This window comes from Thermodesulfovibrio yellowstonii DSM 11347 (genome assembly GCF_000020985.1).
Lineage (GTDB): Bacteria > Nitrospirota > Thermodesulfovibrionia > Thermodesulfovibrionales > Thermodesulfovibrionaceae > Thermodesulfovibrio > Thermodesulfovibrio yellowstonii.
In genome coordinates, this window is record NC_011296.1 from 863,354 (window position 1) to 915,000 (window position 51,647).

Below are 51,647 nucleotides of genomic sequence, written 5' to 3' on the forward strand. Positions count from 1 at the left end.
ACAATTAATGCAAGGTAAAGAAGAATTGCCTGAAAGAAAGTTTTTTCTGAATTCTTTAAAATTGCGATTTTTTAAAATTAATGGTAGAGGTTTTTCAATTATGTTGCCAAAATACAGATTTTTAACTCCTTCTGCTGGAATTCCCGTAAATACACAGGGAGAAACATATCCAAGGGAGTTTATAAAAATTGCTCGTTTAGGATTTTCAGAACATATTTCCCCTTTCTTAAATGGATGAGAGATATTAAAGGATATTGGTAAATTAAGTTTTTTCCCTTCATTTATAACATTGAGAGCTATATTTTTTAATTTATTGAATTCTTCTTCTGTTTTCGGGATAAGAGATTCATTTTCAATTGATTTATGCGGGATAAAGTCAAGTATGCTTATTATTACATGTTGTATTCCTATTTTACTGAAAATTTCTGGGATTTCTTTTAATTCATCCAGATTTGATTTAAGGAGCATGTATGCAATGTGAATTTTCGGATTGAAGACTCCTTTTTTTCTTTTCGCTTCATTTAATTTTTCAATTACTTTAAAAACTTTATCAATTTTTGTTCCTGCCCGTAATATATCATTTCTCTTTATTCCTGTAAGTGAAAAAGCAATTATGTCCATTTGGGTATCAATGATTTTTTCTATATGAGATTGTTCTATTAGCATCCCATTTGTGGTTGTTCCAACTTTACATCCAGATTTTTTAGCAACATCTACAAATTTAAAAAAATCTTGATTACAGAAAGGTTCACCCCATCCTTGAAGATAAATAAGTTTGACTTTTTTAAGATAGGGTATAATGGAAGAAAATTCAAAAAAGCTTAAATTTTTTCCTTTCCATGCTTTTTTATGTGTTGTATGCGGGCAGTAAAAGCAGGAGGCATTACAGAGTCCCGAGACTTCAATCTGAATCCAATCAAGATAAGGCATTAAAAATTTTTCAATAAATCCCATGTAGGTTATTATAAAGTATGGCTATGTTTTTTTCATATCTTTATGTTCATGTGCCTTTCTGTATTAGAAAGTGCAAATATTGTAGTTTCTATTCATTGCCATATAATAGGGATTTAGAGAAGCTTTATATTAAGGCAATATTAAAAGAAATAGAGATTATGAGAGAGATTCCACATCTTCTTAAAACAATATATATAGGTGGAGGCACCCCCTCTTGTTTAGATATTCACAATTTAGAAAAGCTTCTTTTAAATTTAAGAAAAAATTTTAAAACAACTCATAATGTAGAATTTTCAATTGAGATAAATCCTAAAACCGTTGATATGCAAAAGCTTGATTTAATGAGAGATTTTGGAATTAATAGATTAAGCATTGGAGTGCAGTCATTTAATGATAAAGAACTTTTATTTTTAGGAAGGATTCATAACTCAGAAGATGCGATTAATACAGTTAAACTCAGTCTAAATAAAGGATTCAAAAATATTTCAATTGATTTAATTTATGGAATTCCCTGTCAGACACTAAAAAACTGGGAGGAAACTTTGAATAAAGCAGTAAACATGGATATCAGACATATTTCGCTATATGAATTATCAATTGAACATAATACACAACTTGCAAAGGAGTTTAATTATAAAAAGTTTTCTCTTCTTTCTGAAGATGATGTAACATGCATGTATGAGTTTGCAAATGATTTTCTTAAAGATAAAGGATTCAAAAAATATGAAATATCAAATTTTGCCCAAAAAGGATTTCAATGCATTCATAACATTTCATATTGGCTAAGAAAGCCATATCTTGGTATAGGTCCTTCATCGCATTCATTTATTGATAATAAAAGATTTCACAATCCCTCAGATTTATTTTCTTATGTAGAGAATTTACTGAATGGTAATTTTGCATGGATATATGATTATTCTGTTGACAAAGTTGAAGGATTAAAAGAAAAGATTTTTCTTGGTTTGAGGATGAAAGAGGGAATTATTTTAAAAAAAACCTGCCTACTTAATTTTTTAAAAAATTTTGAAAAAGAAAAATTACTCACTCTGTCAGGTAATAAAGTTAGGCTGACTGATAAAGGGATGATTCTTTCTAACGAGATTTTTGCCCGGGTATTATTACATATTGAAAATTGTCCTGTCTGTAAACAAGAATGAGCAGATCATTATTTCCTGACTGTTGAAGAATTTCATTGAACTCTTTGTAACTATTTATAGATTTTTTATTGATTTCAATAATTATATCTTCATCTTTTAATATTCCTAAGGCTGGACTATCCTCACTGATTTTTTTAACAAATACCCCTTTTATAGATTTTTTCAGTCTCGTTTTTAAATTTTCAGGAATTTCTGTAATCTCAACGCCTTTTATAGACAATGGGGGAGATGCTTTTGTTTGTAAAAAATTTTCTGGGGGTTCTTCAAGAATTATTGAGTAGTCTTTTTTTATTCCATCCCTTATTATTTCTAAGTTTATAGTTTCTCCTGCAAATTTTGTTGAGAGAATATTTTGCAGATCTTTCAATTCTGTAATTTTGAAACTATCTGCTGCAACTATTACGTCTCCTCTTCTTAACTTAGCTTTATCTGCAGGTCCTCCTTCATATATATTTGTAATTACAACTCCTTCGGAAACAGACATTATTTTCCCAAGTTCAGCAGTAATTGTTTGTCCCTGAAGTCCCAACCACCCAGGTTTTCTTTTTATCAATTTGTTAATTTCTGAATAAAATGGTTTGATCAATAATACTTCTGAAATACTGCTACTTTCTGTGACAATTCCCAGCGGTGTTAAATCAAGAGAAAGTAGAAGCGAACCTGCAATTTGTTTACCTTGAATCTCTATTTTATTGTCTTTGAATTTTCCTTTGACTATCAGTATAGAAGGTTCTTCAAAAATTGTTAAAAGAAAAAACAGTTCATCTTTTGTTTCGGAAAGTTCAAAAACCACAGGCTTAGACTCTTTATTGAGTTTTACTACTGCAAGATTTAACTTTGAATCTATGGCAACTATTGAGATATTTGGGACTTTTTCAACAATTTTTGCTGGAAGTATGGCATAATTTTTATCTATTGCAACAGCTATTCCTTCTTGAAAGGATATTAAAGAATCTGAAAACTTTTGATAGATTGTATCAACTTTACTTTTAATTAATGTGGAAAAATTTTCTTCACAATTAGATTGATTGAATGAAAATAAAATAAACGAGATTATAAATAAAATTTTAATTATAACTTTGGAATAATTTTTATTTGTAAACATCTCTTTGTATTATCATCAATTTTAAATCTGTCGTCAAGTCTGTAACCTGCTATGCAAACAATATTTCCATTACTTTCAATTATTGGCACAGTATCTCTTTCATCTCTTGGAATTTTTTCATCAACAAAGAAATCCTGAAGCTTTTTCTTTTTACCAAAACCGAAAGGATAAAAGTAATCTCCTGATTTTCTTGCTCTTACAATCAAAGGAAATTTAATTTTATCCATATCAATGTAAATTACATTTTTACCATCGCCAAAATTTTGAAGTTCTTCCTTTTTTATTTCTTTCAGGTTTAAAACAATGGAAGATTCTTTAAGATAAATATCCTGCGGTTCTGTTATTTCATATGTGGAGAGTTTTTTGGGAGGTTCTGATGTTATTATTAAAGTTGAATATCCTTTTATAGCTCTGATGCCTTTTGGAAGATATACTCTATCACCTGTTTTACCAGTTTTTATAAGGTTTATAATGTCTTCTATATGGTCAAAAGTTAAACCCTTTAAGCCTTTAACGCTGTCAATTGCGAATCTCAAAGCTCTTCTCAAAATGACAATATTCAATACTTCCATTGGATTACAGAAAAGTTCAATTGTTTTATCAGTTTTTCTACTCATAAGTCGCATTAAAGCCTTTGTTACTGCTACATTTATATAATCATTTTCTTCTCTTATGATATCAGCAGTCTTTGAAATAATTTTTGTAGCCTTTGGAGACACAGTTTTTATAACAGGCATTAATGTTTTTCGAATTTTATTTCTTAAGTATTTCATGCTCTCGTTTGATGGATCAATGATATAAGAAATATTTTTTTCTGAGAGGAATCTTTCTATTTCTGTTCTTTCAATTTCAATAAGGGGTCTTATTATTTTTTTTCTTACAGGAGGAATTCCGCTTAATCCAGCAGGTCCAGCACCTCTAAGAAGTCTCATTATAACCGTTTCAGCTTGATCATCAGCATTATGGGCAACTGCAATTTTGTGAGCATTAATGTTAATGCTTATCTGGTCTAATGCTGCATATCTTAGAATCCTTGCTGCTTCTTGAATGCTTATTTTTTCTTTTTTTGCAAAATCTTTTACATTTATTGATTGAACATAAAAAGGGATATTAAGAGATTCGCATAATTTTTTACAAAATTCAATTTCTTTTGGAACATCATCAGGTCTTAATTCGTGGTCTATATATGCTGCTGAGATTTTTAGCTTGTATGAAGATTTAAGTATGTTTAAAATCTGAAGAAGACAGACAGAATCAGGTCCGCCTGATAAACCCACAAGAACATGGTCTCCAACTGAAAGCATGTTATATTTTTCAATTGTTTGTTTTACTTTTTTAATTATATCCATTTATTAATTTTAACAGATTTTTAATTATGTAGAAGTGTCTTTACAAATTATTTTCTTGATTTTTTTGAAACATTTATTTTTAAACTAATTGAAAATGAGGCTGTTCAATTAGTAACGGTCATTCCGATCGAGGAATAACAGAAATCAAGGATGACAGTTAAATGAATAGGACTTGTAGTTTATTGATTTTAAGTAAATTGCAAGTTTTTAAACAGTCTCTGAAAATAAACTGGAGGAAAAATGAAAAGGACAAGCTTTTTAGGGATATTTTTAATTATCAGTTTGTTATCTTGTAATTTAACTACCAATCCATGCACAAATATAAAGGAAAAGGAACTAAAAGAAACTTTAAAAATTGATTTTGATAGCATAGTTGAAAAAAATGAAATTAAAGGAACGAATCTCTGTCAGATTGTAATTCAAAGAAATGGTGTATTCAATATTTTTTATGCATATCCCGATGGAAAGACTTTTATATTCGGAGATATCTATAAAAATGGTATATTTTTAAGCAAAGCAACATTGGAAAGAATACAGGAAAAGGCTTTCAAGAATTTTCAAACAGAGATTGATAAAGTAGTTGTTTTTTCTTATAAACCAGAAGGTGCTAATAAGTATATCTATATGATTACTGATCCAGATTGTCCATTCTGTGAAAAGGCAAAACAAGAAGTGAAACAGTGGGCGGATTTAAAAAAGGTTGAGATAAAGGTTATATTTTTACCTCTTGAAACTCTTCATCCTCATGCAAAAGACAAGGCTATAAGAGCAGTCTGCGCAGGAATGAAATATGATGACTACTTGAATTCAAAATGGGTAGGGCAGCTATGCAATGATGGAACTAAAAAAATACAAGATTCAATTGCTTTGATGAAAAAGATTAATGTAAATGGAACGCCTTCTTTTATTTCTTTTAATGGTAAGCGAATAGTGGGGTTTTCACCTGAAGGACTTGATGCTATCATAAACTAAATGCATTTTCTTTTAGAAATTCATAGAAAAGTTTGTATATATACGGTAAACTCCGTGTTGTATGAGTAGCTATATAGAAAATTCTATTCATTTTGTAGTTTTTTATTTTTACTATTTTTAGTTTTTTGTATTCCAATTCATCTTTAATTGAATGGATTGAAAGGATGGAAATTCCCAAACCATTTTTTATTGCCTCTTTTACAGCATCTGTGCTGCTTAATGTGCAGACTATATTTAGTTTCTCTATATCTATTCCCATCTCTCCAAGCCATTTTTCCATTTCTTTTCTTGTTCCTGAACCTTCTTCCCTCGTTATAAAAGGATATTTCAGTATTTCCTCAGGTTCTATAAAGGATTCTTTTATAAGATTAGGGCTGACAATTACAAGTTCATCATCCATAAAGGGAAAATAATCAATTTTTGATTTACGAAGTTTTGTTCCTACAATACCTAACAAAATTTGTCCTGAAAGCAAACTTTCTATAACTGATTTTGAATCTGAGATATCTATTTGAATTGAGATCTGAGGATAAATGTTTTTAAAAGATGACATCAATTTGGGCAAAATATATGTTCCGGGAATACTGCTTGCTGCAATGTATAGATTTCCCGATGGTGTAGATTTTATTTTTTGTAAAACTTCTTTTAGATTCTCAACCTTTTCTACAACTCCCTGTGCATTTTCATAAAGTATTTCTGCTTCTGTTGTAGGTATGATAACTTTACCAAATCTATCAAACAATTTACAGTCTAATTCTTCTTCAAGGGTTTTTATATGTTCACTTATTGTGGGTTGTGTTAAAAACAATTCTTTGGCAGCCTTTGAAAAACTTTTATTTTTAAATACAGAAATGAAAATTTTAAGTTGATGAATATCCATAGACAACATTTTAACAAAATCTATAATAAATTTGACAGATTTTGATTTTTTTGATATCCTTTTTTTAATGAAAAAATTAATATTTTTTTTAATTTTTATTTTAGCTTTTAGTTCTAATGTTTACGCATTTGATAGAAAAGGATTTTCACCAACCGCTCCATTCTCAGTAATTTCTACTTTTTCTGCAGAATCCCCAAAGCAAAATCAAGTGGCAATTGATTTTAATTTTGAACTTACAAATGACCCAGATATAAAAAGAACGAATTTGAATCTTTCCTATGGATTGACTGATAAGGTTGAAGTTATAGCTAACCTTCCATACAATATTTCTTATCATAATTCTATCAATGGAAATGGTGCAGAAGATATTAATTTTGGTTTTAAACATAGAGTAATTGATGAAACAACATATTTACCTGCTTTTGCATACATGCTTTATGTTTCAGGAGATTTCGGCAATGAAGATTTTTCCACAGAAGGCGGACGTGGTGGAGGATTAATTGTGACAAAGAAGTTAGGACCTGTAAAAGCCCATGGAAATTTAATCTATTTTAAACCAGAAAAAGAAGGATTAAAAGAAACATGGAATCTTAATATTGGTTCAGAACTTAAAGTAAGTTATAACTCCTCTATTCTTTTTGAAATAATAGGAAGAAAAGCAATTGATAAAAATAAAATAGACCTTTTAGAATGGAGACTTGGCTATAGAGTGAGAGTGACAAATTTCTCTTATACCACTGTCAGTACAGGCTTTGATATAAAAAACAGAACTCCTGATGTGAGATTTATGTTCGGTATTAGTCTGGTATTACCAGGTGAAAAGCATACTTTAAAAAGAATTGTAAAAGATATTGATTAATGTTATAATGATTTCATGTTTGATTTAGGCTTTCAAGAACTTATTATAATATTTATTGTTGCTCTCTTAGTGTTCGGTCCAAAAAGATTACCTGAACTTGGTTATACACTTGGTAAAACCCTGAATGAAATCAAAAAGGCTTTTCAGGGAGCAAAATCTGAGATGGAAAAAGAAATAAACGAAGTTAAAGAAACTGTAGAGGAAGCTAAAAAGGATATAAAAGACCCGCTTCAACTCAAAAATGAACTTTTCAAGGATATACCTTCTCTTGAAGATTTAAGAATAGATAAACACATTGAGAACATTGCCAGAAAAGAGATTGAAAAAAAGGAGTAATAATGGATGGAAGAACAGAAGATGTCTTTAATAGAACATCTTTCAGAACTAAGAAAGAGAATCTTAGTCTGTCTTATAGCCCTAATAATAGCTTTTATATTTACATTTAGCTACTCTGAATATATTTTTAAACTTTTGCTTTTTCCTCTTAATTATACCCCTCAATTTTCACTAAAAGAAGGAATGGTTTTTGTTCCTGACCAGAAGCTTCAAAATACAAAGCTTGTCTTTTTAGGTCCTGCCGAGGCATTCTGGATGAATATGAAGATTGCTCTTGTAACAGGATTTATTCTTACAATTCCTATAATTTTTTATCAACTCTGGCGATTTGTTTCTCCAGGACTTTACGCTCATGAAAAAAAATATGTATTACCATTTGTTTTAACTGCCACAGGTCTTTTTTTAACTGGCGTTGCTTTTTGTTATTTTATAGTGCTTCCTTTCGCAATGGGATTTTTACTTAATTATAAAGTTGGAGATTTTTTAATGCCGATGCTTTCCGTTGGGCTTTACATAGATTTTTTATTAAAATTTCTTCTTGCCTTTGGATTAGTTTTTGAATTGCCAATTTTAATCGTAATTACAACAAGGATGGGGCTTATAACTCCTCAAACATTGAAAAAATATAGAAGACTTGCTATAGTTCTTGCTTTTGTAGTTGCAGCAATTATAACACCTACACCAGATGCTTTCAATCAGACGCTCATGGCAGTTCCGATGATTATACTTTATGAGCTTGGGATATGGGTTTCTATACTGCTAAATAAAAAAGGGAAAAACAGTGGAGGGCAGAACTAAGTCACTTTTAGCTATCGCTTCTGACATCGCAGAAGGATTTATTACAGTAAATCCTTTATTTTTAAAAAAATTTCCAGAAAGAGACCTTAAAGAGCTTCATGATGTATTGATAAAAAAACAAAGACAGATAAGAACAGAGCCTTTTCCATTTAATGAACCTTTACTTATAAGAAAAAGAAATATTAAACTTCAAAGAATTCATCAGGCTATTGTGGTTATTAAAAATTTTATGGAAGGAAAAGTATGAAGATTGCTCTAACAGGGTTTTTTAATTCAGGTAAGACAACTATTTTCAATGCAATAACCTCTCAGAAAATTGAAACTTCTTCATATCCCACTCCTGCTGATGTAGTTCATAGAGGAGTTCTTCAGGTTGATGATCCAAGATTAAGAAAAATAAGTGAAATTGTAAAGCCCCAAAAGACAACATTTGCTCAGGTTGAATGTTTTGATACAGCAGGATTAATAAAAGACAATCCTTCACATAATGCAAAGGTTATAAGAGAAATAATGGATGCTGATGCTCTGATATATATTTTACGTGGCTTTGAAGATTTATCTGTTCCTTATCAATTTAATATGGTTGATCCTCAAAGAGACTTTAATGAACTTGAATACGAGTTTATTATGATTGATTTAGATCTTGTCATTAAACGAATTGAAAGAATGGTTGAACAGAAAAAAAAGGGACAGAAGATAAATGATAAAGAAATGGAAGTTTTAGAATTTTTGAGAGAGCACTTAGAAAATGGTCAACCTTTAAGAAAAATTGTCCTAACAGAAGAACAGATGAAAGAGACAAAACATTTAAATTTTTTAAGTCTTAAGCCTGCTTTCGCTGTTATAAATGCAGATGAAAATTCATTTAATGAGGGGAAATTCAGGGATACAGGTTTTTTAACAATATGCGGCTCCTTAGAGAATGAAATTATACAACTTCCTCAAGAAGAAATTTCTAATTTTCTTAATGCTATGGGCATAGATGAACCTGTTAGTAAAAAGATAATCAGAAAAGCCTATGAAGTTTTAAATTATATATCCTTTTTCACAGCAGGACCTCAGGAAGTGAGAGCATGGAGCATTAAAAAAGGCACAAAGGCTGCGCAAGCAGCAGGCAAAATTCATTCAGATATTCAAAGGGGTTTTATAAGAGCAGAAGTTTTATCTTATGAGGATTTTATTTCAGTTAACGGTGACATTAATCTTGCCAGACAGAAAGGTGTTTTCAGACTTGAAGGAAAAGAATATGAAGTAAAAGATGGAGATGTAATAACATTTAGATTTAAAGTATAAGGAGGGGAATATGGGGTTTTTAAAAGAATTAGACAAAAAAGTAAAGCTTCGCTGGAAAATGATAATTCCTCTTGCCATTGCAATTGCTTTTGGTGTTATTGCAACTGTGTTTGTTACCGGATATGGTGCATACAAGATTGCCTATGATGCATCAATTCATTATGGTGCAAAAGAAGTTCCTCAGGAGATAATGAAAGAAGTAAAAACATTGCAGTTAGTTTTTGCTGTTTTAGGATTATTGGGGATAGTTTCTGCATCAGCTATTGTATATATAACTTATATGGTTACGCATAAACCTCTTAATATTCTTGACAGGACTCTTCATAGAATATCAGAAGGAGACCTAACTGTAAGTGTGGGTTTTAAAGACAGAGTTGATGTAATAGGAAGGCTTGCAAAAAGTATAGACAAGGTTTTACAGACTTTTATTAATCTCACAGATAAATCACTTGAATATTCACAAAGACTTGCTGCTACAGTGGATAAATGTAATAAGGTAATAGATGATACAATTGAAGGAGCTAAAAGACAGTCTCAACAGGCAAATCAGATAGCAACCGCTGCTGAAGAGATGACTCAAACAATTACAGATATTGCAAACAATGCATCAAAAGCATCTGAAACAGCAACTGAAGCAATGGATATAGCGAAAAAAGGACAGGATAATGCTCAGATGGCTGTCCAAAAGGTTAATCTTGTTTATGAAACAACAAATGAGCTTGGTCAGATGATAGATAAATTAAACAGGAGCGCCTCTGAGATTGGAGAGATTGTTACAGTTATAAAAGACATAGCAGATCAGACAAATCTTCTTGCATTGAATGCAGCTATTGAGGCAGCAAGGGCAGGAGAACAGGGTAGAGGCTTTGCAGTTGTTGCTGATGAGGTAAGAAAACTTGCAGAGAGAACAATTAAGGCAACAGAAGAAATAGCAAACAAGATAGGAGTGATTCAAAAAGAAACCAATGAAACTGCTCAGTCAATGAATAGAGAACTTAAAGAGGTTAAAGAAGTTACTGAGTCTGTTAACAGAATTGGCAAAGCATTAGGAGAAATTGTATCATCGGTGATAAAAGTCAAAGATCAGATAACTCAAATTGCTACAGCAGTAGAAGAACAGTCTGCTGCCAGTGAGGAAGTTACAAGAAATATTGAAGAAAGTGCAAAGATAGCTTCTGAGATTGAAAAACTTGCTGGGCTGATTGTAAAGGATTCTTATGATATTCTCCATATTTCATCTGATTTGAGACACACTGCCTCTGTTGTAAAGACAAAGAAAACACAGGAGATGCTTTTTGACATATTCAAAGGAGATCATGAACGGTTAATGGTGAGAATATTTGCTCATATAAGAGGTATAGACAAGCTTGATCCTGAGAGACTTGCAGATTATCATTCTTGCGGAGTGGGTAAGTGGTATTATGGAGAGGAAGGGCAGAAATTTAAAGATTTACCAGGATTTACAGAGTTTGAAGATGTTCACAGATCGTGTCATACAATTGGTAGAGATATAGTAATTGCTCATAATTCAGGTGATCATGAAAAAGTGAAAAAATTATTAGGAGAAATGGAAAAGAACAGTGAAAAGCTTAACAGAATATTAGAGCAGCTAAAGAATGGTTATCTTGCAAGAATAAGCTAAAGAATGCTATTATTAAAAAAGTTTGGAGAGGTGGCCGAGTCGGTCGAAGGCAGCCGCCTGCTAAGCGGTTGTGGGGTCAAAAGCTCCACCCAGGGTTCGAATCCCTGCCTCTCCGTTTTTTTATATAAGAATGAATTCTTACTCAATTATAGAGCAATTTTCTTATCCTGGCTTATTTTTTTTATTAATTCTTGGTGGACTTGGTGTTCCTTTCTTCCCTGAAGACTTAATTCTCATTGCCTGTGGAGTATTAATATCAGTTGGTATTATCAAACCTGTTCCAGCAATTTTAATTTCCTATGCAGGTCTTATTTTATCTGATTTTATGCTTTATTGGGCGGGAAGAAAATTTGGTAGAAAAATAGTGACTAATCAGAGATTTGAAAAAATTTTATCTCCTGCCAAATTTTTGATAATTGAAAAGAAATTTAGAAGACATAGCACACTTATAATGTTACTTGGAAGACTTTTAATTGGTTTTAGAACTCAGGTTTTTTTACTTTCTGGAATTACTAAGGTTTCAATGACAAAATTTTTAGTGATTGATTCATTTGGTTCAGCAGTTGTTCTTTCCATCATGATTACCGCAGGATATCTCGGAGGTAAATTTTTAGAAAGTGTGCAAAAAGGTATGTTGTATATGGAATATATCGTTGGTTTTTTAATTGTGGTTGCTATTATTTTGATTATAATTTATTTGTCTTATAAATACATGACAAAATCAAATAACCATACATCGTGATAAAATTCTTTTTTTTTTGTTAAAATAAGCAAAACTCTTTTTTGAGAGGTGTTTTATGGAAAAGGTAGAAATAAGATGGCATGGAAGGGGAGGGCAGGGAACTGTAACTGCTGCAAAAGTTTTTGCAGATGCCTGCCTGAGTGGTGGTAGATATGTTCAGGCTTTCCCTGAATATGGACCTGAAAGAGCAGGTGCACCCCTTAGGGCATACAACAGAGTAAGTTCTAAAGAATTAAGAATGCACTGTCCTGTCTCTAATCCAGATGTAGTAGTTGTTGTTGATCCAACTCTTATAGAAAGCATTGATGTTACAGAAGGTGCAAAGGATGATGCTAAATTTATAATCAATTCTTCTAAAGAGGCTGCTGAATTAAGAAAAAAACTTAATTTAAAACCAACACAGAAACTTTATGTGCTTGATGCGACAAAAATTGCTATTGACTGTTTTGGTAGACCTATGCCTAACTCACCCATGGTAGGAGCTTTGAATAAAGTAACAGGTTTGGTTAATCTTGAAACACTGCTTGAGGATGTGAAAAAGAGCTTCGGCAAAAAATTTTCACAGAAAATAATTGATGGTAACCTTCTTGCAGTAAAGAGAGGTTACGAGGAGGTGAAAGAAGGATGATAGGATGGAAAAAAATACCACCAGGAATGGTAATACTTGAGCCAGGGAGTGCTCTAAAATTTAAAACAGGTTCATGGAGAGCTTTTAAGCCAAGATGGATAGAGGAAAATTGTATTCAATGTCTTCTTTGCTGGCTTTATTGCCCTGATAATGCAGTAAAGGTTAAAGATGGAAAGAGAGAGGATTTTGATTTTGATTATTGCAAAGGATGTGGAATCTGCGCTCTTGAGTGTCCTGGTAAAAAAGGTAATAAGGCAATTGTAATGGAAGAGGAGGTGAAATAATGACAAAGGTGGTTGCAGTTACAGGAAATGAAGCAGTTGCGAATGCCTTTCGTCAGATAGAACCTGATGTATGCGCAGCCTATCCAATAACACCGCAGACTGAGCTTATGCAGAGATTTGCTGCATTTGTATCTGATGGAAAAGTGAAAACAGAGCTTATTCTTGTTGAAAGTGAACATTCTGCCCTGAGTGCATGCGTTGGAGCTGCTGCAGCAGGTGGAAGAGTTGCAACAGCTACATCTTCTCAAGGATTGGCGCTCATGTGGGAGATTCTTTTTATTGCCTCTGGGTTAAGGCTTCCAATTGTTATGCCTGTTGTAAATAGGGCACTTTCTGCACCGATAAATATTCACTGCGATCATTCTGATGCAATGGGAGCAAGAGATAGTGGATGGATTCAGCTTTGGAGTGAAAATGCCCAAGAAGCCTATGATAACACAATTCAGGCATTCAGAATTGCTGAAGATATGGATATAAGACTTCCAGTAATGGTTTGTTATGACGGTTTTATAATAAGCCATTCAATAGAAAGAATTGAATATCTTGATGATGAAACTGTTAAAAAATTTGTTGGAGAATATAAACCTCTTTATCCTCTCTTAGATATTGATAATCCAAAAAGCTATGGACCGCTTATTCTTACTGATTTATATCATGAGGTAAGAAAAGCTCATTCAGAGGTTTATAAAAATGTTCCAAAAGTTGTACTTAAAGTTGCAAAGGAGTTTGAAAAGATATCAGGTAGAAAATATGGACTTTTTGAAACATACAGGCTTGATGATGCGGAGATAGGAATTGTTATTTTAAATTCCGCAGCAGGAACCACCAAAGATGTAATAGATGAATACAGAGATAGAGGTATAAAGGTTGGACTTCTTAAACCAAGACTTTTTAGACCCTTCCCATATGAAGAAGTAGGTAAAGCCCTTAAACATTTAAAAGCAGTATGTGTTCTTGACAGAGCAGATGCTTTCGGTGGTTCTTTTGGACCTCTTTATCTTGATATTGCAGCCAGTTTATGTAATTATTCTGAAAAGCCCTTACTTATAAACAGAATATACGGTCTTGGTGGAAGAGACTATATGCCAGAGCATGCTTCAGAGGTAATTGAAGAGTTAAAGAAGATTGCAAAAACAGGAAAAATAAAAATTTTAAAAGAATACATTGGAGTGAGGGAGTAAAATGGCAACACCACTTAATTTAAAGGAACTATCTAAAAAAGAATTAAGATTTACATCAGGTCATCGTCTCTGTGCAGGATGTGCAGCACCGACAGTTGTCAAGATGATTCTTCTTGCAGCCTGTGATTATCCTGTTATTGCCGCATCTGCTACAGGATGCCTTGAAGTTTCATCTTGCATATCAACATATACTGCATGGAAGATTCCTTGGATACATAATGCCTTTGAAAATGCTGCTGCAACACTTTCTGGTGTTGAGACAATGTACAGAGCTTTAAAAAAGCAGGGGAAAATTGATAAAGATATTAAATTTATTGCTATATCTGGTGATGGTGGAACTTATGACATAGGATTTCAAAGCCTTTCAGGTGCTATGGAACGGGGACATGACATGCTTTATGTATGTTATGACAATGAAGCATATATGAACACTGGAATTCAACGTTCTGGGGCTACTCCAACTTTTGCAGATACAACAACCTGTCCAGCAGGTTCTGTTATCCCCGGAAAACCTCAACAAAGGAAAGATTTAACAAGAATTATGGCAGCTCATGGACTGCCTTATGTGGCGCAGGCATCACCAAGCCATTGGCCCGATTTAATGAAAAAGGTGAGGAAAGCACTTGAGATACCAGGTCCTAAATTTATCAATGTATTTACACCATGCAATAGAGGTTGGAGAACCAGAACAGATGATGCTATTCTGCTTAGCCGATTAGCAGTTGAAACCTGTTTCTGGCCACTCTATGAAGTGGAAAATGGAGTTATAAAAATAACAGTCAAACCAAAAGAAAAAAAACCTATTGTTGATTTCTTAAAAGCGCAGGGAAGATTTAAACACCTATTTGAACCTGGTAAAGAACATCTCATTGATCAAATTCAGCAGATGATTGATAGAAACTGGGAAAGACTTTTAAAAGAAGAAGAACTGTTCGCTCCTAAGGAAGCCAAATAGAATCTTTCTGGCTCTCTGTAGACTCTACAGAGAGCCATTCTTTTTTTTATCTATTTTTGTTATAATATCAGCTATCACTTTTAAGGGTGGTAAATGGAATCAGATGCTTTAATACACAGATATCTGCCTGTTTTGATAGTAATAATTGTTTCAATTATTATTGGGCTTTCCATGCTTTTTCTTAGTAAATTACTCCGTCCAAAAAGAACTTACACATTAAAGCTAACGCCATATGAATGCGGAATTCCTTCTATGGAAGATACATGGGAAAGATTTAATGTTAAATTTTATATTGTTGCATTAGTTTTTGTTATATTTGATGTTGAAACTATTTTTCTTTATCCTTGGGCAGTTGTATATAAAAAAATTGGACTTTATGGTTTAATAGAAATGTATCTTTTCATTTTTATTCTGCTCATCGGTTATTTCTACGCAATTGGTAAAAATGTTTTTAATTGGAGAAAGGAATGATTCATGTTGTTGATACTGTTACAGAACCTGTAGAGATAGAACAGGGGATTAAAATAGTTCCAGCAGCAAATACGATTATTACAACACTTGATAAAATAGCAAGTTGGGGAAGATGTTCTTCTCTATGGCCCCTTACTTTCGGACTTGCCTGCTGTGCAATTGAAATGATGGCAACAGCTGCATCTCATTATGACCTTGATAGATTTGGAATTATTATGAGAGCTACTCCGAGACAGGCAGATGTAATGATAATTGCAGGAACAGTGACAAAAAAGATGGCTCCTGTTATAGTTAATCTTTATCATCAAATGCCTGAGCCAAGATATGTAATTGCAATGGGAAGTTGCGCCTGTAGCGGTGGAATTTTTAATACTTACAGCACTGTTCAAGGAGTAGATGAGATTTTACCTGTAGATGTTTATATCCCGGGATGCCCACCAAGACCTGAAGCTTTAATAGAGGGATTATTAAAATTGCAAGAAAAAATAAAAACTGAACCTCATAAAAAAACAGGCTGTCTTTCAGGCGTTTGTTTAATTGATAAATCTCAGAGAAGGTGTAGTTATGAATCCTGTAGAGATAATAAAAAGGATTAGAGACAAATTTTCTGACGAAGTTTTATGGTTCATATGCTTTAGAGACGAATGTTCAATTGTTGTAAAAAAAGAAAAAATAAAAGATATTCTTTCACATTTAAAAAATACACCAGAATTGGAGTTTGACTATCTTATTGACCTTACAGCAGTTGATTATCTTGGTTTTAGAGAACCTCGTTTTGATGTTGTTTATCATTTGATGTCAATTAAACATAAACACAGAATAAGAATAAAGGCACAAGTGCCAGAGCAGGGATGTTGTATAGACTCAGTAGCAGATTTATGGGCAACAGCTAACTGGTTTGAAAGAGAGTGTTATGATATGTTTGGAATAGAATTTACAGGACATCCAGACCTTAGAAGAATCCTTATGCCTGAAGATTGGAATGGTTTTCCTTTAAGAAAGGACTATCCAGTTAAAAGCGAACTTGCAGATAAAGAATGGGGGATATACAAGGAACTAAAAGAGAGTGCAAAAGCTTGGAAGGAAAATGCAAAATAAGATTAAAACAGTAAAAGAACTCACTGTCAATATGGGACCACAGCATCCAGCAACGCATGGAGTTCTTCGTCTTGTTCTTGAACTTGAAGGAGAAGTAATAAAAAAATGCATTCCCTATATAGGTTATTTACATAGAGGAGTAGAAAAACTTTCTGAAGATTTAACTTATGTTCAATCTCTTCCTATTACTGACAGAATGGATTATCTTTCAAGTATGGTAAACAATGTAGGATTTTGCGTGGCAGTTGAAAAACTTATGGGAATTCAAATTCCTGAAAGAGCAAAATTTATAAGAACCATAATGGGAGAGATGGCAAGAATATGCAGCCATCTTGTCTGGATTGCTACACATGCTCTTGATATAGGAGCGATGACTGTTTTCCTTTATGCTATGCGAGATAGAGAATATTTGCTTGAATTATTTGAAATGGTAACAGGTGCAAGATTAACAGTTAGTTATCCAAGAGTTGGAGGAGTGAGATGTGATGTAAATAATGAATTTCTTGATAAAACTTATAAATTCATTGAGGAATTTCCCAGAAAAGTTGAAGAGTATGAAACATTAATAGACCGTAATAGAGTATGGTTGAAAAGAACAAAAGGGGTTGGAGTGATTAGTGCTGAAGAAGCTATTAACTGGGGACTTACAGGACCAACCCTCAGAGGTTCAGGAGTTTACTACGATGTTCGTAAGTTTTTTCCTTATGATGCCTATGATAAAGTAGATTTTGAAGTCCCACTTGGTAAAAATGGGGATATTTACGATAGATATAAATGCAGAATGCTTGAGTTCAGACAGTCTGCAAAAATTATAAAACAATGTATTGAAAGACTTCCTGATGGTTCTATTCTTGCTGAAAATGCTTTAAGAATAAGAATGCCAGAGTCTCCTCTAAAGATTGATAAAAAAGATATTATTTTTGATGTGTACATTGAAGATAAGCAAATTCAGGAATTTATTCAGAAATTTACCGAAGTTTATGCTTCTGTTGAAGCACCTCGTGGAGAACTTGGGTTTTATATTGTTTGTGATAATTCTTCAAAGCCTTACAGAATGAGAGTGCGTGCTCCGTCTTTTGTTCATGCAGGAGTATTGCCAAAACTTTGCGAAGGTTCATTAGTTGCAGATGTAATAGCAAATATTGGCTCAATTGACATAGTTTTAGGAGAATGTGATAGGTGATGGACACGATTTATGTTATAGCTGTAGCAATCGTCAAAACAGTGGTTTATTTTGGAATTCTTATGCTTCATGTTGCTTATGCTACTTATGCAGAGAGAAAGATCATAGGGCATATTCAATTAAGGCTTGGTCCTATGGTTGTTGGTCCTCATGGACTGCTTCAACCAATTGCAGATGTTGTAAAACTCATTTTTAAAGAAGATATTATTCCTATAAAAGTGGATAGAATCGTTTTCAGAACAGCTCCGCTTATAAGTTTAACAGCAGCTTTAAGCACTTTTGCCGTGATTCCTGTAGATAAAAACTGGGTTATTGCAGATATAAATGTAGGCTTGCTTTATGTTATTGGTATAGCTGGAATTGGAACATATGGAATTATTTTTTCAGGATGGGCATCAAACTCAAAGTACGCCTTTTTGGGCGGTCTTCGTTCAGCAGCTCAGATGATAAGCTATGAAGTTGCTCTCGGATTAAGTCTTGTAGGAGTTATTCTTATGGCTGAGTCTTTTAACTTAACAGAGATTGTTAACAGGCAGGCAGAACTCTGGTATGGAATGTTTTTATTTCCTCAGATTATTGGATATTTTGTTTTTGTAGTTGCCATGCTCGCAGAAACCAACAGATTACCATTTGACCTTCCTGAAGCAGAAACAGAACTTGTAGCAGGATACTTTGTTGAGTATTCTGGAATAAGATTTTCACTTTTTTATCTTGCTGAATATCTTGCAATGTTTTGTATGTCTGCACTTGCAACAATATGCTTCTGGGGAGGATGGACAGTCCCTCCAATTTTGATAAAGGCTCTACCCTTACTTGGAGTTATTCCAGGTATTGTATGGTTTCTTTTGAAGGTTTACTTTCATATATTTTTATTTTTTTGGCTCAGGGGAACTCTTCCAAGATACAGATATGATCAACTCATGGCAATTGGATGGAAGATTTTAATTCCTTTAGCATTATTGAACATAGTAGTTACTTCAATTTTCAGGTATTATTCGTGAGGTAGCATGAAACTAAACGAAATTATAAATAAGATTTTTCTAATTGAGATATTCAAAGGACTTTTATTAACATTGAAAATGCTTTTTAGCAAACCTGTAACAATTCAGTATCCATTTGAAAGAAGAAAAATTCATGATGGTTTCAGGGGTAGGCATGCTCTTGTAAGAGATCCGTTTACAGATAAGGATAAATGCATAGGATGTATGAGATGTACAACAGTTTGTCCGTCAAGATGCATTTATATTAAAAGAGAAAAAACAGAGAATAAAATGGTTGTAACAGATTATATTATTGATGCTTCAAGGTGTATATTCTGTGCATATTGTGTAGAAGCCTGTCCTGTTTGCGCTTTGGTGTTGACAGAAGATTTTGAATATTCATCGTACACAAGAAATAATTTGATTTTCAATAAAGAACAGTTGCTCAAAAATTGGGATGAGTTTGCCAGTAAATGGACACGTGATGTTTACTTTAATAAATTCTGGCAACCACCGGGAATTGATCCATCAAGATGGCCTAAGACAAAAAGAGAACAAAAGCCGATTCCAATTAAAAGAGTTATTGAGATAAAGAAGGAGGTAGCGGATGAATCCGCTAATTGAACAAGTTTTCTACGTATATTTTTTCATAAGTCTTACTATTTTAAGTATTGCTGTAATTGCTTCTAAGAATATTATTCATAGCGCTTTTTTCCTTCTGATTTTTCTTCTTCATGTGGCAGCAATTTTTCTTTTTTTAAATGCTGAGTTTTTAATGATTATTCAGATTATTGTTTATGTAGGAGGAGTTTTGGCACTGTTTATTTTTGCCATAATGATTATGAATATAAAAGAAGAATTTAGGCATAAAAGATTTGTAAAATTTTCTATTGCAGGATTGATTACAGGTTTTCTATTTCTGGCAGGTTTATATATTTTCTTAGGAACTGTAAAATCACCAGAGAATGTTTTAATTAAATCTGATGTAAATTCATTAGGTAAGCTTTTATATTCTTATTATTTTTTGCCATTTGAAATACTTTCCTTAGTGTTACTGATTGCTATGGTAGGTGGAATTATTATTGCAAAAAAGACCCCATTTGATAGGGAGGGGAAATGATACCTCTTAGCTGGTATTTATTATTGAGCGCTACTTTGTTCAGTATAGGTTTAATTGGTTTTGTAATAAGAAGAGATTTGATTGTAATGCTTATGTGTCTTGAAATAATGTTTAATGCTGTTAATATTGCTTTTGCTTCATTTAGTTATTATAATTCTAATCTTACTGGACAGATTTTTGTTTTATTTTCAATAGCAGTTGCTGCATGTGAAGCTGTTATAGGACTTGCAATTGTTCTCGCTCTTGTTAGAAATACAGGTATCAATCACTCTGATGAGATTGTTAATTTGAGGGGTTAAGATGGAAAAGTACTATATATTAATACTTCTTTTCCCTTTAGCAGGATTTCTTTTTAACATTCTTATAGGTAGATTTATATCACCTAAGGTAGTAAGTTGGGCTGGTGTGCTGTCAATTCTGGGCTCACTGGTTGTAGCATTGTTTGCTATTGCTCAGGTTTTCTCTGGAAAGACTATTGAATACAACATCTATACATGGATTCTCTCTGATGATTTAAAAGTAAGTTTTGGATATCTTATTGACCAGCTTACTGCTGTAATGCTTTTTGTCGTATGTTTTGTTGGATGGCTTATTCATATTTACTCTGTTGGATATATGCATGGAGATCCTGGATATCCAAGATACTTTGCTTATCTTAATCTTTTTGTATTTTCAATGCTTATGCTTGTTATGGGTAATAATCTGGTCATGCTTTATTTCGGATGGGAAGCAGTTGGACTTTGCTCTTATTTTTTGATTGGCTTCTGGTATCATAAAAAGACAGCATCTGATGCAGGCAAAAAAGCTTTTATTGTTAATAGAATAGGAGATTTTGGTTTTGCACTTGGAATATTCCTTCTGTTTATAAATGTATATGCTTTAAACTATACTGATATCTTTCCTAAAATTCCAGGACTTCAGGGGCATACACTAAATATATTTGGCTGGAATATTGATTTAATAACTCTTATAGCGCTTTTACTGTTCTGCGGCGCTGTTGGAAAATCCGCTCAAATTCCTCTACATGTCTGGCTTCCTGATGCAATGGAAGGACCAACACCTGTGAGTGCTCTTATTCATGCAGCTACAATGGTTACTGCTGGGGTGTTTATGGTTGCAAGGCTTAATCCTATTTATGGAATGTCAGAGATAGCACTCGCAGTGGTTGCAATAACAGGTGCTGTGACAAGTTTTTTTGCTGCAACCATAGCACTTGTACAAAGAGATATGAAGAGAATTATCGCATACTCAACAATAAGCCAGATTGGATATATGTTTATTGGTTGTGGAATGGCTGCATATGGTGCAGGCATATTTCATTTGTATACTCATGCTTTCTTTAAGGCTCTTTTGTTTATGGGAGCAGGTAGTGTAATGCACGCAATGGCTGGTGAACTTGATATATACAAAATGGGTGGACTAAGAAAAAAAATGCCTATTACTTATATTACTTTTTTGATAGCCTCTCTTACTATTGCAGGAATTCCTGGATTTTCAGGATTTTTTAGTAAAGATGAGATTTTATGGGCTGCTTTTGCTTCTGCTAAACCCTATGGAAAGTTTATCTGGCTTCTTGGAACAATTACAGCAGCTTTGACTGCTTTTTATACATTTAGAATTTTATTTGTTGCATTTCATGGGAAGTTTAGAGGAACACCAGAGGAGTTTAAACATGTTCATGAGTCACCTCCAATAATGACAGTTCCACTAATAGTCCTTGCAATTGGCTCAGTTATTGTTGGATACTTTTCTATTCCTCATTTTCTTGAACCGGTTATTCCTAAACCTGTGTTTGCCGCACCTCATGAACAGGAAAGAGTTGTAATGACAATGTCAATTATTGCTGGTGTAACTGGAATACTGATTGCCGGATATATATATATTGTAAAATCTACAGTTTCTGCAAGACTTGCAAAAACTTTCTCAGGAGTTTATAAAGTTTTATGGAATAAATACTATGTAGATGAGCTTTACAGTTTTCTCTTTGTAAAACCAACCTTATGGATTGCTGAAAAATTCATAGAGAGATTTGCAGACATAAAAATAATAGAGGGTATTGTTAACGGAATTCCTAAACTTATTTACAAAACAGGTTTATTGATAAGACCTATCCAGACAGGTCAGCTTCAACAGTATGCAATTTTTATGATAGCTGGAATAATTATTTTTGTTTTAATAATTCTCAACATATGAGGTTAAAAAATGCATGAGGAAGTAATAGCCCGAAATAGTAATAATTTTGAGCTTAAAAAGTATCTTCTGATTTCGTTTTTACTTATTATTCTTGTAGGCAGTGTTATTTTAGTATCTGGTATCGCTGCAAATAATTTGTCGTTTCCGATTCTTTCAACTCTTATTTTCTTTCCTGTAGCTGGTGCAGCTCTGATTGCTATAATTCCAAGAGATAAAGAAGAGTTAATAAAATTTTCAGCACTTATAATTTCAATCGTAGAGTTCATTTTTAGCATTCCTCTTTATATATCTTTTAATAAAACTACATCACAAATGCAGTTTAAAGAAGAACATCTGTGGATTCCAGAGTGGGGAATAAAATATTATCTTGGAGTTGATGGAATAAGCATTCTTTTTATTCTGTTAAGTAGTCTTCTTACAATTCTCTGTGTAACGGTTTCATGGAAAGAGATAGATAGGAAGATTAAAGAGTTTTATGCTGCTTTACTTATTACCCATTCTGCAATGATTGGCGTATTTATGAGCCTTGATATTTTCCTCTTTTATATTTTTTGGGAGGCAATGCTTATTCCCATGTATTTAATTATTGGAATATGGGGTGGTCCAAGAAGAATTTATTCAGCTATAAAGTTCTTTTTATATACTTTTATTGGTAGCGTTCTCATGCTTGTTGGGATTCTGGTTCTTTATTTTCATACAGGAACATCAGATATTCTATCACTTATGAAAAATTCATACCCTTATAAAATGCAACTTTGGCTATTTTGGGCTTTCTTTGCAGCCTTTGCAGTTAAAGTGCCTATGTGGCCTGTGCACACCTGGCTTCCAGATGCACACACTGAAGCTCCAACAGCAGGAAGTGTAATACTCGCAGGAGTTCTCATTAAAATGGGAGCCTATGGATTTCTGAGATTTAATCTTCCAATGTTTCCAGAGGCAACTCTTGCAATGAAGCCTTTTATGATGATTCTTTCAGTTATAGCAATTATATATGGTGCTTTAATATGTTTGATACAGAAAGATCTTAAGCGTCTTATTGCCTATAGCTCTGTAAGCCATATGGGATTTGTAACACTTGGAATTTTTGCTTTAAACCAGCAGGGAATACAGGGTGGGATTATTCAGATGCTTAATCATGGAGTTGTTACAGGGGCGTTATTTTTATGTATTGGAATTGTTTATCAGAGAACCCATACGCGCCAGATTGCTCATTATGGAGGAGTAGCTACAGTTATGCCTGCATATTCAGCATTCTTTATGATTTTTACACTTGCTTCAATTGGGCTTCCTGGAACAAATGGATTTATTGGTGAGTTTTTGATACTTCTTGGCACTTTTAAAGCATGGAAACTTATGTGCATTCTGGCAGCTACTGCCTTAATAATTGGAGCAGCTTACATGTTATGGCTATATCAGAGAGTTTTCTTTGAAAAAACAAATCCAGAATTTTTACAGCATATACATGGATATAGTGATTTGAATTCAAGAGAGATTGTTACACTGCTTCCTCTTGTTTTGGTTGTGCTCTGGATCGGTTTTTATCCAAATGCTTTATTAAGCTTTATGGATGTCTCTGTGAAAGAGCTTATTAACCATGTAACACAGTCTGTGGGGGCAATGAAATGAATATATCTCAGATTCCTTTGCAAGTTGAAGCTCTAATACCTGAGATAACTCTTACAGGTTTTGCATCATTGATTTTGCTTGCTGGATTATTGAAACTAAAAAATGAAGTTTTAGTATGGAGTTCTGTTTTATTTTTAGTCATTTTTGCATTTTTTATTCCTTCTTTTGAAGGTGAGGCTTTCAATGGAATGTTTTTGAATGACTTCTTAACAATATATCTGAAACTTATTATAATTATCGGAACTATCATATCTTTGCTTGTTTTAACTTCATATTTGAAAGAAAAATTAATCCGGTTTAATGAAAGTATAGCTTTTATTCTCTTTTCTGCACTTGGTATGATGCTACTTGTCTCCGCAAGAGAGTTAATTAGCTTTTTTTTATCATTTGAACTCATGTCTTTAAGTATATATGTGTTAGTCGGAATTAGAAGATATGACGTAAAGTCAAATGAAGCCGCAGTTAAATATTTCATGCTCGGTGGATTTTCTTCAGCAATTATGCTTTTTGGAATTGCTTTTATTTATGGAGCAACAAATACAACAGAACTTTCTTTAATTTTAAAAGTTATTTCAAATTACAATCCATTGATTCTTATAGGACTTGGACTTTTTATAGTTGGACTTTGTTTCAAAATAGCTCTTGTACCATTTCATATGTGGGCTCCTGATGTGTATGAGGGAGCACCAACGCCTGTAACTGCTTTCATATCTACTTTGCCAAAAGTGGCAATTCTCGGTGCTTTTGGTAGGGTTTTAGTTGAAATTTTTAGAGATTACTATATTGACTGGAGCAATTTTCTTATCGTGCTTTCTATTGCTACAATGGCAACTGGAAATTTCTTCGCTCTTATACAGAAAAACATAAAAAGAATGCTTGCCTATTCAAGCATAGCCCATGCAGGCTATATAATAATTGGAGTGATCGTAGGAACCCAGTCAGGTTTTAATTCAGTAGTTGCTTATATGTTTATTTATACATTAATGAATATCGGCGCCTTTGCAATGGTTATTGCTTTTAATGAAGAGAGTATTGAAAATTACAAAGGACTTCATAAATTTCATCCTGCCCTTGCTATAGCGATGTTAATATTTATGTTTTCTCTTACAGGCGTTCCACCCACAGCAGGATTTATTGTTAAATTCAACATATTCCTTCAGGCAGTTAAAGCAGGCTTTACATGGCTTGTAGTTATTGCTGTGATTTTTACTGTTATATCTGCTTACTACTATTTGAGAATCGTAATGTATATGTATATGAAAGAGCCTGTGAAATTACCTGAACCAATTTATTCAAGAGAACTTGAAGTTGCTATTTTAATTTGCACTATAGGTGTTACCTTCTTGGGTATCCTTCCATTGTTTTTGATTTAAATGCTAAATTATTGACAAATTCTTTCTTTTTTTATTATTTTAGTAAGTGCTTACATGCTGACAATTTAACAGGGGGTAAAATGAATATATTTAAAGCTTTTTTATTATTTATATGTTTTTTCTTGCTTTGTTCTTGTTCTAAATCATCTCAACAAAAACAGCCACCTCCTGTGCCAGTTGTTGTTACTCAATCAGTGGTTAAGGATGTGCCAATTCAGATTACAGCAATCGGAAATGTAGAGGCATACTCTTCAGTTGTAATTAAATCAAGGGTTGAGGGACAACTAATCAGAACAAATTTTAAAGAAGGTGATGAGGTTAAAAAAGGTCAACTTCTTTTTGTGATTGATCCCAGACCATTTGAAGAAGCAGTAAGGCAGGCTGAGGCGAATCTTTTAAGAGACAAAGCTCAACTTGAGTTTGCAAAAGCTGACCTTGAAAGATATGATGAACTTGTAAAGGAAGAACTTGTTTCAAGACAACAGTATGAGAAAATTAGAACCACCTATGAATCTCTAAAAGCTACTGTTAAAGCTGATGAAGCAATACTTAACAATGCAAGACTTCAATTAAATTATTGTTATATTTATTCACCAATTGATGGTAAAATTGGTTCTTTACTTGTACATCCAGGTAATATGATAAAGGCAAATGACACTCAGATTGCGACAATAAATCAGATAATTCCAATATATGTTCGTTTTTCAGTGCCTGAGCAAGAGCTTTTCAGAATTAAAAAAGCAATGTCCCAGGGATCGCTTAAAACTGAAGCAATTGTAAAGGGAGTTGATGCAAACTATTCTAAAGAGGGTAGAGTTGTATTTATTGACAATGCTGTTGACACAGCAACTGGTACAGTTAAGCTTAAAGCTGAATTTGCAAATAGGGATAAAATTCTCTGGCCAGGGCAGTTTGTGAATGTTGTTTTAACTCTTGGAGTTAAAGATAAGGCAATAGTAATTCCCTATAGAGCTCTTCAGACAGGACAGAAAGGTCAGTATGTTTATGTAGTTAAAGAAGACAAAACCGCTGAGATAAGAGAAGTTCAGCCAGGATTAAGGTTTGGTGATGAAGTTACAATAGAAAAAGGATTAAATTCTGGAGAAACAATTGTTGTTGATGGTCAACTAAGACTCATTCCTGGAGCAAGGGTGGAGATTAAAAAGTAAAATGAACTTCTCCCAGATTTTTATCCAACGTCCTGTAATGACAACTCTTTTAATGTTGGCTATAATTGTTTTCGGATTAGTAGGATACCGTTATCTGCCTATTGCAGAACTTCCAAATGTTGATTTTCCGACCATACTTGTTACAGCAAATTTACCTGGTGCTTCACCAGAAACAATGGCATCAGCTGTTGCAACTCCGCTTGAAAGGGAGTTTTCAACAATTTCAGGATTAAAATCAATGAACTCTATTAATGCAAAGGGAGTAACTCAGATAACTCTTGAGTTTGACTTAAACAGAGATATAGATGCAGCAGCGCAAGATGTTCAAACCGCTATTTCAAGAGCATCAAGACAGCTACCTTCAAACATGCCAACTCCTCCTACTTATAACAAAGTTAATCCTGCTGATATGCCAATTCTCTATTTTGCAATTACTTCTCCAACGATGCCTCTTTACAGACTTCATGAATATGCTGATACACTTTTAGCGCAGAATATCTCTATGGTAAATGGAGTAGCACAGGTTCAGATATTCGGAGCTCAAAAATATGCTGTTAGAGTGAGAATTGACCCTAATTTGATAGCAAGTAAAGGGATTGGGATTGATGAAGTTGAGCAGGCAATTAAAAAAGGAAATGTAGAACTTCCCACAGGTACACTTTATGGTAATTATCAGGCATTTACTATAGAAGCAACAGGACAACTTTTTAATGCATCTCATTATAATGAACTTATTATAGCAAGTAAAGAAGGCTCTCCTGTAAAAATTAAAGATATTGGAGAGGCTGTTGATAGCGTTGAAAATGATAAACTTGCTGCATGGTATGGAAGTGGTGGAAAACTTCAAAGAGCAATGGTTCTTGCAATATACAGACAACCTGGAACAAATACTGTTGAAGTAGCAGATAATGTTAAAAAGAAAGTAGATGAACTTAAAAGACAGATACCGGCAAGTGTTTCTTTGAATCTTCTTTATGACCGTTCCCAATCAATAAGAGAGTCTGTAAGAGATGTACAGTTTACATTGTTATTTACAGTTTTTCTGGTAGTGCTTGTTATTTTTCTCTTTTTAAGAAGACTTTCAGCCACAGTGATTCCTTCTGTTGCTTTACCAATCTCAATAATTGGAACATTTGCTGTTATGTATCTTCTTGGATATAGTCTTGACAATCTCTCTCTTATGGCACTTACTCTTTCAATTGGTTTTCTGGTTGACGATGCTATTGTTATGCTTGAAAATATTGTCCGACATATTGAAAAAGGAGAAAAACCTTTTCAAGCAGCTTTAAATGGTTCAAAGGAAATATGGTTTACGATTCTTTCCATGACTCTTTCACTTGTTGCTGTTTTCATCCCTGTGCTTTTCATGGGTGGAATTGTGGGAAGACTTTTTAAAGAGTTCGCTGTAACAATATCTGTTGCTATACTTATTTCAGGATTAGTCTCTCTTACGCTTACTCCAATGATGTGTAGCAGATTTCTGAGAGTTCAAAATCAAAAACATGGTAAGCTTTATATGGCTTTAGAAAAAGGATTTGAATGGATGATAAATGTTTATAAAATTAGCTTGAGCTGGTCTTTGAAGCATCATAAGTTAATGATGATCGGTTCTGGTGTAATTTTAATAATTACAGCTTACATATTTGTAAAAATACCAGCAGGTTTTCTACCAAGTGAAGATAAAAGTCAAATTTTTGTTATGACAGAAGCATCGGAAGACATATCTTTTGATGAGATGGTAAGACATCAACTTCAGCTGGCAGATCTTATATTAAAGGAATCAGCTGTTAAGGACTTTATGACTTCTGTTGGTCCTAGTACAGCTTCTCCTGCTCCAAATGTTGCAAGAATGTTCATGCATTTAAAACCTATTTCTGAAAGGCCACATGTAGATAAATTGATTAATCAGCTTAGACCAAAGCTGAATTCCATACCAGGACTTAAAGTATATCCTCAAAATCCTCCTACAATTAGAATAGGTGGAACACTTACAAAAGCTCTTTATCAGTTTACTCTTTCAGGAAGCAATCTTGAAGAGCTTTATTACTATGCACAGGTCTTAGAAAGTAAAATGAAACAGATTCCTATAATTCAAGATGTTTCATCAAATCTACAGATAAAGACTCCACAGTTAAATATAGAAATTGACAGAGCCAAAGCTGAATCTATTGGAGTTACAGCAGAGCAGATAGAAAATGCTCTATGGGGTGCTTTCGGAAGCAAATGGATTTCAACAATTTATGCTCCTAACAATCAGTACGAAGTTATTCTTGAGCTTAAGCCAGAATATCAAAAAGACCCTTCAGCGCTTTCAATGCTTTATATACGTTCTTCAAAGGGAGAGCTTGTTCCTCTTAATTCTGTTGCAACAGTATCACAAAGTATCGGTCCATTAACTGTAAATCATACAGGGCAACTTCCTTCTGTTACAATATCTTTCAATCTTAAACCTGATATTTCTCTTGGTGAAGCTTTAAGTGAGATTCAAAAAGTTGCAAAAGCAACTTTACCGGACACTATAATGACAAGCTTTCAGGGCGCAGCTCAGGCTTTTAAAGAGTCTTTTCAGGGATTGTGGTTTTTACTTATTGTAGCAGTTTTTGTTGTTTATATAGTTTTAGGAATTCTTTATGAAAGTTTTATTCATCCTATAACAATTCTTTCAGCGCTTCCTTTTGCTGGTTTTGGAGCATTGGTGACTTTACTGGTATTTGGAGTTGAATTAAATATTTATTCCTTTGTAGGAATAATAATGCTCATTGGACTTGTAAAGAAAAATGGTATTATGATGATAGATTTCGCGCTTCATGCCCAGCGAAATGAAAATATGAAAGCTCATGAAGCAATTTATAATGCCTGTCTTATAAGATTTCGTCCTATTATGATGACAACAATGGCAGCACTTTTTGGAGCTTTACCAATTGCTCTTGGAATCGGAGCAGGTGGAGAGGTTCGTCAACCACTTGGACTTGCAGTTGTAGGTGGTTTGCTATTTTCACAAATGCTTACACTTTTTGTAACGCCAGTTTTTTATCTTTATATGGATAGACTTCAAAACTGGCTTTCAAGAAAAAAACATTTGTGATATAATTTGATTAAAAGACTGTTAAGGGAGGTATTTTATGGAACTTAAAGCAATAAAAGTTGAAATTCCTGAAGGATGCAATATAATACTTGGGCAAACTCATTTCATAAAGACTGCTGAAGATCTTTATGAGATTTTAGCAACTCATATACCACATGCAAAGTTTGCAATTGCCTTTACAGAGGCTTCAGGACCATGCCTTATTCGTTCTGAAGGAAATGATGAAGAGTTAAGGCAAATATGCATTAAAAACCTTCAAAACATAGGTGCAGGGCATGTTTTCTGCATTCTCATGAAAGGAGCATTTCCCATAAGTGTATTGAATGCCATCAAAATGTGTCAGGAAGTATGTAACATTTATTGCGCCACAGCGAATCCTCTTGAAGTAATAGTAGCAGAAACTGAGCTTGGCAGGGGAATTTTAGGAGTAATTGACGGTTTTTCACCTAAAGGAGTTGAAAAAGAAGAAGACCGTCAGCATAGAAAAGAGTTTCTTAGAAAAATTAACTATAAACTTTAAGGTAGTCCCATCCCCTCTAAAGGAGTCCCGCAGTTTAAACAGCGAGATTCCTTTATGTTTATTTTATTAATGAAAAATCCAAATCTTTCAATAACAATATTTTTACAATTTGGGCAGTAACTGTTTTCTCCTCCTTCTCCTGGAATATTTCCTGTATAAACAAATTTTAATCCTTCCTTGAGTCCTATTTCTCTCGCTTTTCTTAAAGTTTCAACAGGAGTTCTTGGTTTGTCTAAAAGCTGATATGTTGGATAAAACTGAGTTACATGCCATGGAATTGCAGGATCAATTGATACAAGAAACTGAGCTGTTTTTCTTAAAAAATCTTCAGAATCATTTAATTCTGGAATAATTAAAGTAGTCACCTCAACCCAAACATCAAGTTCTTTTAATAGTTTGATATTTTCCATTACAGGCTCAACTCTTGCTCCACATATTTTTTTGTAAAAATCATCATCCCCTTTTAAATCAACATTGATTGCATCAAGATATGGTGCAATGAATCTTAAAGCCTCCTTTGACATATAACCGTTGCTTACAAAAACATTTTTTATTCCTTCTTTGTGAGCAAGAACCATACAATCATAGGCAAACTCAATGAATATCGTGGGTTCAGTATAAGTATAGGATATACTCTTACATCCACTTGCTCTTGCTTCCTTTACAACATCTTCTGGAGTAAAATCTTCACCTGGAATGTCTTTATAAAGCTTTGGATATTGTGAAATTGCGTAGTTTTGGCAATGCAGACACCGAAAATTGCATCCTACAGTGGAGATTGAATAAGAAACTGAACCAGGATAGAAATGGAAAAGAGGTTTCTTTTCAATTGGGTCAATGTGATAAGCAATTATTTTCCCGTAAACAAGACTATAAAGTATTCCTTCTCTATTTTCTCTTACTCCACAAATTCCCCGAGCATCAGGAGAGATTATGCAATGATGATTACATAAACCGCATTTTAGTTTACCATCAGAAAGCTTTTCATAAAATAAAGCTTCTTTCACGATTTTTTACTCCTACCTTTAGATTTAGGTTTAGCTCCTTTTTTACTTCCTCTTTTTCTTTTGGGTTTTTCTTCTGCCTCAGGTTCACAACACCCGGATATTTCTTCACTTTCATATTTTGCTAAAACAATTCTCTCTGCCTCAAGCCAGTTATCAAGGTCTCTTCCTGGAATGCATCCACTTTTTACATAAAGTTCATAGGCAACCTGTCTTATTTCTTCTTCAATTTTTTCTCTGTTAATCATTTTTACTCCTCCTGACTATTTTTTAAGACCATTTAAAAAATTACAATCCCTTGACAACTGAAAGATTGTAAGCCTATTTATTTCCAATTATTTCAGTTTATCATCCATTTTTTTATAATGACTTTCCAAGTTTAGATTCTTCTTAAGGAGATATTGGACGTGATTTTCAGATACAACTCTACTTGAAGATAAGAAATAACAACTTGAAATTCTTTCTTTACTAAATAGTCTCATTATTTTAAAGTATATCAAAAAAATCAAATTTTTGCATAAAATCCACTTGTTAAGGTTTATATTGATTTTTTGTGAGTTATTAAAAAATCCTCAAGTTAAAATTTTTATTTTTGTGGTATAATCAACGGAAATAGAAATACCAAAGAATTTTCTAAAATATGGATTATACAGTTGACTCCATAGGAAGTATCAAGATTTGCCAGCCTAAAGAAGGTTACCGTTTTAGTGTAGATGCCTTAATTCTTGCTCATTTTGTTAATTTAAAAAGAGTTAATAAAGCTATTGATATTGGTGCAGGAACAGGAATAATTGGAATTATTCTTGCAAAAAAATACAGTGAATCTCATATTACAATGATTGAGATACAGTCAGAGCTTGCAAAACTTGCTCAGGAAAGTGCAAAGCTAAACAATGTCAATAATAATATAACAATTACATGTATGGATGCAAAGGACTTAATTTCTTCAGAGTCTTTTCTTCATGAATTTGATGTTGTTATATCAAATCCTCCTTTTAGAAAACCGGGCACTGGAAGAATTAGCAATCAAGAAAAAAAAGCTGTTGCAAGACATGAACTAAGCCTTACTGTGACTGATATTGCAAAAATTTCTCAGAAACTTTTGAAACATCATGGTCGTCTTTATATAATTCATCTGCCAGAAAGATTCACAGAAATTGTAAGGATAATGAGCAAACATTATCTTGAAATAAAAAGAGTTCGATTTGTTCACTCTAAAAAAGATTCTCCTGCTAAAATGGTTCTTATTGAAGCAGTAAAAGGGGGCAGGGTAGCATTAAAAGTTGAACCTCCTTTGTTTATTTATAATGATGATGGAACATATACAGATGAAATGAAAAAGATATATGAAATTTAGTAAACTGTTTCTATTAAAACTTCATTTGTTGTAAAATTTTAACTATGCTTTCATATTTAATAAAAAGATTCCTTCTTATGATACCGATTCTTTTTGGTATCACTCTTATATGTTTCATTGTGATAAATCTTGCACCTGGTTCACCTGCTACATTTCAGGAAGAATTGTCTCCAAAAGCCTCTCCAGAAGCTGTGGAAGCTCTTAAAAAGCTTTATGGACTGGATAAACCAATTCATGAAAGATATCTCAACTGGCTTAAAATGGTTGTTACATTAGATCTTGGTAAAAGTTTTGTTGATGGAAGAAATGTAAAAGATAAGATAAAAGAGAGACTGCCCATTACAGTAACTCTTAATTTATTTTCCCTTTTACTTATTCTTATCATAGCAATTCCTATTGGAGTTTACTCAGCCTTGAAACAAGGAAGTCTTTTTGACAGGGCATTAACTGTTTTTGTTTTTACAGGGTTTTCTGTTCCCACTTTCTGGCTTGCTTTGCTTGCAATGATTGTTTTTGGTGTAAATCTTGGATGGCTTCCAATATCTGGAATTCAGAGTATTGGTGCAGAAACAATGCCATTTCATGAAAGATTAGTTGACTGGATAAAACATCTTATCTTGCCTGTTACAATCATGTCTTTTGCAGGACTTGCAGGGATGTCAAGATATACTCGTTCAAGTATGCTTGAAGTGTTGCGACAGGATTATATTCGGACAGCGAGGTCTAAAGGGCTTCCTGAGAGAGTTGTTATTATCAGGTATGCGTTAAGAAACGCTCTTTTACCTGTTGTAACACTTTTAGGACTTGCAATTCCTGGACTTATTGGAGGAAGTGTTATTTTTGAAAGTATTTTTTCTATTCCTGGGATGGGGCAACTTTTTTATTCGTCTGCTATGGCAAGGGATTATCCAACAATAATGGGGATATTAATAATCGGTGCATTATTGACATTAATTGGTAATCTTATTGCAGACATTGCCTATTTTATTGTTGATCCAAGAATCAGGGTAAAACGGGATGTTTAAAATAGTTTTGAAAAGGATTTTAAAAAATAAACTTGCATTATCTGGATTAACATTTATATTTTTTATTTTTTTTGTTGCTATTTTTTCTTCTTATGTTGCGCCATATGACCCATATAAAATTAATGTTTACAAAGTTCTTACTCCGCCTTCAAAGGAACATCCATTTGGAACAGATGAGCTTGGTAGGGATGTTTTTTCAAGGGTTGTTTATGGAGCAAGGGTTTCACTTGAAGTAGGCTTCCTTGCAATGGGTATTGCTATATTTACAGGGACAATACTCGGTGCAATTGCAGGATACTATGGAGGATGGATTGATACAATTATAATGAGACTTGTTGATGTGATGCTTGCATTTCCAACTTTATTTTTAATTTTAGCTGTGGTAGCTGTTCTGGAGCCAAGCATTTATATAATTATGGTAGTAATTGGACTTACAGGATGGATGGATGTTGCGAGGCTTGTAAGGGCTGAAGTTCTGTCCTTGAAGGAAAGAGAGTTTGTTCTTGCAGCACGAGCAATTGGAGCAAGTGCAGGTAGAATTATTTTTAAGCATATTCTCCCTAATGCAATATATCCTGTTATTGTTGCTGCAACTTTTTCAGTAGGAGGAGCGATATTGATTGAAAGCGGACTTAGTTTTCTTGGACTTGGAATTCAACCACCTGAGCCAAGTTGGGGCGGAATTTTAAGTGTTGGGAAAGATTATATAACTGTTGCATGGTGGCTGAGTCTGTTTCCAGGAGTTGCCATATTTTTAACAGTATTATCTTTTAATCTTCTTGGTGAAGCTTTAAGAGACGCTATTGATCCAAAACACTGGGCAGAGGATTAAATTCTTTAAAGAATTATACAGCTTGTGCTGAAAGTTGAAAATTAAAATAAGGCTCTTCTGCTAACTCATAGCAACCAGTTTCAATAAGTTTTCTTAAAAAGTTAATATGTGATGTATGTCCACCTTTTTCAATTATGAAGTGTCCTTGAATAGGATACCCAATTAAAGATAAATCGCCAATTGCATCAAGAATTTTATGTCTTACAAACTCGTCTTTAAATCTCAGGTTTCCTCCAACAACTCCTTTTTCATCAAGCACAAGAGCATTATCAAGAGAGCCACCTTTTGCAAAACCATTTTTAAGTAAATAATTAATATCTTTTAAAAATCCGAATGTTCTTGCAGGTGCTATATCATTGAGGAAATTTTGTTCATTAATTTCTATACTCAGTGACTGTTCCATAATCAATGGATGTTCATAGAAGATTTTATAAGTTATTTTAAAACCTCTATAAGGTTTCGCAAATATTTTTGAATGCGACTCTTCATAATATACAGGTTTTGTAATTTTAAATAAAGATACAGTTTTACCTTGTTTTGCAATGCCTGCTTTCAGAATTGCTTTTGTAAAATCAATTGCACTTCCATCCATTACAGGAATTTCTGAACTATCAATTTCTATAAAAACATTTGTTATTCCAAAGACATGAAGGGTAGCAAGTAAATGCTCCACAGTTCTTATTTTTATTCCATCAACTCCCAATGTAGTTGCAAAAGATGTATCAACAACAAATGGAAGCTTTGCTTTAATTGGAAAGTTTCTGTCTTTCCTGTAGAATACTATCCCTGTATCTCTTTGAGCTGGAATGAGATTGAGATTAATTTTCTTCCCTGTGTGTATTCCTATCCCTGTTAATGAAATTTCTGATTTTATAGTTTTCTGAAATGGCATCAAGGAATTGTAAACAAAAAAGATGCCAACATTTATATGTTATATTTTATAGATTTATGATATTTTTGCTGTGGCAAAGATACTACATTTATAGAAAAAAGAAAACATTTGTTATGCTTGTCCTCCAACAACAATCTCAGGAATTCTTATTGTTGGCATGCCATCAGTGACAGGAACTCCTTGAGCATTTTTTCCACATGTCCCGATTGAAAATCCTAAGTCGCTTCCTACCATATCAATATTCTTTAAAATTTCTTGTCCTGTGCCAATTAATAATGCTCCCCTTATAGGTTCTCCAATTAACCCTTTTTCAATTAAATATCCTTCCTGAACTTCAAAAACAAATTCTCCTGTTACGGTATTTACCTGACCCCCGCCCATTTTTTTAACAAAAAGTCCTTTATCAACTGAACGGACTATTTCCTCAGGAGAATGATTCCCTGGTGCAATAAATGTATTACTCATTCTTGGAATTGGATAATGTTCATATGATTGTCTTCTACCATTTCCTGTAGAGGCTTTCCCTTCTTTCATTGATGTATATTTATCATAAAGATAGTTAACCAGAACTCCATTTTCAACTAAAATAGTTCTTTGAGATGGAGTTCCTTCATCATCAAAAATATATGAGCCTCTCATATTAGGAAGAGTAGGATCATCTATAACTGTTATAAATTCCGAGGCAACCTTATCACCAAGTTTTCCGCTATATACAGAAATTCCCTCTTGAACAAGGTCTGCTTCCAGACCATGCCCGACTGCTTCATGTATCATTGTTCCTCCAGCCTCTGAAGATATTACAACAGGCATGCGTCCACCTTTAATTCTCTTTGCTTTTAACATCATAATAGCTCGTTTAGTAGCTTTAATTGCAATTTCTTCAGGTGATATTTCTTCAAAAAGTTCTATTCCTTTTAATCCTCCAACTGCTTCATAACCTGTCTGAATAGTTTCATTTTCTGATGCAATGGCATGTACCAGGAATAGTGTATAAATCCTCTCTTCTTCAGCAAAATATCCTTCAGAGTTTGCAACTTTTATTTTTTGTATCATGTCAGAGTAGAAAACTTTTACCTGTGTTATTTTTTTGTTCTGTATCCATGATGTATCATTTGCTTTTTTAACAAATTTAATTTTTTCTAAAATGTTGACATCCTGCGGATTCCTTTTTATGAAAAATTGATTTGGAGAAGAAAATTTTTTTAAATTGATACAACTTCCTGCATGTTTGTAATTTTTCAAGGATGATATTAATTCAGCAATCCCATTTTTTGTAATATCATTTGTATATGCATAAAATATTTTTTCACCTATAATTAATCTAACTCCCAAACCTTTATCAATAATAGCAGAGCATTTCTGAATTTTATTTTCTTCCATCTGAAGCTGATTTGTAGTTTTTTCTTCAAAAAATATATCTACATAATCACCCTTCAAGTTATTTAGTATGTCATTAAAAAACTCCATTTAATCTCCTACATATAAATTTTATAGAAAAAATTTTATTTACTCTCAAGGAGTTCCTCTGCATGAAAAATTGAGCTTTCTGTAATACGTCCACTTAACATTCTGGCAATTTCTTCTTTTCTTTTTATGCCCGTAAGCACATCTATCTTTACCAATGTTTTATTATCAAGAATAACTTTTTCTACTTTTAAATGGTGCTGAGCTTGAGCAGCTATCTGAGGAAGATGAGTTACACAAATTACTTGATGATGATTTGAAAGTTCTTTAAGTCTTCTACCAATATTTTCTGCAACTGTTCCACCAATTCCTGCATCAATTTCATCAAATATAAGGGTCATTGATTTTAGAGAATTTTTTGCCAGTTTAAGTTCAACGCATTTAAGGGCAAGCATAAGCCTTGAAAGTTCACCTCCAGAGGCAATTTTAATTAAAGGTTTTGGGGGTTCGCCAGGATTTGAAGAAAAATAAAATTCTACATCATCTTTTCCATTTAGAGATAGTTCTTTTTCACTAATTTTTATTTCAAATAATGGATGTAAAAAGCCGAGAAATTTAAGCTCATTAATGATTTCTTCTTCAATTTTATTTTTGACAGATTTTCTTTTAGCAGAAAGTTTATTTGCTTGTGAAATCATTTCATCTAAAAGTTTTTCTAATTTATTTTCCTTTGTTTTTAAGTCTTCTTCAGAAACTGAGATAATATTTAACTCCTTTTCAGCTTCTTTCGCATATTCTATGATTTCTTTAATCGTTGAACCATATTTTATTTTGAGTTTGTTGATCAGTGTAAGTCTTTCTTCAATGTTCTCTAATGTTGCAGGGTCTGGCTCATAAGTTTCTTTAAGTTTTCTTAACATATAGACTGCTTCTTCGCTTTGTGTCAGAGCTGATTCAATCAAACTTTTTACTTCCTCTGCTTTTGAATCAAATTTTGATAACTCCTTAAGAAGATTTAAAATTTTTGATAGATTAGTATGCACTGAATTTCTATCTTCGTAAAGAAGGCTAAAGCTTGATTCTGCGAGTTCTTTAAGTTTTAGAACATTTTTAAGAATCTGTCTTTGTTCTATAAGTTCTTCTTCCTCTCCTTCTTTTAACTTTGCATTTTTTATTTCTGCAACCTGAAACTGCAAAAGTTCTATTCTTTGCTTTTTTAATGCAATCTCTTTACTTATTTTTTCCAATTCCTGTTTGAGTGATTGAACATCCATGTAAAGTTGATTAAATCTTTCCACTTCTTGTTTTAACTTAGCAATAGTATCAAAGAATAGTATGTGATTTTCTTTTTTTAAAAGATGAGTATGCTCATGTTGTCCATGAATGTTTATCAGTCTGGAAGCAATTTTTACAAATTCATTAACTGTAAAAGCAGAATCATTTATGTATGTTTTTGTTTTGCCCTGAATGCTGAGAATCTTTTTTAAAATTAAGGCTTCATCTTCAAATACCGATTCTTTTTCATTTGTATCATAAATAATAACTTCAATATTTGCCTCATTTTTACCATGTTTAATAAAATCAACTGCAGGAACTTTTTCCTTTAGTAAAATACCAATGGCATCTACAATAATTGACTTTCCTGCTCCTGTTTCACCAGTAATGACATTAAAACCTTTACTTAACGGAACTACAAGACTATCAATTATTGCAAAATTTTTGATTCTCAGTTCTTCAATCATCAAAATTATAGTTATTCAACTTTGTTTAAAAATTATTTAATTAAACCAGCGCTACGCAGAACCTCTGCAAGTTTTTCTTTATTTGTCTGAGACATTTCACAGAGAGGAAGTCTAAATTCTTCTTTTATTTTACCCATCATTGCGAGAGCTGTTTTAACTGGAATAGGATTTGTCTCAATGAACATAGCTTTATTTAATGGTTCAAGTTTGTAATGAAGCTTTCTTGCATGTTCAATGTCTCCTTTTTCCCATGCATTAAAGAGTTCTGCCATGTCCTTAGGGCAGATATTTGCTGTAACAGAAATAGCACCTTTGCCACCAAGTGCAAGAAGTGTGAGATTTGTAAAATCATCTCCGCTAAGAACTGTAATTTTATCACCACATAGTCTTATAAGTTCACTTACCTGTTTCATATCTCCTGTAGCTTCTTTTATTCCGACAATTCTTGGATGTTCAGCAAGTCGTGCTACTGTTTGAGGCAGTATATTGACTGAAGTTCTTCCAGGAACATTGTAAAGAATAAGTGGAATTCCTGTTTTATCAGCGATTTCTTTGTAATGACGATAGAGCCCTTCCTGAGTTGGCTTATTATAGTAAGGTGTTACAAGTAAAGCAGCATCTGCACCAAGTTTTTCTGCTTTTTTTGTAATCATTATTGCTTCATCAGTTGAGTTTGAACCTGTGCCTGCAATAACAGGAATTCGTTTGTTAACAACTTTTACAGTAATTTCAATAACCTTATAATGTTCTTCATAGTCAAGAGTAGAAGCCTCACCTGTTGTACCACAAGGAACAATTCCATGAGTTCCTTCTTTAATATGCCATTCTATGAGTTTTTCAAAGGCTTTCTCATCAATTTTTCCTTTTTTAAAGGGAGTCACAATTGCTACCATTGAACCTTTAAACATTTTGCTCCTCCTTGAAAGTTTTTATGAAATTATAACATAAGTTTTTAAATATTCATAAAATATGTGAAGAAATGATATAATTTTTTATGCAAGATATTTTTGAAATAATAAAAACTCGTAGAAGCATCAGAAAATATAAAAAAGAAATTCCTCCAGAGGATTTAATTAAAAAATGCATTGAAGCAGCACTTTATGCTCCTTCAGCAAAAAATTCACAACCGTGGTATTTTATGCTTATTAAAGATAGAGAAAAAATTAAAGAACTTGCAAAAGCTCAACCATTTACAAAGTTTCTTGAAGCTGCTCCTTATGTAGTTGTAGCGATTGCAGACGATAAAAAGAGTAATCATTGGCTTGAGGATATGGGATGTGCATTAATGGCATTTTTACTTGAAGCTCATTCATTAGGATTAGGAGCCTGTTGGGGTGCGATTTATAATCCAGAAAATAGAGATAGAGAAAACTATGTGAGAAGTCTAATTGATATTCCAGAGAATCTTAGAGTTGTTGCCTGCATTGGCATAGGTTATCCTGATGAAACTCCTTATCCAAAGAAAATTAAAAGCATTGATGAAGCAATAATAAAAGTAATTTAAAAAGAAGCTAAATAATTTTCCCTGTCTGAAAAAGTTCTGTTTATTAAAAAATATTTCTTTTATGTGCTGGAAAAGTGATGTCCCTTTTCTGAATGACCACCTGAAATAATGTATATAACTTCTGAGTCGCCAATATTTTCAATAAAGCAGGATTCTTCTTCTACAATATGAAATGAATCTCCTGCTTCAAGAATTTTATCATTAAATTTTACTCTACCACTTAGTATCAGAACTATTTCTTCATGTCCTTTCCCTGGTTTAATAAGTCTTGGTTTGTCTTCAGATTTTAAGACTCCATAGATCATATAACATGCATGCGAACCTGTATTTTCTACTCCAATAATATACTCTCCAGATGTCAAATTCCTTATGGAATTTTTGGTGTTTAAGATTTTCATGTTGTAAATTTTAAGCTTTTTTGAAATCTATTTTCAAGCATAATATTTTTAAAAATATTATATTTTTCTCGTAGCGAATTACATGAAGTTTTTTCAGTATTTTAAAAAGCCTGACTTATGGTAATATATTTTATTACCAAACTATTTACATAAAAGGAGGCGAAAATGATTTTGAAAAGATATTTACTTGCACCCGGACCCACACCAGTTCCACCAGAAGTTCTTCTCAGTATGGCAATGCCAGTTATTCACCATCGTAGCCCTGATTTTTTACCTATTCTTGATTCAGCTAAAAGAGGGCTACAGTGGATTTATCAAACAAAAAATGATGTTTTAATTCTCTGTTCCACCGGTACAGGTGCAATGGTTGCTGCTGTAAATAACTTTTTTTCTCCTGGCGAAAAGGTTCTTGTAATAAATGGTGGTAAATTTGGCGAAAGATGGGTTAAGATTGCTCAGGCTTATGGATTAGAAGTTATAGAAATACCTGTAGAATGGGGATACTCTGTTGATGTTAATAGGGTTGAAGAGGAATTAAAAAAACATTCTGATATTAAGGGTGTTTTGATTCAGGCAAGCGAAACTTCCACAGGAGTTTATCATGATATTGAATCTGTTGGAAAAATAGTCAAAAATTATGAGGACACACTCTTTATAGTAGACTCTATATCTGCTCTCGTTGCCCATGATATAAAAACTGATGAGTGGGCAATTGATGTAATGGTAAGTGGTTCACAGAAAGGATTTATGTTACCTCCGGGGCTTGCTTTTATAAGTGTAAGTGACAAGGCATGGAAAAGAAATGAGAAATCAAAAACTCCAAGATTTTATTTCAATCTAAAAAAAGAAAGAGAAAATCTTGCTAAAAATCAAACAAACTTTACATCAGCTGTATCTCTAATTATTGGTCTTAATGAAGCATTAAAACTTATGCAGAAAGAAGGACTTGAAAACATATTCCGTAGACATTCTATTTTGGCTCATGCAACAAGAGAAGCTGTAAAAGAAATTGGATTAAAACTATTTCCAAAAGGAGTTCCAAGCAATGCTGTTACTGCTATAGAAGCACCACAAGGAATTGATGGACAGGTTATATATAAAACTTTAAGGGAAAAACATGGTATTACAGCAGCTGGAGGACAGGATAAACTTAAAGGTAAAGTTTTTCGTTTTGCTCATCTTGGATATGCTGATAAATTTGATGTAATTGTGGGTATTTCAGCTCTTGAAATGACATTAAACGAACTCGGATATCCTGTTACTTTTGGTAAAGGAGTTGCAAAGGCAGAAGAAATTTTCTCTAAGGAGGATAAAAAGTGAAAGTTCTTGTTAGCGACAGCATTTCTTCTAAAGGAGTGGAAATTTTAAAAAAAGCAGGCTTTGAAGTTGATGTCAAAACAGGGCTTAAACCAGAAGAGCTAAAATCCATCATAGGTGAATATGATGCTTTAATTATTAGGAGTGCAACAAAAGTAACAGCTGAAATCATAGATGCTGCAGATAAACTTAAAGTCATTGGTAGAGCTGGGACAGGTGTTGATAATGTAGATAAAATTGCTGCCACTAAAAAAGGAATTGTTGTAATGAACACTCCAGGTGGAAATACTATTACAACTGCTGAACATGCTATTGCGATGCTCTTTTCTCTTGCACGAAGAATTCCTCAGGCTACAGCATCTATGAAATCAGGCAAATGGGAAAAGAAAAAATTTATGGGAGTTGAACTTTATAATAAAACCATAGGAATCATCGGACTCGGAAGAATAGGTTCTGAAGTTGCAAAAAGAACTCAGTGCATGGGAATGAATGTTTTAGCTTATGACCCTTTTCTAAGTGATGAAAGAGCAGAAGAGCTTGGAATAACAAAAACAGACCTTGACAAGATATTTGCTGAAGCTGATTTTATAACAATTCATACTCCATTAACTTCTGAAACAAAATATTTGATAAACAAAAATACAATTGAAAAGATGAAAAAAGGAGTTTATATAATTAACTGTGCACGTGGCGGAATAGTTAATGAAAAAGACCTTTATGACGCAATTCAGTCAGGAAAAGTAGCCGGTGCAGCCCTTGATGTTTTTGAAAAAGAACCACCTGAAGAAGGCTATGCACTTATTACAGACGAGAGGGTAATATGTACGCCTCATCTTGGTGCTTCTACATTAGAAGCTCAGGAAAATGTTGCTGTTGCCATCGCAGAACAAGTTGTAGACTATTTAATCAATGGAACTATTAGAAACGCTGTAAACTTCCCATCAATTCCTTTTGATCAGGTACCGCTTATTCGCCCTTATCTTGTACTTCTTGAAAGAATGGGAAGCTTTGTATCGCAGATATTCACTAAGAGCATAAAGCAAGTTCAAATTGAATATCTTGGTGAAATTTCAAATCTTAATACTCAAGCCTTAACTGCTGCAGCATTAAAGGGGATTTTAGATCCAATACTTGGGGAACCTGTCAACTATGTTAATGCTTCATTCATTGCAAAAGAAAGAGGTATAGAAGTTAGAGAGATAAAAGGTAAAGAAGCTGGGGATTACCAGAGCCTTGTTAGAATAACATTGATATCTAAGGATGATAGGGCGGTTATAGCTGGGACACTTCTAAGCAGAAAAGATCCACGAATAGTTCAGATTAATGATATTTCTATGGAAATTATACCTGAGGGGAATATGATTTTCTTAAGAAATCATGATCGCCCAGGTGTCATTGGCAATATAGGAACACTTCTTGGACAGAATAATATCAATATTGGACATATGCATTTTGGGAGAAAGGAAGCAGGTGGTATAGCTTTTTCTGTTATAAGCGTTGATGCTACACTTACAGATGATATTATTGAAAAAATTAAACAACTTCCTAATGTTCTGGAAGTAAGACCAGTTTATATTTCTGTTCATTAAATCAGTTAAAAGGAGAGGCTAATTATGTCCACAGTTGTTATTATAGGAGCGCAATGGGGAGATGAAGGAAAAGGTAAAATAGTTGATTTTTTAACAGAAAAATGTGATTATGTAGTGAGATTTCAAGGAGGTTGTAACGCAGGTCACACTGTTGTAGTAGGAGAGGAAAAGTATATACTTCACCTTATCCCTTCAGGAATTTTGCATAAGAATAAAAAATGCATTATAGGTAATGGAGTAGTCTTAGACCCTTCGGGTTTATTAAAGGAAATTGAGACACTTACACAAAAGGGTGTAGAAATAGACAACAATCTTTATATTGCAAAACACTGCCATCTTATAATGCCTTATCATGTTGCCATAGAAGAGCAGTCTGAAAAAAAGAAAAAAATAGGGACAACTAAAAAGGGTATAGGTCCGTGTTACACAGATAAAATTGCGAGAAACGGAGTTAGAATGATTGATCTGCTTTATCCTGATGTTCTCAAAAATAAAATTAGAGCAAATCTTGAAATAATCAATTTTTTACTCAAAAATTTATATAATGCAGAAACATTAGATGAGACTGAGATACTTACTCAGTATTTAAATTATGCTGAGAAACTTAAAAAATATATTGCTGATGCTGATATTTTAATAAATAAGGCTATAGACAGTGGTAAAAAAGTTCTTTTTGAGGGTGCTCAGGGTACGCTTCTTGATATTGATCATGGAACATATCCTTATGTTACTTCTTCAAATACTATAGCTGGTGGTGCCTGCACAGGAGCAGGTGTAAGTCCAAGAAAAATTGATAATATAATAGGTATTGTAAAAGCTTATACTACAAGAGTTGGAGAAGGACCTTTTCCTACAGAGATAAAAGACTCCCTCGGCGAAGAAATTAGAAAAAGAGGCGGAGAATACGGGGCGACTACAGGAAGACCTCGTAGATGTGGATGGCTTGATCTTGTTGGGCTTAGACATGCTGTTAGAGTTAATGGTTTTACAGGGCTTGCAATAACAAAACTTGACATTCTTGATGGCATAGAAAAATTAAAAGTTTGTGTTGGATATAAATATGGAAACTCAATCTTAGAGGATTTTCCTAAGGAAATTCAGATTCTTGAAGACTGCATGCCTGTATATGAAGAATTTCAGGGCTGGAAGGAAAGCACTGCAGGAATAAAGAATTATGAAAAACTTCCAGATAATGCAAAAAAATATCTTAAATTTATTGAAGATTCCTTAAAAGTTAAAATACAAATAATATCAACAGGTCAAAAGAGAGATGAAATTATCATTAAGGAGTCTCCTTTATGATTTAGTTTTTCATGAAAAATGTCCTGTTTGTAATGGAGATTCACATTTTAAATATTCCCCTTTTTGTGAGTTCTGCTGGAATAAAATAGAAGCTTTCAGTTCACACAGGATTGTTAGAGGAAAGTTTTATAATGATTTCTGGAACTATATAGTTTCATTAAATTCATTTGGAGCATATGAAGGATTACTTAAAGAAGCTATACACTGTTTTAAATACGGTGGAATCAAAAGAGTTGGCAGAGAACTTGGTAAATTACTTGCTTCAATTGCACCACCAAAAATTGACCTCTTAATTCCTGTTCCACTACATATAAATAAGCTTCGTAAAAGAGAGTTTAATCAATCAGCGATTCTTGCAAAACAGTGTGCAGATGCATGGAAAATTCCTTTATCACTTACGTTGCTTATTAAAGTTAAAGAGACAAAGGATCAGGCTTCACTGGAAGCAAGAGATAGACACAGTAATGTAAAAAATGCTTATAAGGTAACAGGCTTGATGAAAGAAATAAAAGTAGGGCTTGTGGATGATGTTGTAACAACTGGAGCAACTTTAATGGAATGTGCAAAAACATTAAAAAAAGCAGGAATAAAAGAAGTTCATGCCATAACACTGGCAAGAACAATTTAATAAAAGAATTGAATTATATATCTTAAGGCAACATAAACTATTAAAATACTTAAAATAAGCTTTATATATTTTTGTGGAACATGTTTTTGTACTCTTGCACCTAAATATATTCCAAAGGCACCACCCAATCCAAAAAGTAAGCCAAGTAACCAATCAGGACTTGTCTGCATTCCCTCAGGCGAAGGCAGTATTGCGTAATAAAGAACCCCGAAAACAGAAGCTGTAGCTGTCCCCATAAGACATGCTCCTGCTATGCTGTGAACAGGAAGTTTAAAAAATGTTACTAAAAATGGCGACATAATTGCGCCACCGCCTATACCATAAGCACCACCTATAACTCCTATCACAAAAGCAAGAAGGAATACCCAAATTGTGCTAAATGAAAATCTCTCACCCCAGAATTCATACACAGTTTTTTTCAATGAAAAAGATATTGTTTTAACAGTAGCTTCTTTTGTAAGTTTCTGGTCAAACTTTTTCTGTGCAGTTGCTTTTTTCTTTTTCAAAACATCAAAGAAAAGCCTTACTCCAATATAAAGTAATACAAGTCCAACAAAAAATTTGAAAGATTTTGGATCTGGAAGAATTTTTATTCTTATATAATAGCCAATGATTATGCCTGGGACTGTTCCGATCATAATAACCCATGCAAGTGGCCAAGGGATTCGTTTTTCCTTATGATATCTATAAACACCTGAAGGAATAGCAACTACATTAAAGATAAAGTTTGTTCCACTTACTCCTGGAGATGTATAGTTAAGGGCGCTCACCTGAAATGGTAAAAGTAAAAAAGCACCCGATACACCACCCATTGATGTAAAAAAAGAAACAATAAAAGCTACAAGTGGAGGTATAAGGATATTTGTTGTAACTCCAGAAATAGGGAATGTATATGTAAGAAAATCAAACATTGACCCATTTTATCTGATTTTCCAACCAATTGCAAATTAAAATTTTTTATTTATAGATAAAATTATTTTGAACTAAGTTCTTCAATTAAAATGTTTCTTATTTTGTCTTCTGATGGAAGAGGAAAGCCTGAATGTTTAAGCTTTCCATTAATAAGAATTCCAGGAGTAACCTGCGTGTATTTGAAGATCTCTTTCATATCTTTTATATGGCTTATCTCAGCCTGAATTCCAAGTTGAGACACGACTTTTTTAACTGTTTCTTCAACCTTGTAACAATTAGCACAGCCAGGACCAAGAATTTTTATATCCATAAAAACCTCCCATAAAAATTTTTTTATTTAAAATATCATAATCTCAGAAATTTTGACAAGTCCTCAGGAGTTTTTATTGGATCAAACATTTTGGTTCCGACAGAAGGGATTATGTATTCACCTTCTATTGTTCTATGGGCAATAACTGTAAATGGTGTTATTTGGTGAATTGCTGCTTTGCCGATTGAAGAATCTATTGATGTATATAAATTTAAAGTAAGTAAATCAAAATAACTGAGTAAAGCCTTTACATAGTAAGGAGAAAGGTAGGCTGAAGACAGATTGGAGAAGGCTTTTAATGCGACAGATGAAAGATTTATAAATCTTTCACTTCCTGTTATCGCATAAAGCTTTAATAAATTGATTATCATTATTGAATTTGAGGAAGGATAGGGAGTATCATGAATATTTTTCTGTTTTATTGAAAGAATTGCCTCTGGAGACTCATAAAAACCACCGTTTTCTCCATCCCAGAGATTTTCCAAAGCTAAATCCATTAAATTAACTGCTTTATCAATATATTTTTGTTCTCCTGAAACTTCATAAGCAGAAATCAATGCTGAAATTATGTAAGCATAATCATCTATCAAAGCAGGGCTATTTTCTTTAGTTCTATAGAAATTTTCACCAGCAAATAAATATGAAAGAGTTTTATCAATAGCCATAATAGCTTTATTTAATAAGTCTTTATCTTTTATTACTCTCCATGCTTTAATAAATGCCTCTGCACATATGCCATTTACATAAGAATAAAGGGTTTTATCTATTTCAGGGTATGATTTTTGCTTTCTTTTTAATAAAAATTTATCTCTTAATTGCTTAATTAATTGTCTGTCTCTACCAATCAGAATAAATCTTCCATCTACCATTGATTTTCCGTCTACAAGAGCTATGGTCATAGGAGAAATTTCTTGAAGTTCATTCTCTTCCCATGTATAGTAAAAACTATCGGCAAATTGACTCGGACAAAAGAAACCTTCTTCTGAAAAGAGATTTTTTCTTATATAATCAATGGTTTCAATTGCTATCTCTCTATAGAATGGATCCTTCAATATAATATAGGCATCAAGAAAATTGATAATATGCCATGCATTATCTACAGCAAGTTTTTCAAAATGAGGAATCATCCATGCGTTATCTATACAATATCTGTGAAATCCGCCTTCAATATTATCGTAAAGTCCTCCATATATCATTCCTTTTAGCGTTTTTTCTATTGCATTCAAAACCCAAGGTTTTGGTCTTATCCAGTATTTCCATAAAAGAAGGTCAATATGAGCAAAAGGAGGAAACTTTGGTGTTTTTTTAAAACCTCCATATTCAAAATCTATTTCTTTTACGATGTCCTCTTCAGGATTTTGCAGTAACTCTTCCCTAATCTCTGAAGGGACGACTTCAACTGGTTTTATTGCATCAATGATTACTTGAGATCGAGATAAAACTTTTTCATAGTTAGTTTTATAAAGTTCAATAGCTTTATCTATCATTGTCTTAAAATAATCCTTTCCCTCATTCATTTTATAAGTAATTCCGGCAAAAGGTTTTCCCTCTGTATTCAAAAAAAGATTTAATGGCCAACCACTTCCTTGTCCAATAATATAGGAAGCCTTCTGATAAATTGAATCTATATCTGGTCTTTCATCTCGGTTAACCAAAATTGGAATAAAATTTTCATTAATAATTTCACCTATTTCAGGATCATCAAAAAAATCTTCTTTTATTTTTTTGCAGTAACTACTCCACTTTGCAAAAATATGTAAAAAAATTGGTTTGTTTTCAAGTTCTGCTTTTTGGAAAGATTCTTTGTTGTAAGGTAACCATTTAATCATCGTGTTCTCCTTTAATTTTTTTTAATTTTGCCTTTTCAATAAATTTTTTTACAAGTTCAGGGTCTTTTTTCCCTTTATAAAGTTCAACTCCGCTACTGACATCAACAGCATATGGAAATACTTTTTTTATAGCTTCATCTATGTTGAATACATTTAATCCACCTGAAAGAATAATCGTGCCGTATTCTTTTGCTTTTAAAGCCACATCCCAGTTAAATGTTTTTCCTGTTCCACCATATTCATTTTCACTGAAACTGTCAAGTAAAAAAGCTGAAACTTTATACTTGGGTAAAATATCTTTTAAAGATTTACCATTTGGAAGATATCCTCTGTTGTCAACCCTGAAAGCTTTTATAACTTTCCTGAAATTCAAACAAAATTCTGATGTTTCATCTCCATGTAACTGCACTGTATCAATACCAGTGATTGCCATTATTTCTTTAATATTTTCTACTGTTTCGTTTACAAATACTCCAACTAAATTCACAAATGGTGGGAGAGCTTTGATTATTTCTTTTGCCTTTTGAGGGTCTATATATCTCTGACTTTTTTTATAAAAAATAAAACCTAATGCATCAGCCCCGCATTCAGTAGCCCATAAAGCATCATCAATATTTGTAATACCACAAATCTTGACTCTTATCATTAAACTTTCATTAATATCATCTTTGATTTATCATCAATTTCTCGAGTTACTTTAACATCAGTAATTTCCATTATTATTGATTCAAGAACAAGAAATACTTCTGGGTTTTCCCTTAAACATCCCATTTTAACAGAATCTTCTCTACCATAAACACCGTGTAGATGCACCTTTGGTTCATCATTATGCCAGAAAATTGTTCCAGTTCCTAATATTTCATTGTTTCCCTTTATTTCTCGCCATATTGGACGAGGTGGAAGACTGTCATCTTCTGGTCCAACAACGAATTTTCCTTCTTTAAGTCCGCCTATTAGCCAGAAAACTGCAGAATGAATATTTTCTTTTTTCGCAAGCTCTGTAAGCTCAATCAAAGGATCTTCTCCATCTTCAAATTTTGCTACAAATATTCTACCAGTTTTTCCAGTTTGATATTTCATTTTATTGCCCTCCTAAATAATTTTAAAATTTTTTATCTTATCATATACCATTTCAGGAGAAATATCTCTCATGCATTTCTGCTCATGACAGAATTTTCTAAAACAGGGACTACAGGATAAATTTGATTTTATTACAAGGTGTCCATTGCCGAACGGACCTGTTCTTGCAGGATCAGTAGGTCCAAATATAGCAACAACTTTTTTACCACACGCTACAGCAAGATGCATTGTTCCTGTATCAGGAGTTATAACAAAAAGAGATTTTTTAAAAACTTCAATTAATTCTATGAGAGTTGTTTTTCCCGCTACTGAAATAGCTTTGCCTTTTGCGTACTCTTCAATTTTAAGGGCATCAGCTTTGTCAGACTTTGAACCTACAACTAAGAAATTGTAGGGCAACATTTTTATAAGTTCAACAAAGTATGGTATAGTCCAGTTTTTTGACTGCCATCTTGCCGACGGAATTATTACAACAAAATCTTTAAAATCTCTGAGCCATGAGGGTTCCTCTGGGTCTGGTAGAGGAAATTTTATTGAATTAATTTTACATCCCAGTTCCTTAGCTATCTCAAGATATCTTAAAATTGCATGTTTATCAATTGGAACAGAAAATTTTTTATTGTAAAAAAATGAGCTAAATTCTCTTGCCTCTTTAAATCCGACTTTAATAGGTGCTTTGCTTAGCCATGTAATAATTCCACTTCTTAATAGTCCTTGAAGGTCAACAACTAAGTCATATTTCTCATTTTTTAATTCTTTACCTATATTACAAAATTCTTTTATAGTCTCGGGAAAATGTTTAATTGATTTCCATTTGTTTTTATCAATTACAAAAACTTTCTCTATCATCGGATGTTTGTTCAAAAGCTTCTCAAATTCTTTAGCAACAATCCAGTGAATTTGAATATAAGGAAAATTCTCTTTTAATACATTCAAAAAAGGAAGTGATAGAACAATATCACCAAGAGAACTCGGTTTGACAATAAGAATTTTCTCATTGCCCTTAAGCATTTATATCCCTTTTTATAATTTCCACAACTTCTTTTAAATTTTTAGCATCTTTGCTAATTAAAATACCTTTTGCACCAATCATTTGGGCTAATTGCATGTCTATATCTTTGTCTCCAACCACATAAGAATTCCTAAAATCAATACCATATTTGTAGCGAGCTATCAAAGGCATTCCAGGGTTTGGTTTTCTGCAGAAACATCTTTCATCAGGATGATGGGGGCAATAAAAGAAGTCATCAAATCCGTATTTATCAATAAAAAATTGATTGACTTCCTTTACAAAATCTTCCCTTATAATTCCTCTTGCAATCCCAGACTGATTAGAAATTCCAATGAGGAGAAATCCAAGATTTTTTAACTCTTTCAATGTTTCAATAAAGGGAAAAACTTCAAAATCTTCCCATTTACTTAAATAGTTCGCATCTTTACAGAGAGTACCGTCTCTATCAAAAAAAACAGCTTTTTTTGAAGGAATAATTTCATTTAAAGCACTCCATACATCTTCAACCTCAATTGATTTCATGCATTTTATATCAGGACATCTATTTTTAAAACATGGACTACATTCTACCTGAGCCCTTATTACCTTGCCTGCAAATTTTGGAGGTCCTGTAAGTTCTGGAGAAGTTGACCCAAAAATTGCAACTAAGGGTACTCCTAAAGCATAACCAAGATGCATGATGCCTGAATCATTACATAATAAGATATCGCATTCTGCAAGAAGACAAATTAATTCTCTTAAAGAAGTTTTGCCAATAAAATTATAAATACCGGAATCTTTGATTTCTAAATCTTCTCCTTGGCTCCCAAAAAGTACAACTGAACCATATTCCCCAATAAATTTTTTAGATACTTCAATAAATTTTTCAGCTTCCCATTTTTTTGTATCTCCATACTTTGCTCCGGGAGAGAGTGCAAGGATAGGTCTTTTAAGGTTTTTTAGTTCTTTTCTTGCAGATAATCGTTCCTTTAAAGAAGGATTTATCCATGGATAGTCAGGTAACAGGGAAGGATTAAATCTTTTTGGAATTTCAAAAAAATAGTCAATATGATGAATTTTTCTATCTTCACCATGATATGGCACAGGATGAGTCAGAAAAATTCTTCTACAGTCTCTATTCCATCCAACTCTTTCAGGAATTCCTGCAACAGTTGTTATTAAAGCAGCATCCAAAGCATTCTGAAGCAGATAAGCTCTTTTAAATTTTTTATTTTTTAATTCTTTAATTGTTTTTATTTTTCCTGTAAATCCTTCACTATAAATAATCACTTCATCAATAGTATTCTCCCATCTAAATAAATCGGCAATTTTTTCTTTAATAAGAATGGAAATATTTGATGTTGGATGAAGTTTTCTGATAGCCCTTACTGCAGGCAGGCTCATCACAGCATCGCCAAGCCAGTTAACACCACGAATAAGAATATTTTCCATTACTGTATTTTAAGTCTATTTGCCTCTGTGTTGCAAATGGTATAATTAAAAAATGCGTATACGGACTTATTTAAAAATAGGTGATAGAGTAAGACATTTAAACTATGCTTATTGGGGCATAGGAGA

At 33.0% G+C, this 51,647-nt stretch carries 54 protein-coding genes and 1 tRNA gene (2 of these 55 running past the window's edge); 37 read left to right on the plus strand and 18 right to left on the minus strand.

All coding sequences use genetic code 11. The features are described from left to right. Positions 1-954, minus strand: partial view of a radical SAM/SPASM domain-containing protein gene (locus THEYE_RS04410; RefSeq protein ID WP_012546361.1) — the 5' portion only. Its footprint begins 27 nt before the window's first position; the window shows 954 of its 981 coding nt (coding positions 1-954); it begins with the start codon at positions 952-954; its stop codon lies off the left edge, out of view. 17 nt (positions 955-971) lie between these two features. Between THEYE_RS04410 and hemW the strand changes: the two genes are divergently transcribed. Continuing rightward, the gene (gene hemW / locus THEYE_RS04415; RefSeq protein ID WP_021013191.1) at positions 972-2,111 is read left to right on the plus strand and encodes a radical SAM family heme chaperone HemW; all 1,140 of its coding nucleotides are present in this window, start codon (positions 972-974) and stop codon (positions 2,109-2,111) included. On the opposite strand, the gene THEYE_RS04420 is transcribed toward hemW, so the two are convergent. Both THEYE_RS04420 and tilS read right to left on the minus strand, forming a co-directional pair. Then, a complete protein-coding gene (locus THEYE_RS04420; protein WP_012544943.1) occupies positions 2,047-3,216 on the minus strand; it encodes a PDZ domain-containing protein in 1,170 nt (389 codons plus the stop codon). The genes hemW and THEYE_RS04420 overlap by 65 nt on opposite strands. Beyond that, on the minus strand, positions 3,183-4,565 hold the full coding sequence (gene tilS, locus THEYE_RS04425; RefSeq protein WP_012546068.1) for a tRNA lysidine(34) synthetase TilS: 1,383 nt from the start codon (positions 4,563-4,565) through the stop codon (positions 3,183-3,185). Before tilS ends, THEYE_RS04420 begins: the two co-directional genes overlap by 34 nt. Before the next feature lie 240 nt (positions 4,566-4,805). Here tilS and THEYE_RS04430 point away from each other — a divergent pair, with 240 nt between their 5' ends. After that, on the plus strand, positions 4,806-5,537 hold the full coding sequence (locus THEYE_RS04430; RefSeq protein WP_012546549.1) for a thioredoxin fold domain-containing protein: 732 nt from the start codon (positions 4,806-4,808) through the stop codon (positions 5,535-5,537). Here THEYE_RS04430 and THEYE_RS04435 read toward each other — a convergent pair. Beyond that, positions 5,527-6,417 (minus strand): selenium metabolism-associated LysR family transcriptional regulator, encoded by an 891-nt coding sequence (locus THEYE_RS04435; RefSeq protein ID WP_012545377.1) that lies wholly within the window; start codon positions 6,415-6,417, stop codon positions 5,527-5,529. The two genes, THEYE_RS04430 and THEYE_RS04435, sit on opposite strands and share 11 nt — an antisense overlap. A gap of 67 nt (positions 6,418-6,484) precedes the next feature. Between THEYE_RS04435 and THEYE_RS04440 the strand changes: the two genes are divergently transcribed. From THEYE_RS04440 to THEYE_RS04565, 26 genes are all read left to right on the plus strand, one after another. Beyond that, on the plus strand, positions 6,485-7,276 hold the full coding sequence (locus tag THEYE_RS04440; RefSeq protein WP_028842557.1) for a hypothetical protein: 792 nt from the start codon (positions 6,485-6,487) through the stop codon (positions 7,274-7,276). A 15-nt stretch (positions 7,277-7,291) separates the two neighbouring features. Then, a complete protein-coding gene (gene tatB, locus THEYE_RS10570; RefSeq protein WP_012546321.1) occupies positions 7,292-7,612 on the plus strand; it encodes a Sec-independent protein translocase protein TatB in 321 nt (106 codons plus the stop codon). 6 nt (positions 7,613-7,618) lie between these two features. Beyond that, positions 7,619-8,410 (plus strand): twin-arginine translocase subunit TatC, encoded by a 792-nt coding sequence (gene tatC / locus THEYE_RS04450; protein WP_012545000.1) that lies wholly within the window; start codon positions 7,619-7,621, stop codon positions 8,408-8,410. Beyond that, a complete protein-coding gene (locus THEYE_RS04455) occupies positions 8,394-8,657 on the plus strand; it encodes a hypothetical protein (RefSeq protein WP_012546054.1) in 264 nt (87 codons plus the stop codon). Before tatC ends, THEYE_RS04455 begins: the two co-directional genes overlap by 17 nt. Further along, positions 8,654-9,703 carry a DUF933 domain-containing protein gene (locus THEYE_RS04460; protein ID WP_012545743.1) on the plus strand — a complete coding sequence of 350 codons (1,050 nt, stop codon included), beginning with the start codon at positions 8,654-8,656 and terminating at the stop codon, positions 9,701-9,703. The genes THEYE_RS04455 and THEYE_RS04460 overlap by 4 nt, the downstream gene beginning before the upstream one ends. Before the next feature lie 10 nt (positions 9,704-9,713). Next, a complete protein-coding gene (locus THEYE_RS04465; RefSeq protein ID WP_012546778.1) occupies positions 9,714-11,345 on the plus strand; it encodes a methyl-accepting chemotaxis protein in 1,632 nt (543 codons plus the stop codon). A gap of 24 nt (positions 11,346-11,369) precedes the next feature. Continuing rightward, positions 11,370-11,460, plus strand: a tRNA-Ser gene (locus THEYE_RS04470). Between the two features lie 15 nt (positions 11,461-11,475). Further along, positions 11,476-12,087: a DedA family protein gene (locus THEYE_RS04475; RefSeq protein ID WP_012546773.1), complete on the plus strand. Its 612-nt coding sequence runs from the start codon at positions 11,476-11,478 to the stop codon at positions 12,085-12,087. Between the two features lie 55 nt (positions 12,088-12,142). Further along, on the plus strand, positions 12,143-12,715 hold the full coding sequence (locus THEYE_RS04480; RefSeq protein WP_012545865.1) for a 2-oxoacid:acceptor oxidoreductase family protein: 573 nt from the start codon (positions 12,143-12,145) through the stop codon (positions 12,713-12,715). After that, a complete protein-coding gene (locus THEYE_RS04485) occupies positions 12,712-12,999 on the plus strand; it encodes a 4Fe-4S binding protein (RefSeq protein ID WP_012546290.1) in 288 nt (95 codons plus the stop codon). Before THEYE_RS04480 ends, THEYE_RS04485 begins: the two co-directional genes overlap by 4 nt. Further along, positions 12,999-14,180, plus strand: a complete 1,182-nt coding sequence (porA, locus tag THEYE_RS04490; RefSeq protein ID WP_012545720.1) for a 2-ketoisovalerate ferredoxin oxidoreductase subunit alpha — start codon at positions 12,999-13,001, stop codon at positions 14,178-14,180. Before THEYE_RS04485 ends, porA begins: the two co-directional genes overlap by 1 nt. Before the next feature lies 1 nt (position 14,181). Continuing rightward, positions 14,182-15,135, plus strand: coding sequence for a thiamine pyrophosphate-dependent enzyme (locus tag THEYE_RS04495; RefSeq protein ID WP_012545618.1), 954 nt, complete (start codon positions 14,182-14,184; stop codon positions 15,133-15,135). A gap of 93 nt (positions 15,136-15,228) precedes the next feature. Further along, a complete protein-coding gene (locus tag THEYE_RS04500; RefSeq protein ID WP_012545945.1) occupies positions 15,229-15,606 on the plus strand; it encodes an NADH-quinone oxidoreductase subunit A in 378 nt (125 codons plus the stop codon). Next, positions 15,603-16,202, plus strand: a complete 600-nt coding sequence (locus THEYE_RS04505; RefSeq protein WP_012545406.1) for an NADH-quinone oxidoreductase subunit B — start codon at positions 15,603-15,605, stop codon at positions 16,200-16,202. The genes THEYE_RS04500 and THEYE_RS04505 overlap by 4 nt, the downstream gene beginning before the upstream one ends. Beyond that, the gene (locus tag THEYE_RS04510; protein ID WP_012546766.1) at positions 16,171-16,704 is read left to right on the plus strand and encodes an NADH-quinone oxidoreductase subunit C; all 534 of its coding nucleotides are present in this window, start codon (positions 16,171-16,173) and stop codon (positions 16,702-16,704) included. Before THEYE_RS04505 ends, THEYE_RS04510 begins: the two co-directional genes overlap by 32 nt. Further along, positions 16,694-17,887 (plus strand): NADH dehydrogenase (quinone) subunit D, encoded by a 1,194-nt coding sequence (nuoD, locus tag THEYE_RS04515; RefSeq protein ID WP_012545955.1) that lies wholly within the window; start codon positions 16,694-16,696, stop codon positions 17,885-17,887. The genes THEYE_RS04510 and nuoD overlap by 11 nt, the downstream gene beginning before the upstream one ends. Next, positions 17,887-18,888 (plus strand): NADH-quinone oxidoreductase subunit NuoH, encoded by a 1,002-nt coding sequence (gene nuoH, locus THEYE_RS04520; RefSeq protein WP_012546488.1) that lies wholly within the window; start codon positions 17,887-17,889, stop codon positions 18,886-18,888. Before nuoD ends, nuoH begins: the two co-directional genes overlap by 1 nt. A gap of 6 nt (positions 18,889-18,894) precedes the next feature. Next, the gene (locus THEYE_RS04525) at positions 18,895-19,491 is read left to right on the plus strand and encodes a NuoI/complex I 23 kDa subunit family protein (RefSeq protein ID WP_012545900.1); all 597 of its coding nucleotides are present in this window, start codon (positions 18,895-18,897) and stop codon (positions 19,489-19,491) included. Beyond that, positions 19,475-19,987 carry an NADH-quinone oxidoreductase subunit J family protein gene (locus THEYE_RS04530; protein ID WP_012546128.1) on the plus strand — a complete coding sequence of 171 codons (513 nt, stop codon included), beginning with the start codon at positions 19,475-19,477 and terminating at the stop codon, positions 19,985-19,987. Before THEYE_RS04525 ends, THEYE_RS04530 begins: the two co-directional genes overlap by 17 nt. Further along, positions 19,984-20,286 (plus strand): NADH-quinone oxidoreductase subunit NuoK, encoded by a 303-nt coding sequence (gene nuoK, locus THEYE_RS04535; protein WP_012546809.1) that lies wholly within the window; start codon positions 19,984-19,986, stop codon positions 20,284-20,286. The genes THEYE_RS04530 and nuoK overlap by 4 nt, the downstream gene beginning before the upstream one ends. Position 20,287: 1 nt before the next feature. Then, the gene (gene nuoL / locus THEYE_RS04540; protein ID WP_012546379.1) at positions 20,288-22,180 is read left to right on the plus strand and encodes an NADH-quinone oxidoreductase subunit L; all 1,893 of its coding nucleotides are present in this window, start codon (positions 20,288-20,290) and stop codon (positions 22,178-22,180) included. Positions 22,181-22,189: 9 nt separating this feature from the next. After that, positions 22,190-23,806 carry an NADH-quinone oxidoreductase subunit M gene (locus THEYE_RS04545; protein WP_012545185.1) on the plus strand — a complete coding sequence of 539 codons (1,617 nt, stop codon included), beginning with the start codon at positions 22,190-22,192 and terminating at the stop codon, positions 23,804-23,806. Beyond that, positions 23,803-25,179: an NADH-quinone oxidoreductase subunit N gene (locus THEYE_RS04550; RefSeq protein WP_012545829.1), complete on the plus strand. Its 1,377-nt coding sequence runs from the start codon at positions 23,803-23,805 to the stop codon at positions 25,177-25,179. Before THEYE_RS04545 ends, THEYE_RS04550 begins: the two co-directional genes overlap by 4 nt. Positions 25,180-25,259: 80 nt before the next feature. Beyond that, positions 25,260-26,348, plus strand: coding sequence for an efflux RND transporter periplasmic adaptor subunit (locus THEYE_RS04555; RefSeq protein WP_012546440.1), 1,089 nt, complete (start codon positions 25,260-25,262; stop codon positions 26,346-26,348). Position 26,349: 1 nt separating this feature from the next. Then, a complete protein-coding gene (locus THEYE_RS04560) occupies positions 26,350-29,433 on the plus strand; it encodes an efflux RND transporter permease subunit (RefSeq protein WP_012544954.1) in 3,084 nt (1,027 codons plus the stop codon). A 37-nt stretch (positions 29,434-29,470) separates the two neighbouring features. Next, positions 29,471-29,953, plus strand: coding sequence for an adenosine-specific kinase (locus THEYE_RS04565; RefSeq protein WP_012545207.1), 483 nt, complete (start codon positions 29,471-29,473; stop codon positions 29,951-29,953). Here the strand turns inward: THEYE_RS04565 and amrS are convergent. After that, entirely contained in the window at positions 29,950-30,960 is a 1,011-nt protein-coding gene (gene amrS / locus THEYE_RS04570) for an AmmeMemoRadiSam system radical SAM enzyme (protein WP_012546747.1), read from the minus strand. The two genes, THEYE_RS04565 and amrS, sit on opposite strands and share 4 nt — an antisense overlap. Next, entirely contained in the window at positions 30,957-31,205 is a 249-nt protein-coding gene (locus THEYE_RS04575) for a DUF2934 domain-containing protein (protein ID WP_012545990.1), read from the minus strand. Before THEYE_RS04575 ends, amrS begins: the two co-directional genes overlap by 4 nt. A 392-nt stretch (positions 31,206-31,597) precedes the next feature. Between THEYE_RS04575 and THEYE_RS04580 the strand changes: the two genes are divergently transcribed. The 3 genes from THEYE_RS04580 to opp4C are packed head-to-tail and all read left to right on the plus strand — an operon-like array spanning position 31,598 to position 34,171. Continuing rightward, on the plus strand, positions 31,598-32,314 hold the full coding sequence (locus THEYE_RS04580; protein WP_012544975.1) for a tRNA1(Val) (adenine(37)-N6)-methyltransferase: 717 nt from the start codon (positions 31,598-31,600) through the stop codon (positions 32,312-32,314). 44 nt (positions 32,315-32,358) lie between these two features. Further along, complete coding sequence (locus THEYE_RS04585) at positions 32,359-33,339, plus strand: ABC transporter permease (RefSeq protein WP_012546375.1); 981 nt, start codon at positions 32,359-32,361, stop codon at positions 33,337-33,339. After that, a complete protein-coding gene (opp4C, locus tag THEYE_RS04590) occupies positions 33,332-34,171 on the plus strand; it encodes an oligopeptide ABC transporter permease (RefSeq protein ID WP_012545272.1) in 840 nt (279 codons plus the stop codon). Before THEYE_RS04585 ends, opp4C begins: the two co-directional genes overlap by 8 nt. Positions 34,172-34,184: 13 nt before the next feature. Here opp4C and lpxC read toward each other — a convergent pair whose 3' ends face one another. From lpxC to dapA, 4 genes are all read right to left on the minus strand, one after another. Next, positions 34,185-35,063: a UDP-3-O-acyl-N-acetylglucosamine deacetylase gene (lpxC, locus tag THEYE_RS04595; protein ID WP_012546610.1), complete on the minus strand. Its 879-nt coding sequence runs from the start codon at positions 35,061-35,063 to the stop codon at positions 34,185-34,187. Positions 35,064-35,174: 111 nt separating this feature from the next. Then, the gene (locus tag THEYE_RS04600) at positions 35,175-36,530 is read right to left on the minus strand and encodes a TldD/PmbA family protein (protein ID WP_012545210.1); all 1,356 of its coding nucleotides are present in this window, start codon (positions 36,528-36,530) and stop codon (positions 35,175-35,177) included. Positions 36,531-36,565: 35 nt separating this feature from the next. Then, positions 36,566-38,209 (minus strand): DNA repair protein RecN, encoded by a 1,644-nt coding sequence (gene recN, locus THEYE_RS04605; protein ID WP_012546310.1) that lies wholly within the window; start codon positions 38,207-38,209, stop codon positions 36,566-36,568. 32 nt (positions 38,210-38,241) lie between these two features. After that, a complete protein-coding gene (gene dapA / locus THEYE_RS04610; RefSeq protein ID WP_012545135.1) occupies positions 38,242-39,117 on the minus strand; it encodes a 4-hydroxy-tetrahydrodipicolinate synthase in 876 nt (291 codons plus the stop codon). Between the two features lie 86 nt (positions 39,118-39,203). On the opposite strand from dapA, the gene THEYE_RS04615 reads away from it, so the two are divergent. After that, on the plus strand, positions 39,204-39,713 hold the full coding sequence (locus tag THEYE_RS04615; RefSeq protein ID WP_012545794.1) for a nitroreductase family protein: 510 nt from the start codon (positions 39,204-39,206) through the stop codon (positions 39,711-39,713). Positions 39,714-39,772: 59 nt separating this feature from the next. Here the strand turns inward: THEYE_RS04615 and THEYE_RS04620 are convergent, their stop codons facing one another. Next, positions 39,773-40,075, minus strand: coding sequence for a pirin family protein (locus THEYE_RS04620; RefSeq protein ID WP_028842567.1), 303 nt, complete (start codon positions 40,073-40,075; stop codon positions 39,773-39,775). Positions 40,076-40,276: 201 nt separating this feature from the next. Here THEYE_RS04620 and THEYE_RS04625 point away from each other — a divergent pair, with 201 nt between their 5' ends. The 4 genes from THEYE_RS04625 to THEYE_RS04640 are packed head-to-tail and all read left to right on the plus strand — an operon-like array spanning position 40,277 to position 44,947. Then, a complete protein-coding gene (locus THEYE_RS04625; protein WP_012545576.1) occupies positions 40,277-41,431 on the plus strand; it encodes a pyridoxal-phosphate-dependent aminotransferase family protein in 1,155 nt (384 codons plus the stop codon). Beyond that, positions 41,428-43,017: a phosphoglycerate dehydrogenase gene (serA, locus tag THEYE_RS04630; protein ID WP_012546680.1), complete on the plus strand. Its 1,590-nt coding sequence runs from the start codon at positions 41,428-41,430 to the stop codon at positions 43,015-43,017. The genes THEYE_RS04625 and serA overlap by 4 nt, the downstream gene beginning before the upstream one ends. 24 nt (positions 43,018-43,041) lie before the next feature. Then, on the plus strand, positions 43,042-44,319 hold the full coding sequence (locus tag THEYE_RS04635; protein ID WP_012545033.1) for an adenylosuccinate synthase: 1,278 nt from the start codon (positions 43,042-43,044) through the stop codon (positions 44,317-44,319). Further along, on the plus strand, positions 44,288-44,947 hold the full coding sequence (locus tag THEYE_RS04640) for a ComF family protein (protein ID WP_012546189.1): 660 nt from the start codon (positions 44,288-44,290) through the stop codon (positions 44,945-44,947). Before THEYE_RS04635 ends, THEYE_RS04640 begins: the two co-directional genes overlap by 32 nt. Here the strand turns inward: THEYE_RS04640 and THEYE_RS04645 are convergent. From THEYE_RS04645 to waaF, 7 genes are all read right to left on the minus strand, one after another. Next, a complete protein-coding gene (locus THEYE_RS04645; RefSeq protein WP_012546038.1) occupies positions 44,944-45,858 on the minus strand; it encodes a sulfite exporter TauE/SafE family protein in 915 nt (304 codons plus the stop codon). The two genes, THEYE_RS04640 and THEYE_RS04645, sit on opposite strands and share 4 nt — an antisense overlap. A 62-nt stretch (positions 45,859-45,920) precedes the next feature. Further along, positions 45,921-46,169 (minus strand): thioredoxin family protein, encoded by a 249-nt coding sequence (locus tag THEYE_RS04650; RefSeq protein WP_012545531.1) that lies wholly within the window; start codon positions 46,167-46,169, stop codon positions 45,921-45,923. A 35-nt stretch (positions 46,170-46,204) separates the two neighbouring features. Further along, complete coding sequence (locus THEYE_RS04655; RefSeq protein WP_012546874.1) at positions 46,205-47,998, minus strand: thioredoxin domain-containing protein; 1,794 nt, start codon at positions 47,996-47,998, stop codon at positions 46,205-46,207. Continuing rightward, entirely contained in the window at positions 47,991-48,644 is a 654-nt protein-coding gene (locus tag THEYE_RS04660) for a phosphoribosylanthranilate isomerase (RefSeq protein ID WP_012545776.1), read from the minus strand. The genes THEYE_RS04655 and THEYE_RS04660 overlap by 8 nt, the downstream gene beginning before the upstream one ends. Next, positions 48,644-49,078 (minus strand): PPC domain-containing DNA-binding protein, encoded by a 435-nt coding sequence (locus tag THEYE_RS04665; RefSeq protein ID WP_012545112.1) that lies wholly within the window; start codon positions 49,076-49,078, stop codon positions 48,644-48,646. The genes THEYE_RS04660 and THEYE_RS04665 overlap by 1 nt, the downstream gene beginning before the upstream one ends. A 12-nt stretch (positions 49,079-49,090) precedes the next feature. Beyond that, entirely contained in the window at positions 49,091-50,089 is a 999-nt protein-coding gene (gene waaC, locus THEYE_RS04670) for a lipopolysaccharide heptosyltransferase I (protein WP_012546021.1), read from the minus strand. After that, positions 50,082-51,521: a lipopolysaccharide heptosyltransferase II gene (gene waaF, locus THEYE_RS04675; RefSeq protein ID WP_012544960.1), complete on the minus strand. Its 1,440-nt coding sequence runs from the start codon at positions 51,519-51,521 to the stop codon at positions 50,082-50,084. Before waaF ends, waaC begins: the two co-directional genes overlap by 8 nt. Positions 51,522-51,573: 52 nt before the next feature. On the opposite strand from waaF, the gene THEYE_RS04680 reads away from it, so the two are divergent. Then, on the plus strand, positions 51,574-51,647 hold the 5' end (the start) of the coding sequence (locus tag THEYE_RS04680) for a hypothetical protein (RefSeq protein ID WP_012546403.1). The gene runs 166 nt beyond the window's last position; the window shows 74 of its 240 coding nt (coding positions 1-74); it begins with the start codon at positions 51,574-51,576; its stop codon lies off the right edge, out of view.

Bases quoted from the DNA above. Each gene is read 5' to 3' on its own strand.
- hemW (WP_021013191.1), top strand. From the start codon at position 972: ATGGCTATGTTTTTTTCATATCTTTATGTTCATGTGCCTTTCTGTATT.
- THEYE_RS04420 (WP_012544943.1), bottom strand. From the start codon at position 3,216: ATGTTTACAAATAAAAATTATTCCAAAGTTATAATTAAAATTTTATTT.
- tilS (WP_012546068.1), bottom strand. From the start codon at position 4,565: ATGGATATAATTAAAAAAGTAAAACAAACAATTGAAAAATATAACATG.
- THEYE_RS04430 (WP_012546549.1), top strand. From the start codon at position 4,806: ATGAAAAGGACAAGCTTTTTAGGGATATTTTTAATTATCAGTTTGTTA.
- THEYE_RS04435 (WP_012545377.1), bottom strand. From the start codon at position 6,417: ATGGATATTCATCAACTTAAAATTTTCATTTCTGTATTTAAAAATAAA.
- THEYE_RS04440 (WP_028842557.1), top strand. From the start codon at position 6,485: ATGAAAAAATTAATATTTTTTTTAATTTTTATTTTAGCTTTTAGTTCT.
- tatB (WP_012546321.1), top strand. From the start codon at position 7,292: ATGTTTGATTTAGGCTTTCAAGAACTTATTATAATATTTATTGTTGCT.
- tatC (WP_012545000.1), top strand. From the start codon at position 7,619: ATGGAAGAACAGAAGATGTCTTTAATAGAACATCTTTCAGAACTAAGA.
- THEYE_RS04460 (WP_012545743.1), top strand. From the start codon at position 8,654: ATGAAGATTGCTCTAACAGGGTTTTTTAATTCAGGTAAGACAACTATT.
- THEYE_RS04465 (WP_012546778.1), top strand. From the start codon at position 9,714: ATGGGGTTTTTAAAAGAATTAGACAAAAAAGTAAAGCTTCGCTGGAAA.
- THEYE_RS04475 (WP_012546773.1), top strand. From the start codon at position 11,476: ATGAATTCTTACTCAATTATAGAGCAATTTTCTTATCCTGGCTTATTT.
- THEYE_RS04480 (WP_012545865.1), top strand. From the start codon at position 12,143: ATGGAAAAGGTAGAAATAAGATGGCATGGAAGGGGAGGGCAGGGAACT.
- THEYE_RS04485 (WP_012546290.1), top strand. From the start codon at position 12,712: ATGATAGGATGGAAAAAAATACCACCAGGAATGGTAATACTTGAGCCA.
- porA (WP_012545720.1), top strand. From the start codon at position 12,999: ATGACAAAGGTGGTTGCAGTTACAGGAAATGAAGCAGTTGCGAATGCC.
- THEYE_RS04495 (WP_012545618.1), top strand. From the start codon at position 14,182: ATGGCAACACCACTTAATTTAAAGGAACTATCTAAAAAAGAATTAAGA.
- THEYE_RS04500 (WP_012545945.1), top strand. From the start codon at position 15,229: ATGGAATCAGATGCTTTAATACACAGATATCTGCCTGTTTTGATAGTA.
- THEYE_RS04505 (WP_012545406.1), top strand. From the start codon at position 15,603: ATGATTCATGTTGTTGATACTGTTACAGAACCTGTAGAGATAGAACAG.
- THEYE_RS04510 (WP_012546766.1), top strand. From the start codon at position 16,171: ATGAATCCTGTAGAGATAATAAAAAGGATTAGAGACAAATTTTCTGAC.
- nuoD (WP_012545955.1), top strand. From the start codon at position 16,694: ATGCAAAATAAGATTAAAACAGTAAAAGAACTCACTGTCAATATGGGA.
- nuoH (WP_012546488.1), top strand. From the start codon at position 17,887: ATGGACACGATTTATGTTATAGCTGTAGCAATCGTCAAAACAGTGGTT.
- THEYE_RS04525 (WP_012545900.1), top strand. From the start codon at position 18,895: ATGAAACTAAACGAAATTATAAATAAGATTTTTCTAATTGAGATATTC.
- THEYE_RS04530 (WP_012546128.1), top strand. From the start codon at position 19,475: ATGAATCCGCTAATTGAACAAGTTTTCTACGTATATTTTTTCATAAGT.
- nuoK (WP_012546809.1), top strand. From the start codon at position 19,984: ATGATACCTCTTAGCTGGTATTTATTATTGAGCGCTACTTTGTTCAGT.
- nuoL (WP_012546379.1), top strand. From the start codon at position 20,288: ATGGAAAAGTACTATATATTAATACTTCTTTTCCCTTTAGCAGGATTT.
- THEYE_RS04545 (WP_012545185.1), top strand. From the start codon at position 22,190: ATGCATGAGGAAGTAATAGCCCGAAATAGTAATAATTTTGAGCTTAAA.
- THEYE_RS04550 (WP_012545829.1), top strand. From the start codon at position 23,803: ATGAATATATCTCAGATTCCTTTGCAAGTTGAAGCTCTAATACCTGAG.
- THEYE_RS04555 (WP_012546440.1), top strand. From the start codon at position 25,260: ATGAATATATTTAAAGCTTTTTTATTATTTATATGTTTTTTCTTGCTT.
- THEYE_RS04560 (WP_012544954.1), top strand. From the start codon at position 26,350: ATGAACTTCTCCCAGATTTTTATCCAACGTCCTGTAATGACAACTCTT.
- THEYE_RS04565 (WP_012545207.1), top strand. From the start codon at position 29,471: ATGGAACTTAAAGCAATAAAAGTTGAAATTCCTGAAGGATGCAATATA.
- THEYE_RS04575 (WP_012545990.1), bottom strand. From the start codon at position 31,205: ATGATTAACAGAGAAAAAATTGAAGAAGAAATAAGACAGGTTGCCTAT.
- THEYE_RS04580 (WP_012544975.1), top strand. From the start codon at position 31,598: ATGGATTATACAGTTGACTCCATAGGAAGTATCAAGATTTGCCAGCCT.
- THEYE_RS04585 (WP_012546375.1), top strand. From the start codon at position 32,359: ATGCTTTCATATTTAATAAAAAGATTCCTTCTTATGATACCGATTCTT.
- opp4C (WP_012545272.1), top strand. From the start codon at position 33,332: ATGTTTAAAATAGTTTTGAAAAGGATTTTAAAAAATAAACTTGCATTA.
- lpxC (WP_012546610.1), bottom strand. From the start codon at position 35,063: ATGCCATTTCAGAAAACTATAAAATCAGAAATTTCATTAACAGGGATA.
- THEYE_RS04600 (WP_012545210.1), bottom strand. From the start codon at position 36,530: ATGGAGTTTTTTAATGACATACTAAATAACTTGAAGGGTGATTATGTA.
- recN (WP_012546310.1), bottom strand. From the start codon at position 38,209: ATGATTGAAGAACTGAGAATCAAAAATTTTGCAATAATTGATAGTCTT.
- dapA (WP_012545135.1), bottom strand. From the start codon at position 39,117: ATGTTTAAAGGTTCAATGGTAGCAATTGTGACTCCCTTTAAAAAAGGA.
- THEYE_RS04615 (WP_012545794.1), top strand. From the start codon at position 39,204: ATGCAAGATATTTTTGAAATAATAAAAACTCGTAGAAGCATCAGAAAA.
- THEYE_RS04625 (WP_012545576.1), top strand. From the start codon at position 40,277: ATGATTTTGAAAAGATATTTACTTGCACCCGGACCCACACCAGTTCCA.
- THEYE_RS04635 (WP_012545033.1), top strand. From the start codon at position 43,042: ATGTCCACAGTTGTTATTATAGGAGCGCAATGGGGAGATGAAGGAAAA.
- THEYE_RS04640 (WP_012546189.1), top strand. From the start codon at position 44,288: ATGAAATTATCATTAAGGAGTCTCCTTTATGATTTAGTTTTTCATGAA.
- THEYE_RS04645 (WP_012546038.1), bottom strand. From the start codon at position 45,858: ATGTTTGATTTTCTTACATATACATTCCCTATTTCTGGAGTTACAACA.
- THEYE_RS04650 (WP_012545531.1), bottom strand. From the start codon at position 46,169: ATGGATATAAAAATTCTTGGTCCTGGCTGTGCTAATTGTTACAAGGTT.
- THEYE_RS04655 (WP_012546874.1), bottom strand. From the start codon at position 47,998: ATGATTAAATGGTTACCTTACAACAAAGAATCTTTCCAAAAAGCAGAA.
- THEYE_RS04660 (WP_012545776.1), bottom strand. From the start codon at position 48,644: ATGATAAGAGTCAAGATTTGTGGTATTACAAATATTGATGATGCTTTA.
- THEYE_RS04665 (WP_012545112.1), bottom strand. From the start codon at position 49,078: ATGAAATATCAAACTGGAAAAACTGGTAGAATATTTGTAGCAAAATTT.
- waaC (WP_012546021.1), bottom strand. From the start codon at position 50,089: ATGCTTAAGGGCAATGAGAAAATTCTTATTGTCAAACCGAGTTCTCTT.
- waaF (WP_012544960.1), bottom strand. From the start codon at position 51,521: ATGGAAAATATTCTTATTCGTGGTGTTAACTGGCTTGGCGATGCTGTG.